This window comes from Propioniciclava flava (assembly GCF_004126535.1).
Lineage (GTDB): Bacteria > Actinomycetota > Actinomycetes > Propionibacteriales > Propionibacteriaceae > Propioniciclava > Propioniciclava flava.
Genome location: NZ_PPCV01000003.1, coordinates 287,351 through 345,021 on the forward strand (window position 1 = coordinate 287,351; position 57,671 = coordinate 345,021).

Below are 57,671 nucleotides of genomic sequence, written 5' to 3' on the forward strand. Positions count from 1 at the left end.
GTCGCACCCGGCATGACGGAGACGTCCCTGCTTCCGCTCGCGATTGAGGCATCCAGCGCTCGGTTTGCTGATGTCTGCGCTGCGCTGGTCGGGGTCGCTCGAGCGCGGTCCTTCGGCGAGGACGGCGTCGCTGACGGAGATGCGTCTGCATGAGCACTCGTCTGAAGCAGGTCCTGATCGTGAGCGTCGGCGCACTGGCCGCCGTGGTCATGATCGTCCTGGGCCTGTGGCAGATGCAGGTGTTCGTGGACAAAGGCAATCGCTCCGTGGAGGATCGGGCCGCGCAACCCGCTGTACCGCTGATGGATCACGTCGCTACCGATGGCGCCGTGGGCGATATCTACGGCAAGCAGGTCACCTTCACTGGCGACTATCTCCCCGATCAGACGATCTTGATCCCCACGGGTGAAGGGGTGCGCGTCCTGACAGCGGTGCGACTGTCCGATGGCCGGGTCTTGCCCGTCGTGCGGGGGCTGAGTGGCGCTCAGGAACAGTTCGTTACTCCCCCGGCGGGTACGGTCACCGAGACGGGGCTGTTCCTGCCTGGTGAGGGTGACCCCGATGGAGTCGTGCCGGATGGAACGCTGAGGAGCGTCAGGATGCCGTTGCTGGCTCAGCAGTGGCCCCAACAACTGATTCCGGGGTTTGTGACGCTCACCGCGGAGGAGTCTGCCGCCCAGGGTATGCGTCATGCACCAGTGAGCTTGCCCTCCGGCGAAGGCTCGGCCCGCAACAGCGGGTACGCCCTGCAATGGTGGGTTTTCGCCGCGTTTGCCCTCGGTATGGCCATCAAGTTGGCCCACAGTCTTGGAGCAAGGCAGCGCACCCTGGAGGAGGGCGTCACCCTCCCTCATGACGACGAGGTGGCGGTCGACGCGACCACGACAAAGGAGCAGAACCTATGAGCATGTCGGTCGACGACACCCCGCTTGAGCCCGAGGACGTCCCGGGGATCAAGAGCGCGCTGCTGCGCTACCGGTTGATGGCGTGGATCGTCGGGGTGCTGCTGGTCGTCCTCGTCGTGATCGGCATGCCGTTGAAGTACTTCGGTGGCAACGACCTCGTGGTCACTGTCGTTGGTTCGCCTCACGGCTGGCTCTACATGATCCTGCTCATCACCGCCTACGATCTTGGACGCCGAGTGAAGTGGCCCTGGATGCGGCTTCTCCTCATCGCCCTGGGCGGGACCGTGCCGTTCATGTCCTTCGTGGCGGAATACTACGCCACCAAGGACGTCAAGCATCGCCTCGCCGCCGTGGAGGAGGGGGCACCGGAGGTGTCCTGAGGGGCGCCTTCACCCCTGGCCCCTGGCCCCTCGCCCAGCACCTTCACCTCTCGGCTCTCGGCTCTCGGCCGAACTTGAGCAGGTTCTAGCCGACCTCTCCGTGAGCCAGGACCTCCCCCCAAATTTCGGCCCCCTTCCGCAAGGCCACGGTTCCCCCCCCCGAGCACGCGTGGGATCCCCCGCGGGACTGTCGCAGGACGCCTGGTCGCCAGCGACGCCTCCTCACCCGACAAGGCCTCATTGGCGGTCCTGCAGGAGCAGGGCCACGCAGCACACATGGTTTGCTGGATTCCCTGAGAAGGGGTGCCGCTCCCCGCGCCCACCTCAAAAGAGAGGAATGCAAGCCGCTGGAAAGACCAACACCCCGGCGGCCTCAGCGAGCGACACAGGCGCCCTGAACGAGTCATATGAGGGGCGTCGTGTTACGCGCTGTCGGGACTATCGAAGGCCCAGGCCCAGGCCCACTGACCGCAGGCGAACGTGGACCCTCCGCGCAGGCGTGGATCGTGCGCACGTGCATGGAGTCCGGTGAGGCGACCACGTCACCCAGGGTCTCGATCGCGGCACGGGTGGCCAAACCACTACATCAGTTTAGCCCGAAATATATTTGTCGCTTTATTGCTCAGTCGCTACACCCTCACGTAGGACGACCAGGATCCTGTCGAGGTCATCCTCCCCGGCGAACTCGATCGTGATCTTGCCCTTGTTGCGGCCGATCTGGACGTTGACGCGGGTATCGAGGCTGTCGGTGAGCGATTGCGTGAGTGCCGTGGCGCGAGGTGAGGGCTCGCGCGTAGCGGGTGAACGTCGCCGACGCGTTTCGCTGTGCTGCGTCAAGGCGATGATCTCTTCGACCGTCCTTACGCTAAGGCCCTCTGCGACGATGCGTTGAGCGAGACGCTCCTGCTCGACCGGATCGGACAAGGTGAGCAATGCGCGTGCGTGCCCTGCCGACAACACCCCCGCCGCGACGCGGCGTTGGACGGGCGCCGGGAGCCGGAGAAGACGGATGGTGTTGGAGATTTGGGGGCGCGAACGCTTGATCCGAGTGGCGAGTTCATCCTGGGTGCAGCCGAAGTCGTCCAGCATCTGCTGGTAGGCCGCCGCCTCTTCGAGGGGATTCAACTGGACACGGTGGAGGTTTTCGAGGAGCGCGTCGCGCAGGAGGTCGTGATCAGCCGTTTCGCGGACGATGGCGGGGATGACCGACCGGCCCGCCGCCTTGGTGGCGCGCAGCCTCCGCTCCCCCATGACAAGTTCGTAGCCCTGACCAAGGGGTCGCACGACGATGGGTTGCAGGAGTCCGACCTCGGAAATGGACTCCACCAGCTCAGCAAGCTCCTCGTCATCGAAGTATTGACGTGGCTGCTTTGGATTGGTGGTGATGCTCGCGACGGGGATCTCCGCGAATGACGATCCCTGCGGGGCCGCGACGAGCTCCGGGGCTCCGGAAGTCTGTGCGACCTCCGTCCTGGGCTCATCCGTTCGCTCATCGGTATTTGATTCTGGCCCCGTGGGGCGGATGAGGTCTCCTAGACCACGCCCCAGGCCAGTTCGCTGCCGCGGTGCCGCCATGACTTCTCCTTTGTTGTGGTCAGATCGTTGGCGTGACGCCACGCGCGGCGATCTCCTCGGCCGCTCGGACGTAGGCCTGCGCGCCGACGGATGAGTAGTGATAGGTCAAGACCGTCTGCCCAAACGAAGGCGCCTCGGCGATCCGCACCGATCGCGGGATCACCGTCTCCAACGTCTCACGTTCAAAGTGCGTCCTGACTTCTTGGGCCACCTGGTTAGCGAGGTTCGTTCGGGCATCGAACATCGTCAAGAGGACAGTAGAGAGAGTCAGATCGTCATTCAATCTGCCCTTGACTAGGTCAATCGTTCGCAGTAGCTGGGTTACTCCCTCCAGTGCGTAGTACTCACACTGGATGGGGATCAACAGTTCCTGTGCGGCCACGAGGGCATTGAGGGTGAGGAGCCCGAGCGATGGGGGGCAGTCGATGATGACGTAGTCGACGTAGTAGTCGCGGAAGAAGTGGTGTAGCGCCGTGCGCAAGCGCGTTTCACGTGAAACGGCTGCGACCAGTCCGATCTCAGCTCCGGCCAGGTCGATCGACGCGGGAAGTACCCACAATCCGGGTACCTCCGGACACCGCATGACCGCGTCAATGATCGGGAGTTGATCGACGAGGACCTCATAGGTCCCGATCGTGCCCTCCTCATGGGGGACATTCAGAGCCGTGGACGCATTCCCCTGCGGATCAACATCGATCACCAGGACGCGCAGCCCACCCTCCGCAAGCGCTGCGGCAATGTTGACCGCAGTGGTCGTCTTGCCGACGCCGCCCTTCTGGTTTGCAACGACCATGATTCGTGGCGAATCAGGATGCGGCAGTGAGCCCGTTTCACGTGAAACATCGACGGACAGATCATCCGGCACATCAGGACGAAAAGGCTCGTCGTCCGGCGTCAGGAGAACCCTGCGCGGTCTCGTTACGGAATCAGGCACGATGAAGACTCCTCATTGGCGACTGCTGAACGAGTCTAACCCGCGCATCCGACAAGAAGCCCCTGCGAACGCGCTTCCAGCGCGTCGATTCTGCACCTCAGTCGGGATTTCCCCTGAACTCTCGACGCGGGGTAGAGACCCAGCGCGCATCGGTAGATCAAGGGGGATGCGGACCAGGGGACTCTCGCTTCCACCAGCGCTCGGGACGAGGCATGAAGCTGGGTCCTCCCCTACCGAGGGCAGTGGGCCGGATGATCGCTCCGCCGAAACGCCCAACGTTTCACGTGAAACATCAGCCCCGAAAGGGCCGCCCCCCCCCCCACGGATCAGCCTCGAAACCTCGGCAACGCAACCCGAGCGACCAGGACCCAAAACCACGGGCACCACCGGAAGCACCGAAGGGCTTCGCGGCCGACATATCGGGCCCCGCCAGCAAACACCACAGCCCCCTCACCGCGCGCACTCCCTAGGCGAAGGCCCCAGCTCCACCTAGAGCCCTCGGGCACCTCTGACAGCGGGGGCTGCGAACCGGTGGATCCACCTCATGGGAGGTGAGTGAACTCCCCAACGCCCGAAGTCTTGCACCCGACAACCTGACTACCGGCAGCCCGGCACCCGCTCTTGCGATACCCCCAACCGTGACCCCAGCACGCGCAACACGGAACCCGACAAGCCCAGGCACCCCGCAACCCAGCACCAGCACCAGCACCAGCACCAGCACCAGCACCAGCACCAGCACCAGCACCAGCACCAGCACCAGCACAACATATCCCGTGCCCGTGACTCGCACCCGGCACCCCGCATTGGGCACCCCGCACCGAAAAGTCCACACCTGGCAGCCCGTAGCCCGTAGCCCGCAGCCCGCAGCCCGCAGCCACATCATCACCGCATCACACTTGAGTGGAAGGCCGCCAAGCACCACAAGGCCAGGACTGCAAAGCAGCCACCGGAACGTCGCCCCCGACAATCACTCCACTCCCGACGGTGACTCCCAGACAACAAGCCTCACCCGACACCCCCAGCCCCCGAGGCGGGCGGCAGAAGCCAGAAGCACCATACGAGCAGCCATGAGAGCAACGCCACAAGTGCACACTAAAGCGACAGACGACGACCCCCGGCGGTAGCGCTGGATAGCACTCGCGAGCGGCCGCTCACAGCGACGCCGGTATGCTCACGACTTGATCGTCACGAAGCGCCCAGGCGCCGGACAACTCAGCGCCCCAGCTGCCTTCGCGACGATGAGCCCCTCTGACCCATAAAGCGACGGTGGCGAGGTAGGCAGCGGCACGGCCAAGCGCGCCCCAGCGCCGCGCAAGGCAAGCTCGCTCCGCAACACCAACAGAGACAGCCCAAAGCCGGATAGGGAGATCACATCCCTCTTTATCGACTTACCGTCTTATTGTTCTATCTCGTTAGCGATACGCGGTCGCACCCTAAGGAAACCCCGGAGGAAGATCCCCACCATTATCGGCCTGGCCATCCAACACACAGAAGTCATCTCGGCCCCCCTAACGTGAGGGTGTGCCCCACCCCACGCCGGGTGAACTCCTCCATAGCTAGGGGCACTCACCCGCGTGACGCGGTGCGCTCTCCCGCAGACACCACTCCCACTGCGGCACTGCGAAAACCCCCACCCCCAAGCAGGAACGCGGATTCATGTAAACCTCGTCCGTATGTGCAGCCTCAGCCCCATCGCGGGCCTCCCTATCGCGGGCCTCGTCCCACACTGCGGCGCCTAGGGCGACAAACCACAGAGGGTGGCATCGGGCCCCGACCTTCGCCGCGTCCAGCCCGCCCCTGGCGGACCCGGCGGCAGCCCGAGGAGATTCCCATGGAGTTCCGAACCGGCGTCCGCACCGGCGGCGAGCAACCCGCGAGAGAAACCACCCCCGGGCGCGTCACGAAGGCACGCAAGGCCTACGAAGAACTCCGAGCGGTCAGCGAGCGTCGCGCTGGCACAACACCAGCCAGGTGGGCTCTGCGCCCGGGTAGGCCACCTCTTGATGCACGGACGCCTTCAAAGCCCGCTTACGCAGGACGCCACGAGCATCATCGACCTCTTGTTGAGCGGAGGAGCCCTTCAACGCCACGATGCGTCCCTCGCGCCCCATGAGCGGCTCACACCATTGCACCAGCTTTGCCAGGGCCGCCACGGCTCGCGACGTGACGACGTCGTAGCGACCACGGTGGACCAGCGGATCGTGGTCCGACGCCTGTGAGGCCCTGCCGCGCACCACCGTGACGCGCTCAGCCAGCCCAACCTCCGCAACCACCTCGCTGAGGAACGTGGCGCGTCGCTGCAGGGGCTCCAGCAGGGTCACCTGAAGGTCCGGACGAGCGATAGCCAGGGGAATGCCCGGAAGGCCCGCCCCAGACCCCACATCGACCACACAAGCCCCCTGAGGCACCAAAGCGGATACGGCCACACTGTTCAGGACGTGACGCTCCCAGATCCGCTCCACCTCGCGAGGCCCGATCAGCCCCCACTCGACCCCGCGCGTCGTCAGCAGATGCGCGTAGGCGGACGCCATCGCGGCGTCCGCCCCAAAGAGGTCACCGGCGACCGCCGGCATCTCCATCGCTTAGGCCTTCGGCAGCACGACCACGCGCCGACGGGGCTCCTCGCCCTCCGACTCGCTCGACAACCCGGCCGCAGCGACAGAGTCGTGAACGATCTTGCGCTGATACGGGTTCATGGGGCTCAAACGCACCGGCTCGCCGGAGTTCTGCACGTCAGCGATCGCGTCGGCGGCGAGATCCTGGAGCTGGCGACGCTGCTTGTCCCGATACCCGGCGATGTCGAGCATCAGGCGGCTGCGGTGACCGGTCTCGGTCATGACCGCCAGGCGCGCCAACTCCTGCAGCGCGTCCAGGACCTCGCCCTCCTTGCCGACCAGGACATCGCCATCCGTGATGACGGAGACGTGAGCCCGGCCGGACTCGTTGAACGTGTCGATGTCCCCATCGAGATCCGCGATGTCGAGCAGTTCCTCCAAGTAGTCCGCTGCGATCTCGCCCTCGTTGTTCAGGGCCTCCTCGCGCTTGCTCACCTTGGGGGCGTCCGCGTCCTCGTCGACGGGCTCTTCGATCGCGACATCCTCGGCCTCGACGACCTCGGACACGACGGATTGATCCTCACTCATGTTCGCTCATTTCCTCGTGGGGGAGGGTCCTCAGGAACGGGGCCCCTGCTTGCGGGTGGCGCGTGAACCCTTGGTCGGCTGCTGCCGACGGACGCGCTGCTTACTCAATCCGTCGCCCGACTCCGACGCATCGGAATCAGCGGATGCAGGATCGACGTTGGTGTTCGTCGCGGTCGTGCCCTGACGCGCGACCTTGGTCGGATCGCCAGCCACCGGACTTGCCTTGGTCTTGCGCATCTTCGCGCGGCGCTCAGCCAAGATCGCGTCGGGATCCTTGCCGCGGGCGCGCATCCGATCCTGCCAATCGATGAACGCGGGCGTCCCAGGCGTCGGGTTGTTGTGGATCAGGATGTACTGCTGCCCCAGCGTCCACAGGTTCGAGGCGAACCAGTAGATCATGACGCCGATGGGGAAGTTCACGCCGGTGAACAAGTAGATCGCCGGGAAGAGGTACAGCATCATCTTCTGCTGCTGCGCCATCGGGCCCGTGAGTGCCTCCGGCGGCATGTTCTTGCGCGTCATCTGCAACTGCGTGATGAACAAGGTCACCGTCATGCCGATGATGAGGAAGACCGTCACGAAGAACGTCGAGTTGAAGTTCGTCAGGCCGTTGTTGCTCAAGGTGGCGGAGATCTCCGCACCGAAGACGCGAGCATGCTGCAGCGAGGTCACCAGGGCAGGGTTCTGCTCGAAGAAGTAACCCTTCGGCTGCCCGTGAGCTGCACCGTTGAGCACGTAGAACAAGCCCAGGAAGATCGGCATCTGGATCAGCAAAGGCAGACACGACGCGGCGGGGTTAACCCCCTCCTCGCGGTACAGCTTCTGCATCTCTTCGGCGAGCTTGTTGCGATCGCTGCCGTACTTCTCCTGCAGCGCGCGCGTCTTCGGCGCAACCAACTGCATCGAGCGGGAACTGTTGATCTGCTTGACGAACAGCGGAATCATCAGCATCCGGACGACGACGGTCAGCGACACGATCGCCAACGCCCACGTCCAGCCCGACTCGCTGTCGAGTACCTGGCTGTAAAGCCAGTGGAAGCCGACCAGGATGCCGGACATCGCGGCATAGATCGGCTGCATGATCAGGTCCAGGAAGCCGAGAATCCCGTCAAACACGCTGCACCTTCTGTGCGTCAGTGGTCGGCACGGGGTCAATGCCCCCGAGCGACCAGGGATGGCAGCGCACGAGGCGCTTCATGGTCAACCACGTGCCTTTTACGGCGCCATGGATCCGGACGGCGTCCAGAGCGTAGGCCGAGCACGTGGGATGAAACTTGCAGACATCCCCATACAGGGGGCTGATGACGGCGCGATAGGCCTTCAGAAGGCCAATCAGGACGTACTTCATCGAAACGACCCGAGCTTGCCCAACGCAGAATCCCACGCGGGCACCATGTCGTCTCGGAGGCACCCCGTCGCTGCCGACGGCAGCGCTCGCACCACAACGTCCACCCCGTCAGGGACGCGAGCAATCTGCTGCGCGACGAGGTGGCGGAGTTGTCGCTTCACGCGGTTGCGGGTGACGGCATTGCCGACCGCCTTGGAGACCACGAAGCCAGCCCGGGACGGTTGTGCCCCTGTAGCCAGCGCGTGGACCACCAAGGTATGCCGCCCAGCCCGGACACCCTGACGCACCACGGAACGGAACGCGTCCGAGGTGCGCAGTCTGTGTTCGGCGGGCAGCACCGCTGCGGAAGTTCTGTGGTCAGCCAGCGAGGCGGACGCGGCCCTTGCGGCGGCGCGCGGCCAGAATGCTGCGGCCGGCGCGCGTCCGCATGCGCAGGCGGAAACCATGGGTGCGGCTGCGACGCCGGTTGCTCGGCTGGAAAGTGCGCTTGCTCACGCCTGTTCTCCCTCGTGATCACGGTCTGATCGGATCGACTGGACCCACAGTGGACCCAGGCATCGCCAAGACGACGACTACCCAACGATACGCGGACGCGTCCCCATCGAGCAAACCGGAGCGTTCACAGGTGGCAAGTCGAGCCGACACGCCGGTCGCTCGTCGATTCGATCCTCGCCATTTGCCGGTCGTCACGACACAGGACTAGCGTGGCTCCCCACGACATGGCACCGCCAGCCGCCGTCGTCGTGTACGTTGTCCACACCTGTGGATGACGATTGTGGACACGTCGTCCCCAAAACCGGCGTATTGAGGAGAGTGTGATGGCCGACGACGCCACCCTCGCCTCGGCATGGGCGCATGTGATCGACTCCGCTCCGACACCGGTCAAGGTGTGGGTGAAGGCAGCCAAACCCTTGGCTTTGCACGAGTCGACACTGCTGGTCGCCGTCCCCAACGACTTCAGCCGCGAACGCATCGCCTCGCGCAACCGAGACATGATCGAAGGCGCCCTCACTGCCTTCTATCGACGCCCCATTCACATCGCGGTCAGCGTGGATTCCTCCCTCGAACCCGACGACACCGACACGGACACCGTCGCCCCCGAACTCCCATTGGAGGTGACCTCGCACGGCCTCGGAGCCTCACACGTCAGCGCCACCTCGAACATGTCGGGGGACCGGCTCAACCCGAAGTACACCTTCGAGAACTTCGTCATCGGCAGTTCGAACCGGTTCGCTCACGCGGCCGCGGTCGCCGTCGCCGAGGCCCCCGGCAAGTCGTACAACCCCCTGATGATCTATGGCCCCTCCGGCCTGGGGAAAACTCACCTTCTCCACGGCATCGGGCACTACGTTTTGCAGTACTTCCCGCAGGTTCGGGTCAAGTACGTCTCGACCGAAGAGCTCACCAACGACTTCATCAACGCGATCTCGGAGAACCGGACGGTCGAGTTCCGGCGCACCTACCGTGACATCGACGTGTTGCTGATCGACGACATCCAGTTCCTGGAGAGCAAGATCCAGACCCAGGAAGAGTTCTTCCACACGTTCAACACTTTGCACAACGCGCAAAAGCAGATCGTGATGACGTCGGATCGCCCGCCCAAAGCCCTCGAAGCGCTGGAGCCGCGGCTTCGCAGCCGCTTCGAGTGGGGTCTGCTGACCGACATCCAACCGCCCGACCTCGAGACGCGCATCGCCATCTTGCGGAAGAAGGCGTCAGCGGAGCATCTCATGGCCACACCGGAGGTCCTGGAGTTCATCGGCGGCAAGATCGCCACCAACATCCGCGAACTCGAAGGCGCACTGATCCGCGTCACCGCGTTCGCCTCGCTGAACCACCAGCCGGTCGATCTGCGCCTGGCCGAGGAGGTCCTCAAAGACCTCATCCCCGAGGGCCTGGAGACCCAGATCACGCCGCCGCTGATCATGACCCAGACCGCGAACTACTTCAACATCACCATCGACGACCTGTGCGGCCCGGCCCGCACCCACGTCCTGGTCACCGCCCGGCAGATCGCCATGTACCTGTGTCGTGAACTGACGGACTTCTCCCTGCCCGCGATCGGGCGGCTGTTCGGGAACCGCGACCACACCACGGTGATGCACGCCAACAAGAAGATCCGCCAGCTCATGGCCGAGCGTCGGACGATCTACAACCAGGTCACCGAACTCACCAACCGCATCAAACAAGCCGCCTCCGCCCACTAGCGGCACACCCTCGCATCTCGGCCCCTCCGGCGAGCTCGCGCTTTCCGCAGCGTCATGGGGCCCCCTTCTCGTGGTCGAGAGGGGGTCCCGTCGATGCGCCTTCGCCCCGTGTCGCCTCCACGATGTGGACAGGTCGGCACCGCGTCACCCCCAGGACACGGACGCGTTACCCGCAGGCGAGTTCTCCCCAGGAAGGCTGTGGACAAGTACCTCAAACTGTGGACAGAGTGGATAACGTCACGGTTAACCACAACGCATCCCCGGCCTACGGTTGGTTCTCCACAGCATCACCGGGGGCGAAACACCGCCACGATCAGGCGATTCGATCGCCATCCACGGTATGCACAGGGGTGATGACGACCGAGAAAGGTTAGACATCTCCCTCTCCTCTAAGTCTGCGGATGGGCATATGTGGGTAACGCCCATGCCGCCCACGATGCAGGCGTCCCTGAACTGCCCTTGCCGCTACCACCCTCAACAGGGGACACCTCCCGACCGCCCGGTCTGGATATGATCGCTATGCAGCCAATCCACGATCGGGGAGCATCAGTGAAGATTCGAGTCGAGCGCGACGTCCTCGCGGACGCCGTCCAGTGGGTAGCCCGTAGCTTGCCGAACCGCCCCAGCGTCCCGATCCTCGCTGGTCTGCGCATCGAAGCGTCCGGTGCTGAGGTTGTCTTGTCGACGTTCGACTACGAGACGTCGGCGAAGGCCACGGTTCCGGCCGAAGTGAAGGACGACGGGGTCGCGCTCGTCTCCGGACGACTGCTGGCCGACATCGCCCGCAGCCTCCCGGCCAAGCCCGTCGATCTGAGCTCCGATGATTCGCGGTTGGAGATCACCTGCGGCAGCGCCCGCTTCACGCTGCAGTTGCTGCCTGTTGGCGAGTACCCGGATCTGCCCGCCATGCCCGCGTCCACGGGCACCCTGACCCCCGACGTCTTTGCTCAAGCCGTTTCGCAGGTGGTCGTCGCCGCCGGCCGTGACGAGCTGTTGCCCGTGTTCACCGGCGTCCGGTTGGAGATCGAGGGCGACACCTTGTCGCTGCTGGCCACCGACCGCTACCGCATGGCGTTGAAGGAACTCCCTTGGAGCCCCACCAGCCGCATCGGCGACGCGGCCGCGCTGGTGCCCGCACGAGTGCTCTCCGAGTCGTCCAAGTCGATGACCGCAGGGGAGAAGATCTCCTTGTCGCTGGCGACGGTTGAGGCTGGCGACGGCCTCATCGGGTTCGAGGGCGAGGGCGGCAACGGCGTCCGCCAGATCACCACGCGACTGCTGGATGGTGAGTTCCCCAAGGTCCGGCACCTCATGAACGTTCAGCCGACGCTGACCGTCCGCGCCAACACCTCCGAGGTGGTTGCTGCGGTGAAGCGCGTCGCCTTGGTGGCTGAGCGCAACACGTCGCTGCGGATGATGATCGAGGCTGATCACCTGACCTTCGAGGCCGCGACGGGCGACCAGGCTCAGGCCGTCGAGGCCGTCGAGGCCAACGTGGTCGATGAGACGGGCAACGGGCTGGCCATGAACGCCGCAGGCTTCAACCCGCACTACCTGCTGGACGCGCTGAACGCCCTCGACACCCCGTACGTGAACTTCGCCTTCACCGCGCCGGGCAAGCCGTGCCTGCTGACGCCGCTGGTCGAGATCGACGGGGAGCCGTCGACCGACTACAAGCACGTCATCATGCTCATGCGCCTGCCGCAGTGACCCGGGCGCGTCGAGCGCAGTGTTCCTCACCCATTTAAGCCTCGCGGACTTCCGCTCCTGGCCGTTCGCCGAACTCGAGTTCGGGCCCGGCGTCACGACGCTGACCGGACGCAACGGTCAAGGCAAGACGAACCTGGTTGAAGCGGTGGAGTACCTGGCCACCCTCGGTTCGCATCGGGTGGCCTCGGATGCTCCGCTCATCCGTTTCGGATCGCCACGGGCACTCGTGCGGGCACGCGTCCAGGCAGGCCTCGATGACGCGCGGACCCTGGCGCTCGAGGTGGAAATCAACGCTGGCAAGGCTAATCGCGCGTCGCTGAACCGGGGCCCGCTGAAACGTCCTCGTGATCTGCTGGGCGCGCTACGGGTGGTCTTGTTCGCCCCCGACGACCTCGCTTTGGTGAAGGGTGACCCGTCGGACCGGCGTCGGTTCCTCGACGATCTGGTCACCCAGCGCTGGCCGCGCCTGGCGGGAGTACGCGCCGACTATGACCGCGTCCTGCGGCAGCGTTCGGCGCTGCTGAAGTCTTTGGGCGGACGCCGCGGACCGGTGGGCCCCGACGTGGCCGCCACGCTGGAGGTGTGGGACGAATCCCTGGCCGGTTTCGGCGGCGAACTGCTCCACGCCCGACTTCAAACGCTGCGCGACCTCGCCGAACCCGTCGCGCAGGCCTACCTGGCGATCGCGCCCTCGAACAACGTCGCCGCGCTGGCCTACAAGTCCAGTTCGCTAGGTCTGGATCCTCGCCCGGGCGACACGCTGGACGGCCTTGCCGCAGCGCGCCAGGCCGACGACGAGGCGAGTGCGGACGGCTCGCTGCTCGACGCGTCCCCGGCCGAGTTGGCCGCGCTCCTGCGCGCTCGTATGGAGCACCGACACCGAGAAGAGATCGCGCGCGGAGTCACCTTGGTGGGCCCGCACCGCGACGACCTGGTCTTATCGCTGGGGGAGTTGCCCGCCAAGGGGTATGCGTCGCACGGGGAATCCTGGTCGTTCGCGTTGGCCTTGCGGCTGGCGGCCTACGCGCTCCTGCGTGCCGACGGTGTGGAGCCGGTCCTCATCCTGGACGACGTGTTCGCCGAACTGGACGAGGTGCGGCGTTCCCGGCTCGCCGAACGGATCGCCGAGGCAGAGCAGGTGCTCATCACCGCCGCCGTGGCCACCGATGTGCCCGCTGCGCTGGCCGGGCGTCGCTATGTGATCGCCGAGGGGCAGGTGCGTCGCGTGGCTGAGGCTGACGACGCCACCGATGTGACAGCGGGGGAGCCCGACGATGCGTGACCCACACACCCCTGACGTCGAACCCTCGGGAGACCCGGAGGATCCCGCTCCCCGGCAGGAGGTCGAGTTCGACGAGGTGGCGTTCAATCCCACCGGGCTCGACCTTGCGCGTCAGATCGCTGAAGCCGCAGGCAGGACGGTCCCCGCGCCGCCGCCTCGGCCCAAGAAGCGGCGGCGTCCCGGACGCCGGGCGCGGGAAGAGCGCCGCGGGGATCCCATGCCCTTGGGGGACGCCTTGGAGCGGGTCATCGAGCAACGGGGCTGGTCCGCCGACGTCAACGTCCATCTGCTGATGGGACGCTGGGCGGAACTGGTGGGCCCTGTGGTGGCCGAGCACAGCACCCCGGAGGCGTACACCGACAAGGTCTTGGTGGTGCGCACCAGTTCGACGGCCTGGGCCTCCCAACTGAGACTGATGGCCCCCCAGCTCGTGGCCAAGATGAACGCGTCGCTGGGCGATGGAACGATCCTGCGCGTCCAGATCATCGGCCCGAGTGCGCCGAGTTGGAAGCACGGGCCCCGCTCGGTGAAGGGGCGAGGCCCGCGCGATACGTACGGCTAACCGGCGTCGACCGGGCGCAGATCTACGGTGAAGACCCGCAGGAAGAACTGCACGAGCGGGCCGATCGTGAGCGCGTACACGATGGTGCCTAGGCCGAGCGTTCCCCCGAGCAGGAAGCCGGACGCCAGCACGATCACCTCGATCCCCGTCCGGGTGAGTCGTACCGACCAACCGGTCCGTCGGACCAAGCCGGTCATCAGGCCGTCGCGGGGACCGGGGCCGAGTTGGGAGCCGATGTAGAGGCCGCCGGCGATCCCGTTGAGGACGATCCCGCCGATCAAAAGCGGGATCCGACCCGCGAGCGAGTCCGGCACCGTGAGGAGGGCGAGGCTGACGTCGGTGGCGACGGCGATGACGACGATGTTCGCGATCGTCCCAAAGCCTGGCCACTGCCGCAGCGGGATCCACAACAGCAGCACCCCGACGCCAACCAGGAACACGATCGTCCCGAAGGAGGCCCCGGTGCGCCGGGTGAGTCCCTCGTGGAATACGTCCCAGGGGTCGAGCCCGAGCGTGCTGCGCACCTGCATCGCCATGGAGAGGCCGTAGAGGATCAGGCCGATCATTAGTTGGGTCATGCGGCGAGGCAGGCGGCCTGCGCGGAGTTGTTCGCCGGGGGTCAGGGCGAGCAGGGGAGCGCCTGAGGGACGCGAAACCAGAACGGACATGGCACCACTGTCACGTCAAGTGGACTGGTGAACAATAGCCACTTTGGTGATACTGGACTGCATGAGCCTCCGCATCCCCGCAGCGAAGCTGGCACCCCTGAAGGACCTCCCGGTCGAAGGGACCGCCGCCTATCGCGTCCTCGCAGGCGGGATCCGCGATTGGCTCATGGACGGTCGGCTCGTCCCCGGGACGGTGCTGCCCAGCGAACGTGCCCTCACCGCAACGCTCGGCGTCAGCCGCACCACCGTGACGCGCGCCTACCAGGAACTCGTCAAAGAGGGCTACGCGGCCACCCGCCGCGGCTCGGGGACGGTCGTCCGGTTCCCGGGAGCGGGTCCGCGTCGACTGAGCCCGTTCGGCCCCCAACTCACCGACCCGACCGACGACCAGGTGGACTTCACCTGCGCGGCGTCCGCGGCCCCGCCAGGACTGATGGGGGCCGTAGAGGCTGCGATGTGCGAACTCGGCGCGCACGCGCGCGGGATCGGCTACCACCCGCGCGGGATGCCCGCGCTACGTGAGGCCGTCGCCCAGCGCTACCGCGACCGAGGCGTCCCGACCAGTGCCGAGAACATCCTGATCGTCCCGGGAGCGCTCGCCGGGGCGGCGGTGGTGGCCCGAGCCCGGGTCCGTGCCGGTGATCGGGTGCTCATCGAATCCCCGACGTACCCCAACGTCACCGAGGCGCTGCGCGCCGAACGCGCACGTCTGGTGGGGATCGGCGTCGCCGGGGGCTGGCACGGGGCCGAGATCGCCCAGGCCGTGGCGCGGACGCGTCCGCGACTCGCCTTTCTGATCCCCGACTATCACAACCCGACGGGGACGCTGATGGACGACGCCACGCGCGCGGAGATCGCGCAGATCCTGGATGCGGGGGAGAGCACGGCGGTCATCGACGAGACCATGGCCGAACTCGATCTGAGCGGCGACGACGGCCTGGCGCGTCCGGCGCCCTTCGCCGCCTACAGTGCCTCTGCCCTCACCATCGGGAGCATGAGCAAGTCGTTTTGGGGTGGCATCCGCGTGGGCTGGATTCGTGCGCCACGTCACGACATGGAAGCGCTCCATGCCGCCTCATTGACCTTCTCACTAGGGTGTTCGGCACTCGACGAACTCGTGGCGGTGCACCTGCTGGCCGACGCCGAACACATCGTGGCCGCGCGTCGTGCCGCGCTGCGGCAGGCGCGCGACTCCTTGGCCGGTCTCCTCCGCACACACCTGCCGACCTGGGAGTTCACCCTTCCGCCCGGCGGGCTGACGCTGTGGTGCCGCTTGCCCGAGCCGGTCGCGGTGACGGTGGCTGCCGAGGCGGAACGGCTGGGGGTCTACGTCGTCCCCGGGGTCCGGTTCGCCGTGGGTGGCGGGATGGCGCACCACGTCCGCCTACCGTATGCGGGCGATCCGGCGACGTTCCTCGGGGCGGTGGAGCGGCTGCGGAGCGCCTACGATGCCGCACTCAGGGCGCCGTCCTCGCTCCCGACGCCACGCGATCCCGTGACGCTGGGGGAGCGGGACGCCCTGATCGCCTGACGCACGGCGCCTTTCAGGCGCTCACGCGCACGAGGTTGCCCCACGGATCGTCCAACTCGACGGTGGCGCCGTCTTCCCGGGTCTGGATGCCGTGAGCGCGAGCGCGGGCGTCGAGGTCAGCCACGTCGTCGGGGGTCGGGACGACGATGTCGACGCGTCCCAGCCCCAGCGCCGGGGCACGCAGGCCCACGCCCTGGGAGGTCCATGTGTTCATGGCCATGTGGTGGTGATAGCCCCCCGCGGACACGAATAGGGCGCCGGGGAGTTCAGCGGTGACGTCGAACCCGAGGGTGCCTGCGTAGAAGTCCTTCGCGCGGGCGGTGTCGCCGACTTTGAGGTGGACGTGGCCGAGGATGGTCTGATCTGGCAGCGATCCACGGCGTCCCGGGGTGGTGTCGACGACGTCGCGGGCGGTCGTAATACAGTTCGACGCCATTGCCCTCGGGGTCGTCGAGGTAGAACGCCTGGGAGACGAGGTGATCCCCGGAGCCGGTGTAGAGGCCGGGTCGGGCTTGGGCGAAGGACGCCAGCGTGGTGGCCAGGGCGGTGGGGCCGTCATGGAGGATCGCGGTGTGGAACAGTCCCGCCGTGCGTCGTTCTCCGCGTGGGAGCCCTGGTCGATGACGCAGCCTCACCAAGACATCGGTGCCGCGACCCAGGTCGACGGTGTCCCCGTGTGCGCTGATCTGGTCCAGCAGCAAGACGTCGCGGTAGAAGGCCGTCAAAGCGTCGAGGTCGGCCACGTCGAGGACGACGCTTCCCATGTGCGTCGAAGCGGGCAGTGTCGCGGTGTTCATGATCCTCCCAACAGTTGATGAATCAACCATATTCCGGGGGAGTTTCTAGGATCGCATTCGTTGCTACTCTGACGCGCGGGGTTTGAACATCTTCCAACGACCGGCGACCGCCCCAACCGCCGTGGGGGTACTCGTTCATGGCGGGACTGCTGCGCAAACAACGACGCGGCATCGCAGCGCTGCTCGCGATCGCGGTGGTCATGGCGCTGCTGGCAGCGCTCCACCCCGGGGTTCCGGCGCGCCAAATGCAACTCAATGACGGCGGCATCTGGGTCACCAACCAAAACCTGCGCCTCGTCGGTCACCTGAACTACCCCTCACGCACCCTCGACGGCGCCGTGCGGACCACCACGCCCACGTTCGACGTCTCGCAAGCAGGCGACACCGTCTTCGTGGAAGACGCCGTGAACGCGCGCACCAGCAGCGTCGACACAGCCGCGTTCACCATCGACCAAGGTGCCGAGCACGGCAAGAGCGTCGTCTTCAGCCACGCCGCCAACACCACCGCCTTCGCGGACGCCCAGGCGGGCCGCGTCTGGGTCATGGACGCCTCCCAGGCCAGCGGATTCAGCACCACCGCAGAACCCACGTTGGAAGACGTCCCGGGCGCGCGCGCCATCGTCGGCACCGACGGCGTCGCGAACATCGTCCTACCCAGCGGCGCGGTCAAGCGCGTCGAACAGCGCGAAGTGAAAGACGTCGGCACCATCCAGGGCCTGAAGGATCTGGCGTCCGGGGACATCACGATGGTGGGGGACACCCTGGTCGTGTTGGATCGTGCCTCGTCCATGGTGCGCACCGTGCACGGGTCAACCCCGGTCGATTCCCCCCAACGAATGGTGCTGCAGCAGCCTGGTCCGGCCGCCGAGACGGTCCTCGTTGCGGGAGAAGACAGCTACCTGGCCGCGCCGTTGACGGGCGGCGACGTCGCCCCGACCCCGGTGCAGGGCAAGGGAAAGCCTGCGCGCCCGGTCCTCCTGCAAGGGTGCAGCTATCTGGCCTGGGCAGGCACGGGCAACTACGTGCGCACCTGCGGCAAGCCCGCCGACAGCAAAGCCGAGTCGGTGGAAGCGCTGCGCGGATCCACCGAGTTGGCCTTCCGCACCAACCGAGACGTGATCGTCCTCAACGACACGGCGTCCGGCCGGCTCGTCATGGTCAACCAGAACATGCAGGTCGTCGACAACTGGGAACAGATCAACACCCAAAACAAAGAAACCCAAGACGACACCCTTTCCGACACCGAAACCACCGACCAGATGTCGGTGGACAAAAACAAGTCCGACACCAAGCCCGACGCGCTCGACGACGAGTACGGCGTCCGCCCTGGCAAGTCGTTCACCTTGCCCGTCCTCGAAAACGACGTCGATCCCGACGGTGACCTCCTGCTCGCCTCGGTCAAGACCCAGCCCAAGGGGGCCACGGTGTCGCGGGCGCGCGGCGGGGAGGCGCTGAGCATCGACGTCCCGGCCGATGCGCCACCCTCGATGTCGTTCCAGTACACGGCCGACGATGGGCGCGGGGGAACCGACGACGCCAACGTCCGCATCACCGTGTTCGGCCCTCAGGTGAACAAGGAGCCGTTCCAGCGGCGCAACTCCGAGGTCCGCGTCGGCTCCCGCGGCGAGGCCAGCTACGCGATCCTCAGCGACTTCCGCGACCCCGAAGGCGACGCGATGTACGTCCAAGGCGTCAGCGGCACCAAGGACCTCTCGGTGGAGTACCGCCCCGACGGCGTACTGACCATCAAGGATCTCGGCACCGCGGCGCCCGGACCGCAGAAGGTGCAAGTCAGCGTCAGCGACGGGGTCAACGTGGGCACCGGCACGTTGACCGTCAACATCTTGGAACCCAACCAGCCGCCCATCGCCAATGCCGACCACGTGACGGCGTTGAAGGGGCAGAAGGTCACCGTCCAGCCGCTGGCCAACGACAGCGACCCCAACGGCCGCGGGCTACGGCTCACCTCAGTCGACCCGGCTCCTGCCGGGATGAGCATTGCCCCGGACTTCAGCACCGGCACGGTGCAGTACTCCTCGGAGACCACCGGGACGTTCTACCTGGGCTACCAGGTGGCCAACGAGTCGCCCACCGTCGCCACCGGGTGGATTCGCGTGGACGTCGCCGAGCCGGTCGAAGGCCGTCCGGTGCCCTCCGACGACCTGGCCATGCTGCCCGCAGGCGGGGCGACCATCGTGGATGCACTCGCCAACGACACCGACCCCCAGGGCGGGGTGTTGATCCTGAAGTCGGTGAAGGTTCCCGACCAGTCCGGGCTCGCGGTCGAGATCATCGACCACAGCCAGGTCAAGATGAGTTCACCGGCCGGGCTGAGCAAGCCCGTCGACGTCACCTACACCGTCTCCAACGGCAGCGGTGAGGCGACCGGACGCATCACCGTGGTCCCGTTGCCCGCCAGCGCGACCCTCCTGCCGCCGCGCGCCACCGACGATGAGGCGGTCGTCCGCGACGGTGACATCGTCAGCATTCCCGTGCTGCGCAATGATTTCTCCCCCTCGGGGCTGGCCTTGGCGATCGATCCGAACGTCACCATCGAGGGCGGCGACACGACCTTCGGGGACGCTTTCGTCTCCCGCGACAAGGTGCGCTTCCGGGCCAAGAAGCCCGGAACGTTGCGGCTCAACTACACCGTGCGCGACACCGCGGGGAACTTCGACACCGGGCAGGTGGTGCTCACCGTCAGGCCGCTGACCGGGGCCGAAACCAACAGCCCGCCCGTCCCGCAACCGTTGGAGGGGCGCGTGCTCGCGGGCGCGACCGTGACCATTCCGGTCCCCACCGACGGCATCGACCCCGAGGGCGACTCGGTGAGCCTGGTGGGCTTGGCGAGCGGTCCCGTGCTGGGCACCGCGACGGTCGAGGGCTCGACGATCGTCTACACCGCGTCGGGCTCCTCCGTGGGCACCGACACGTTCTCCTACGCCGTCGCCGACCGGTTCGGCGCGACCTCGACGGCCTCGCTGCGGGTGGGCGTCGCGACGCCGAACGCCACGAATCAGGCCCCGTTCGCTGTGCCCGATGACGTGTCGATGCGCCCCGATCGTCGCCTGAGCATCAACCCGGTCGCTAACGACGTGGACCCCGACGGCGACAGCCTGTCGCTGGTGGCCGACAGTGTCGTCCCGACCGACTCGACGACCACGGTTCCGGCGAGCGTCGAGAAGGGGCAGATCACGCTGCGTTCCCCGCGTGAGGCGGCCACCCTGCGGTACTACTACGACGTCACCGATGGACGCGGCGGCACCGCCCGAGGCGTCCTGACCGTCCACGTCAGCCCCGATGCCGAGACCAAGCCTCCCGTGGCGATCGACGACCTGGTGTCCACGGCGTCCATCGGCGAACGCACCTCAGTCGAGGTGGACGTGCTAGCCAACGACTACGACCCCGACGGCAGCACCAAGGATCTGACCGTTAGCACCAAGGATCCCGGGGCGACCGTCACGAACGGCACGATGGTCACCGTCCAACTCACCGACCAGCGTCAGGTGGTGCTCTACTCGATCACGGACCTGGACGGGCATGTGGGGCAAGGGGCGATCATCGTGCCGCCGCTCGACTCGGGCGTCCCGTACCTGGATCTGACGAAGATCCCGCTGCGGGTGAAGGCCGGGGAGATGCTCGACGTGCACCTGCGCGACATCGTCATCGTGCGGCCCGGGCACAGCCCACGGCTCACCTTCGCCGACACGGTGCGCGTCGGAGCCGGGGCCGACACCACCCAGCCCGTCCGCGACGATGTGACGTTGCAGTACCGATCGTTGCCGGAGTTCACGGGCGCCAGCTCGATCACCTTCGAGGTCACCGACGGGGCGAACGCGGACGACCCGAAGGGCCGCCGCGCCATCTTGTCGGCGCCGATCATCGTCGAACCCTCCACCTCCCATCAGCCGGTGTTCACCCCATCGGAGGTGTCGGCTGCTGCGGGCGAGACGCGGACGGTCGATCTGAAGCAGATGGTCACCGACCCTGATGAGGGCGACATGGATCGTCTCCGGTTCACCTTGGGGGCCGTGCCAGCAGGATTCACCGCACGGCTGGACGGTTCTTCGCTCGTCGTCGAGGCCGCCGCCGACGTGGCGCCCGGAACCCGAGCACCGCTCCCGGTGACCGTCACCGACGGGTCGACGGCACCCGTCAGCGGCACCATCACCTTGACGGCGACCGCGTCCACCCGACCGCTGATGACGATCCGCGCCGTGTCGATCAACGACGGCAAGGCGGGGCAGCCGTCGGTGACCGATCTGTCGACCGCAATCTCTAACCCGTTCTCCGATCAGGGCAAGCCGGTCACGATCGCAGGCGGACCGGAGTCGACCGTCCCGGGGACGCGGATCGAGGTGACCGGGCTGCGAATGTCCATCACGCCCCCCGCGGGCTACCACGGTCAACTGGTCGTCACCTACACCGCCGTGGACGCCACCGGCTCGCCTTCTCGGTCCGTCAAGGGCACCGTCACGGTGACGGTGCGCGACAAGCCCGACGCTCCGACCGCAGTGACCGCCGAGACGCATCTGTCCCGGACGGCCACGGTCAGTTGGACGGCGGGGGCGAACAACGGCGCGCCCATCACCGACTTCACGGTGTCGTGGCGCAGCGCGGACGGCGGCGCCAACGGCAGCCGCAGCTGCGGTGCCGTCACCACCTGCCTGATCACCACGCTCAGCAACAACGCGTCCTACACGTTCACGGTGACCGCCACCAACGAGGTGGGGGAGAGCGATCCGTCGGCGGCGAGCGCGGCGATCCGTCCCGACGTGAAGCCGAACCCGCCCGGTACCCCGATCGCCGAGTTCGGCGACAAGCAGGCGAGCCTGTCGTGGGCTGCTGCTGAGGTTCCCGACGGCGGCTCCCCGGTGCGCACCTACACGGTGCAGGTGAGCCCCGGCGGCGCGACCCAGCAGGTCAGCGGGACGTCCATGGTGTGGAGCGGGCTGACGAATGGGACGGCCTACACGTTCCGGATCCAGGCGCACAACGACGACCCGAACCCGTCGGACTGGTCGGCCAGTTCGGTGCCGGTCGTCCCGGCCGGGGTGCCGCTGCAGCCTGCCGCCCCGCAGGCGGTGAAGGACGCGGCGAGTCCCCTGCCGCCCTCGGTGACGGTGCGATGGGGGGCGCCAGGGGGCAACGGGGACGACAACCTGACCTACGAGATGCGTCGCACCGGAACCGAGTCCGTCCTCTACAGCAAGTCGGGTCTGTCGACCAAGGTCACCATGAGCGTCTCGGAAAGCAACCAGAGCTTCGAGGTGCGCGCTCGGAACAAGGCGGGCTGGGGAAACTGGTCCCCGGCGTCCAACGGTGTCCGAGGGTGGCAGACGCCCGGCGCGGTGACGGGGCTGTCCTCGGAGGCTACGGGGGCGAATGGCCAAGTCAAGATCACCTTTGGGGCGGCTAACGGCAACGGCGCGACCGCCTCAGAGATGAAGTACTACTGGCTCGCCAACGGGATTACGGGAACGCTCAACCCCGGCACCACCACCGTCACGAACGGTGCGGCCTTCCCGAACGGGAGAAACACGTCCGTGGCCGTCTATGCGGTCAGCACCGTGAACGGGGAGTCGGTCCAGGGTGCCTCCACCTCGACGACAGTGAACCCGTACGGGCCACCGACCAGCCCATCTATGTCGTGCAGTGCCTCCGGAACCAGCCTTACCTGCTCGTGGAGTGGCGGGAACGACAACGGCCGTTCGACCAACTTCCAGATCTCGGGTGATTGGTCCACCGGCGATGGGGGAGCATCCGGTACGCATGGGTTTGGGGACATCGGCTACTCCGCGAGCCGGTCCCTGTGCGTCCAGGCAGTCCAGGCTGGTGGCGCGACGGGCGCACGGAACTGCAACAGCGCCACGACGCAAGCGCGACCCAAGACGGTCGAGATCCTCAAGTACGGCAACGCCTACACGTTCCCGGATTGCACCGACCGGTCCTGCCAGTACATCACCATCAGAACCCAGAACTTCGATGGCAACGTCCAATGCACGCTGCAATGGGAGTATCCGCGCGGGGTGATGTCCGACTGGCGTACCTACACGATCGGGCCCAATGCCAGCTACCAGACCCGCGACTTCTACGGCATGCCGGGCGGCCGGGTGCAGGCCAACTGCGGCGGCGTTGTCGGCGGCATCAACTGGTAACACCACCTACCTGACCACCCACGGACGAAGGAACACACACGATGGAGCTCACCCCGCAGAACGCGGCCTGGTTCGCTGAGACGTTCGCCAAGCTCACCGACAACGTCGGCCAAGCGTTGCTGGGCAAAGCGCCCGTGATCCGGCTGGCGCTCACGTGCATGCTCGCCGAGGGGCACCTGCTGCTGGAGGACGCGCCGGGCACGGGCAAGACCGCGCTGGCTCGCGCCCTTGCCGCGACCGTGCAGGGCACCCATAGCCGCATCCAGTTCACGCCCGACCTGCTGCCCTCCGACATCACCGGCGTGACCATGTACGACCAGAAGACGTCCCAGTGGGAGTTCCACAAGGGGCCGATCTTCGCGTCCATCGTGCTGGCCGACGAAATCAACCGCGCCTCACCGAAGACACAGTCGGCCCTGTTGGAGGTCATGGAGGAGTCGCAGGTCACCGTGGACGGCACCCGCCACGAACAGGGCCGCCCCTTCATGGTGATCGCCACCCAGAACCCGGTCGAGCAGGCGGGAACCTACCGGCTCCCCGAGGCGCAGTTGGACCGGTTCTTGATGAAGTCGGCCGTCGGCTACCCCGACCGGGCCGCCGCCCTGCAGGTGCTCGCCGGCTCCGCCAACCCCGACCGCGCCAAGGGTCTGCGCCCCATGATCGCCACTCACGCCGTCGCCGAGATGGCCGACATGGTGAAGACCAACTACGTCAACGAAGCCGTCTTGGACTACGTGCAGCGCCTCGTGGAAGCCACCCGTGAGGACGCCGACACCACCCTGGGCGTCTCGACGCGTGGGGCGATCGCCATGGTGCGCGCCGTGCGCGTCTGGGCGGCCGCCCATGGTCGCAACTACGCCGTCCCGGACGACGTCAAGCAACTCGCCGCCCCGGTGTGGACGCATCGTCTGGTCATGTCCCCCGAGGCCGAGTTCTCCGGGGCCACCGCAACCCAGGTCATCGCCCGGGCGCTCGACAATGTGGAGCCGCCGAAGGAGCGCCAGGGCCAGTGAGCGACGAGCAGCAGCGGCGCCAGACCTTAGGGTCGGGGGTGCGCCACCTCATCGACGCAGGGGGGCAGCTTGGTTCGGTCCTGCGCCGGGCCGGGCAGCGCGTGGGGGAGGCCCTTCGACCGATCACGCGTGCGATCGCCCGCCGCACCGATCCCGTGGTGCGCACCGTCTCCCCGCTGGGGTGGGTCGTGATCGGCAGCCTGCTGGTGGGCGGCGCCTTGGGTTGGCGCTACGGCTGGATCGAGTTGCGCACCCTGGCCGTGCTGTTGCTGATCCTGCTGCTGGTTGCCGTCGCGTTCACGTTCGGACGCTGGAACTACGACGCCGCGATCGAGTTGGGCAACCGCCGCATCCGCGTCGGACAGACGGCGCTAGGCCGGGTCGTGCTGCACAACACGTCCGGGCGGCCCGCGGCGTCGTCCATCCTGGAACTCCCCGTCGGACGCAACGTGGCCGCCTTCCGCGTGCCGCGCCTCGCCGCAGGCGAGGAACACGAAGAGGTCTTCCAGATCCCCGGACGGCGCCGGTCCGTCGTCCGTATCGGGCCCGTTCGCGCCGTCCGGACCGACCCGTTACGGCTCCTGCATCGTCAACGGCAATGGACCGATCCGGTCGAGTTGTTCATTCACCCCGAGATCGTGCGGCTGGAAGCGGTCGCCCTGGGATTCCTCAAAGACGTCGAGGGTGTGACGACGCAGAACCTGTCCTCCTCGGACGTCTCCTTCCACGCCTTGCGCGAATACGTCCCCGGGGACGACCGGCGCTCGATCCACTGGCGGACGACCGCACGGGTCGGGAAGCTGATGGTGCGCCAGTTCGAGGAGACGATGCGCTCCCACCTGCTGATCGTCTTGTCACTGGATCCGGAGTCCTACCGTGACCCGGCCGACTTCGAGCTGGCCGTCTCCTGCGCGGCGAGCCTGGCATATGCGTCGTTGAGCGAAGAGCGTGCCGTCACGATCCACACGGCACACGACACCTTGTCCTTCCCCAACGCCGTCGTCATGCTCGATCAGCTCTCACGCCTGGAACTGTCCCGCGGCGGCAGCAGCACCTTGCGAGAAGTCGCGCTCGAAGGCGCCCGCCGCGTCCCGGACGCCTCCGTGGCCGCGATCATCACCGGCGGCGTCGAACCCGCCGAACTGCGCGGTGCTCAACTGGCGATGCCCCCCGAGGTGGCGACGTTCGCGCTGCGCTGCGACGCGACCCTCACCACCTCGCGGCGGCGTGCCTCGAACCTGATCGTGCTCGACGTGCCGACGCTCGCCGACCTTCCCGGCGGCGTGAGGAGCCTGCGATGACCGCCCTGTCCTTGACCCCGCCCGCCACGCAGGAACGCACCGCCTTGAGCGGCGCCGATGTCGTGACAGCCTTCGTAGCGGCCGCGCTGTTGCTGCTGCCCGGCGTCGTGTCTTTCGGTCCCGTTTTCGGGGGAGCCGCCGGGTATCTCGCCGCAGGCGGCGGCGTCCTGATCGGCCTGATCATCGCCTTCCTGGCCGTCCGGGGCCGGTGGGCCTTCGCGACGACCCTGGCCACCGTGGTCGGGGCCTACCTGCTGTTCGGCGGTGTGCTGGCCCTGCGACCGACGACCCTTTTCGGCGTCGTGCCCACCCCCGAAACGTTGCTGCGGCTCGTCCCCTTGTCGGTGCAGTCGTGGCGCGACCTGCTCACCGTGCGTCCGCCAGCCGGAAGCTTCGTCGGGCCTGCCGTCGTCCCGTACCTGGCAGGGATCGTCGCGGGACTGTTCACCGGACGCCTGTCGTTGTCGGTGCGCCGCTACCTGTGGGCGCTCCTTCCTTCGGCCGCCTTCTTGCTCGTCGGCATCCTGTGGGGCATCGACGTCCCCGCCGCGGGCGGCGCTCTCGGCCTGGGGTTCGCCTTCATCGCCTTGCTGTGGGCCGTGTGGCGTCGCCACCGTGCCAACGCACTGACGGGTGAAGAGCTGCTGTCTGATGGATCGGCGATCTCTGGGCCGCGGACCATCGCTGCTGCGGCGGCGCTCGTCGCGGCAGCGACGGCCCTCTCGGTGGCCGTCATGCCGTTGCTGGGGCCCGCCGGGGGACGCGTCGTGCTGCGCCAGTTCGTCCAGCCGCCCTTGAACCTGCAGGACTACGCCAGCCCGCTGACCGGCTACCGTCACCTCGTCGATGACCAGAAGAAGTCGACCCTCTTCACCGTCGCGGGCCTGCCGGATCACGGACGAATCGAGGTCGCGACCCTGGACGCCTACGACGGCCACGTCTTCAGCATGGACGGGGAGTCGGCGCGCTTCCTCCGCATCGGCCCCTCCGTCTACGGAACCGACGCGGGCACTCCGCGCACCCTCGACATCGGCATCGACAACTATGCGAGCGTGTGGCTCCCCGGGGGCGGAGACGTGCGCGGCGTCCGGTTCAGCGGCCCGCGCGCCGACGACCAAGCTGAAGGGCTGTACTACAACTCCTACGGCGGAACGCTCCTGACCACGGCGGGCGTCGCGGCGGGGGATCGCTACAGCGTCGACCTTGTCGTGCCACCCCCCACAGACGACGCCGCCGCCCAGCGCGTCTCTCAAGTGCCGGTCGGCGACGTGAGCCGGGTTCCCGACGTGGTGGGCGAACGCGCCACCGAACTGATCGGCGACGCACACACCCCGATGGAGCAACTGCGTGCCCTGGAGAAGGGACTGCGGGAGGGCTACTACCTGACCGGTCCCAAGTCGCGCCCGGGACACTCCCTGGAGCGCATCACCACCATGCTCACCGGTGACCTGCTGGTGGGAGACGACGAGCAATACGCCGTAGCCATGGCGCTGATGGTCCGGCAACTCGGCATGCCTGCCCGTGTCGTGATGGGGTTCTACCCCGGCAAGGACGACAAGGCCACCGGCGGCGTCTTGGCGGTGACGGGAACCATGGCGCACGCCTGGGTGGAGGTGCCCTTCGACGGGCAAGGCTGGGTGACCTTCGATCCGACGCCCGATCGTGACCGCGTCCCGCAGACAACGGTGCCGAAGCCGCGTCCGCAGCCGAAACCGCAGGTGCTGCCGCCGCCCGATCCGCCGATCAACATGCTGCAGGACTCGATGGACAAGCCCGGCAACAACGAGGACAGCGAGCGCCCCGGCGAGAACGTGGCGTTGCGCATCCTCGCGGCCGCAGGCATCGCGGCCCTCATTGCCTCGCTGCTGGCCGCCCCGTTCGTCCTGATTGCGTGGCTGAAGAGCCGCCGTCGGGAACACCGCCGCCATGCGCCCCAGGTGGCGGACCGGTTCAGTGGCGCGTGGGCCGAACTCGAGGACGCCGCCGTGGATCTCGGTACCCCGGTGCCGACGCTCGCGACGCGGGCAGAGACCGCCGAGGCCCTCACGCAGACCTACCCGGATGTCCCGCTGCCCCAGGTCGCCGGTGCCGTGGACGCCGGGGTTTTCGGGCCTGGACAGCCCACCGACGAGGCCGCCGCCGCTGTGTGGAAGCATGTCGACGGCGCGTTGACGAGCTTGCATGCAGGCCTGAGCCGCTGGCAGCGTCTGCGGTCGTTCATCTCTCTGCGGTCGTTCAGGCGTGGTGGCGGGCTCCTGTCACGCGTCCCTGTGCCCTGGCGAAAGGCGAAGCCATGAGCGTGTACCCCTACAACCTCACCCCTGAGGGCGCGCCCACGGACGCGACCGGTTCCTACCCGATGGTGGCGGGCTACACCCCCATGACGACGGGACGTCGGGTGGCGATCGTGCTCGTCGATGGCGTCATCGGTGGTGCTGTCGGGGGGCTGACGGCGTTTCTGACCCTGCAGGAGAACGGCTGGGGTTTGCCGGTGGGGATCGGCATCTCCGTGGTGTACGGGTTGGTGACGTTGTGGGCGGTGTTTGGTCGCTCCGCGCGCTTGGCCGGTTTGCTGATGAAGGCGCAGTACGTCGACGTCCGTACGGGAGCGCTCAAGGGCGGGTCGTTGTTCCTTAAGCAACTCCTGCAGGGCGTGCTCGCCGGGGTCACGTTCGGTATCGCCCCCCTCGTGCTGGTGTTCGCCAGCGTGCAGGGGCCCATGCGGCGCAACTTCTTCGATCGGGCGACCAAGCTGATGCTGGTCGATGGACGCAGCGGTCGTCGTCCCGGCAGCCCTCCCGAGGCTGCGGTATCCCCGCAGGCGACCTCCCATGTGGCGGCCGTGCAGTTCCATCCCGAGCAGGCGCCCACCGCGTGGGGGGCTCCGGGTTCCACCTACGAGTTCCCCGCCGTCGCGACGATCACCGACGACGGTGGTCTCATTACCGCCGTGCCCGGCAGCGGTTCGGCCCCCACGGCGGGCGATGGCGCCCCGAGCCCCGCGCCGTGGCCGATCCCCGCCGCCCCGCACCCCGCCATGCCCGCGCCGGCGGCGGCACCGATGCCCGCCGCTGCGCCGGCCCCCCTGCCTACCCCGGCAGCGCCGCAGGACAGGCCAGCGCCGGCCGCGTCCTGGCCGCAGCAGCCCGCCGAGGAGGTCTTCTTCGCTCGTCCGAGCGCCCCCCAGGTCACCGAATCGGATCGCACCGTGCTGGCGCCCAGTTCCCTGGACGGCGCGAGCACCACCTCGACGACCCCCGAAGTGACGTTGGACGGGGAACACGCGCTCCTGGTCGGCCCACCGCTGGTCTTCGGCCGTAACCCGGTGGCGCCCGGGAGTCACCCCGACGCTGTGGCGCACCGCCTGGAAGATTCCTTGCTCTCGAAGACCCATCTGCTGGTGGGACGCGACGAGGAGGGCGTGTGGGTGATCGACCTGAACTCCACCAACGGGAGCCGCGTGGCGAAGGTGCCTGAGGCGACCCCGCGCCTGGTCGAACCGGGGCGACGCGTCCGGCTACCCGAGGGCGCCAGCGTCCACTTCGGCCAGCACCGGATCACGGTCGGATGATGGGCTCCTCACTTCCGTGCCTGGAACTCCGGGCTGGGGCAGCTACCGATCCGGGCCGCTTCCGTGACCACAACGAGGACTCCTACTGGGCGCATCGCCCAGTGTTCTTGGTGGCCGACGGCATGGGCGGGCACGCGCGTGGGGATGTGGCGTCCGCTGAGGCGGTACGCCAGTTCTCCCAGGTCCACGGCGAGTGGACCGACGCGTCGGCCATTCACACCGCCATGGCGACGGCGGCCACCAACATCGCGGCGCTGGCCGGGTCGGGCCGCGCCCCCGGAACGACACTGGCCGGGGTCGCGGTGACCGAGCAGGCCGGACGCCCGTACTGGCTCGTGTTCAACGTAGGAGACTCCCGGGTCTATCTCGCGCGTGATGGGCACCTCGAACAGGTCAGCGTCGACCATTCGCGGCGGCAGGAACTGGTCGATCTGGGACTGGTTGAGCAGTCGAAAGCCATCGGCGGCAACATCATTACCCGGGCGTTGGGCGGCGGCCTGCTGGGCGTCCCCGTTTTGGATCAGTGGCTGTTGCCGTTGCTGCCCCACGACCGCATCCTGGTGTGCTCCGACGGGCTCAGTTCCGATCTGACCCCCATGTTGATGCTGGCCATGCTGCGCTCGATCGAGGATCCGGAAGAGGCGGCGGCGCACCTGGTCCGCGCGGCGGTCACGGCGTCGGGACGCGACAATGTGACGGCTGTCGTGGTGGACGCGGTGGGTGTCATGCTGGCCGGGGGTACGCACTCGGGGGACGATACGGACACGCTCAGCGATCCGACGGCGACGAACGGACACGGTGACGGGTCGATGCGCCGTCCCGGAGCGGGGAAGGACTGACATGCACGCCTTGTGGTTTGAGGGGACCGATCACGGACTGGTGTGGTCGCACGGCATGGCGCTGGTGTCGGGTGAGGTGTCGACGAAGGCCGCCGGTGACATCTGGCTGGAGTTCGTCGATGGGGGCGATCTTGCGGCGTTCTTGAAGCTGCTCAGCATCCACACCGGCACCGATGTGCTGTCGTTGCCCGGGTTCGCCATCGCGCTGCGGACCCCGCGCGGCGACTGGCAGTTGGCGGCCCGCGGCGACTGGGTCGCGCAGGTCGATGACGAAGTGGTCCAGGGCGCGGGCATCTCGACGTGGGCCGAGCGCTCCGTCACGGGCGGGGCCGCCGCGTGCGTGGGGCGTGTGGGTGACCCAGCCGAGGGACGCCCGCTGGTCGCGGGGCTGGTGGTAGCCGGGGGGTTGGCGTGGGGATCCGCCGTTCCGACTCGCCGGACGGCCCCCGCGCACGCCGCGCAGGCCGAGGTGCGGCACGGGGCACAACGACGCCCCCAGCCCCCGGCTGCACCGGTCGAGCCTGCAGCGCCGGTCGCCGTCCCCCTCGTGTCTGCGGAGACGGACACTGACCTGCCCGTGCTGCTCCCCCCTGCCGGGCCAGCCGACGGAGTGCAGCAGGACGAGGGGGTGGAACTGCCCGATTGGGCGGCGACCCTCCTCGGCGAGGAAGCCGACCTCGCGCCGGAGGGCGACGAGGCCGAACCTGACGAGCCCAACCTCCCCCAGCCGGAGCCCCCCACCGGGGACCAGGCCGAGCCCGAGGACGCCCCGGTGGGGGCTCCGGCTCCCCACGATGACTCCGCCGATGATCGCCACACTCTCGATCCCGCAGCCGAGGCGCCTGCGGGGACGCCTGCTGAGGCGTCTGCCTGGTCTGGACGGTTCGCCCGGCAGTACGGAGACACGGAGATGTTCTCCATCGAGGACGCCGCCGTGCGCACCGACCAGGACGGGGAGTTCATCGCGGGCGTCCCCGGTGCTGCGCCCGCCGCGCCGACGCCGCCACCCCAGCCCGACGCTGGCTCGTCGGTGCCCCCGCAGGCCACGCCCCCTGTCGCTGCGGTGGCCGAAGACCGGACGCCGGGCGAAGGGCACACCACCACCACGGGGGGAATGCGCCGACTGCACGACGCCGAAGGTGACCATGACGGGGAGACCGTGTTGGCCGCCGACTTCGAGAGCGGCGCCACGTCCCCTGAGCCCGGACCGGAACCCATCGCGCCGGGGGAGTGGTCAGTCCTCGGCGTCCGCTGCCCGCAGGGCCACCCCAACCCGCCCCATCGCAGCACCTGCTTCGAGTGTGGCGCGCCGCTGACCGGTGCCGCCCATCGGATGCCGCGCCCCGCCCTGGGACGACTGAAACTGCCCAGCGGGGAGATCATCGACCTGACGGTGCCCGTGATCGTGGGGCGCAACCCTCGCGTCGAGCGCTATCAAGGCACCGTCCTGCCACGCCTTGTTCCCTTGTCACAAGGGCATGTGTCGAGCAACCACCTCGAACTGCGCCTCGAGGAGTGGAACGTGCTGGCCGTCGATCTGCATTCGACGAACGGGACCTTCCTGCGTCGCCGAGGTGAGGCCCCGGTGCGGCTGGGGGAGCGTCCCGAACTCTTGATGGACGGCGACGTCTTGGATCTGGGCCACGGCGTCCAGCTCACCTTGGAGGGCTTGCGGTGAGCCGGGCGCCCTCCACCCCACCCCTGCTCGACGGGTACGAGTATCTCGGTGTGCTGGGTACGGGAGGGTTCGCCGACGTCTTCTTGTACCGCCAGTTGAGGCCACGGCGCGATGTCGCCATCAAGGTCATGCTGCGGGGGCTGGGCAGCGACACGCAACGCCAGTTCGAGGATGAGGCGAACACGATGGCGATGCTGTCCAGCCATCCCTCGATCGTCAGCATTCACTCGGCGGGCGTCGCCCCCGATGGCCGCCCCTACCTCGTCATGGAAAGCTGCCACCCGCGGCACCTGGGGGCCCGGTTGCGGCATCACGTCCTGCCGCTGGGGCGAGCCCTCGAGGTCGGCATCCAGATCGGTGGCGCGGTCGAGTCGGCGCATCGACTCGGCGTCCTGCACCGCGACATCAAACCCGCCAACATCTTGTTCACCGATTTCGGACGCCCCGCGTTGACCGACTTCGGTATCTCCGCGGCCGAGGGCGGACAGGGGGCGGCGGCGTTCTCCGTCGCCTGGGCGCCTCCCGAGCAGATCGCGAACCAGCCCATGGGGGTGGAAGGCGACGTGTACTCCCTCGCCGCCACCGTCCACGCCATGCTCACCGGGCACAGCCCCTTCGACGTGCCGGGCGAGAACAACGCCATGGAACTCGCCAACCGCGTCAAGACGACGCCCCTGCCGCCCACCGGGCGCAGCGACGTTCCCGAGTCGCTGGAGGCGGTGCTGCGGACCGCGATGGCCAAGCGTCCCGAGCAGCGCTACCCCTCAGTGCTGGAGTTCGCACGAGCCCTTCAGCGGGTCCAGGCGGAAATGCACGAGTCGATCACGACGATCGACGTGCGCGAGGAACGCCACGACGACGAACTGACCCACTACGCCGAGACGGGAACACGCGTCACCGGCTTCTCGATGATCGATCCCGACGTCGCTCCCGACACGAACGAGGGCTGGTTCGACGTCAGCGGTACTCAAGGCACCCGGCAGACCGATCTGCGTCCCGAAGACACCTTCGACCGTTCGGGGACGGGGGAGCGGCCCGTCACGGCGGCAACGGAGACAGCCGAACCGGTCGCGCCCCCGCCGGTGCTGATGCATGGCCGTGGGTCACGCGAAGCCCATGCCCCCCTGGACTTCACGGGCCCCTCGATCCCGCAGGTCGCGGGCGAAGACACCTTCCGCGCCGAGCCAGGGGCAGCCGCACCCGCAACCCCGACCGCCGAACCGGAACCCCGACGCTGGCAGCCCCTGCTCCTGGGCGGGATCGCCGCCGTCGTCGTGATCGCCTTGGCGGTGGGGTGGTACCTCACCGGCGGCGGAGGCGCGACGGTCGAGCCGAGCGCGACGCCGCACGCCACCCAGGGCCGCGAACCCCTCGCCGCCGTGGCACCGCCCACGGGGATGGCCGGAGAACGACGCGGCGACCGGGTCGAGTTCACCTGGACCAACCCGGATCCGCAACCCGGAGACACGTACCTGTACCGGCTCGTGCAACTCGACGGCGAGGCCGCCGTGAAGGAAACCGATCAGACCACCGCGTCACTGCCCGCCCAGCCGCAGAGCACCTGCATCGAGATCGAGATCAGACGCTCAACAGGCCAGACCTCCCCTCCTGTGAAGAAGTGTGTGCCATGACCGTGACCCCGCTGGTCGTCGACTTCGCCGGCGAACTATATGAACCCGATCCCGCTGTGGTGTTCGAGATCGGACGCTCCGGCGACCTGGAGATCGACGACAACCCCTACCTGCACCGCCGGTTCATCGAGATCGTGGCCGCCGACGGCATGTGGTGGGTGGCGAACGTCGGCTCCCGGCTCGCAGCCCACCTCACCGACCGGCATGGCGTCCTGCGGACGACGTTGGCGTCCGGGGCGCGCGCGCCGCTCGTGTTCCCCGAAACACTGCTGACGTTCACGGCGGGCTCATCCTCCTACGAGATTCTGCTGAGCACGCAGGGGACGCCCGCCGTCCCGTCCCGCTCCGACGACGGACACGGCGACACCACGATCGCCCCGCCCGCGCTGACCGAGAGTCAAAAGCTGGCCGTCATCGCGCTGGCCGAACCGCTGCTCAAACGGGTGGGGACGGGCGCCTCCCAGGTTCCGTCCGCCGTCGAGGCCGCTGCACGGCTTGGCTGGCCGCAGACGCGGTTCAACCGGAAGCTCGACAACGTGTGCGACAAGCTCGATCGTGCCGGAGTCAGCGGCCTGCGCGGCGGACCGGGCAACAACGCGGCGAACCGGCGCGTCCAGTTGGTCGAGTACGCCGTCTCGACACTGCTGGTCACGAGCGCGGATCTTCCGCTGCTTCAGGCCGAGGCGCGCGCAAACCACGAACAGAAGGGGGAGCCTCGATGAAGCTCCGCGTCCTGTACCGCAAGCAGGGCGACCCGCTGCCGCGCCACATTCAGGTCACGGCGGATGCGACGGTGACGTCGGGCGACGTGGCCCGAGCCCTGCTGAAGGGGCCTGCGGCGGACGCGGCCATCGACGAGGCGGCCCTGCCGACCTTGCGGGTCACCGACCAGGCGGGTGGGGTGACTGTCCTGCCGCAGGATCAGTTGGTTGTGAGTTCGGGTGTTGTGTCCGGGGCCGTGCTGGAGGTGGTTCCTGCGGCGACGCATGCTGGGCATCAAGGCGACCCTGTGGCGCTGCTGCGCGTCCTCGGGGGACCCGACACGGGCGTCGAGGTGGCCTTGTATGCGGGGTCGTCCACGGTGGGCCGCTCCTCGGAGTGCGCCGTCCGGTTGACCGACCCGCTCGTATCGAAGCTGCACGCCCGGATTGAGATCGGCGAGACGGTCGAGGTGGTGGACGCGAACTCGGCCAACGGCGTCCTCGTCGGCGGCGTGCGCGTGCCGCGTGTCGCGGTCGGCCCCGGTGATCCCTTCGTGCTCGGTGCTACGACGTTGGCGATCAGCTATACCCGCCGTCTCGACCAGACGGCGTCGGCGAGCACCGACGTGGAGTACATCCGTTCCCCGCGCGTGCTGCGCCGTAGGCGCCCGGCTGCGATCGACCTGCCGCAACCGCAGAAGATCCAGGTGGCTCAGCAGTTCCCGATCTTGGCCATGCTGGCACCGATGATGATGGGCGTCGGGATGTACGCCGTCACCCAGTCGTTGCTGAGCCTCATCTTCGTTGCGTTCAGCCCGCTGATGATGTTCGGTTCGTGGGCCGATCAGCGGATGGAGACGCGCCGTCAGCAGCGCGAGGCCGATCTCGCCTACGACAACCGGCTCGCTGAGATCGATCACCAACTCGACGGCATCCACGCCGAGCAGCGCCAGCGGCTGCGGGACGCGCACCCGGCCGTCACCGAATGCGTCGATCAGATCGGACGCCTGGGCGAACTGGTCTGGTCGCGGCGTCCCGAGCACCCGGAGTTCCTGCAGGTGCGCCTCGGCGAGGGCCCCGTCCGGCCCCTGGTGGACTACCAGAACGCCGAGGTGACGGCCGCACCCCGCTACACGCAGCCGCGCACCCTCCTGCTCAACAAGTACGCGTGGATCGCCGACGCGCCCGTCATTGCCGACCTGCGTAGCGTCGGCGGGGTCGGGATCGCGGGCACCTCCGGGGTCGCGGAAGGAGTGGCGCGCGCGATCGTCCTCCAAGCGGTCACCTTGCAGTCACCCAGCGAGATGGCGGTCACCTGCCTCACTTCGACGGCGGGGAGGCAACGGTGGCAGTGGCTGGAGTGGCTGCCCCACGCCGCCTCCCCCCAATCGCCGACCGGCCCCCTGCAACTCTCCTCGGAGGGCGCCACCGGACGCCTCCTGCTCGATCGCCTCGAGGACGTGGTGGCCAGTCGCAGCGCCGATCAGGAGGCCGTCACGCTTCCGGCGGTCCTGGTCATCGTGGACGCCCCCTTGGTCGATATCGGACGCCTGACCCGGCTCGCGGAGAACGGGCCCGCGGTCGGCGTCCATATTCTGTGGGTGGCTGCCGAGAAGCGGCTCATCCCGGCCGCCTGCCGCACCTACCTGGATCTGGGCGATGGCACGGCCCCGATTGTGGGCATGGTCCGCGAGGAGGAGTTGGTCGCGCCGGTTCGGGTCGAGGCTGCGGACGCCGAGACAGCGGCCCGTGTTTCGCGTCGGCTGGCGCCGGTGGTGGATGCGGGGATGCCCACCGTCGACGAATCGGATGTTCCCCGTAGCGTGTCGGTCATCAGCCTGCTGGGGCAGGAGATGGCCGTTGACTCCGAGCAGATCCTGGGCCGGTGGCGGGAGAACGGTTCCCTCACCGATCGTTCCGCTCCGCCGAAGCCACGCGATCGCGCCAGTGACTTGCTGGCCACGGTTGGGCATTCAGGCACGGATCCGTTCACGCTCGACCTGCGGACTCAAGGCCCGCACGCCCTCGTCGGCGGCACCACCGGCTCCGGTAAGTCGGAGTTCCTGCAGGCGTGGGTGCTGGGGCTGGCCCACCGCTATAGCCCCGACCGGTTGACGTTCCTGTTCGTGGACTACAAGGGCGGTGCCGCGTTCGCGCGGTGCACGGATCTGCCGCACAGTGTCGGCATGGTGACCGACCTGTCGGATCACCTCGTCCGGCGCGCGCTGCGCAGCCTGCGTGCGGAGATCCGGCATCGAGAGGAACTGCTCAACAACAAGGGCGTCAAGGACCTGATCGACTTCGAACTGACCGGCGATCCGTCCTGCCCGCCCGCGCTCGTGATCGTCGTCGATGAGTTTGCGGCGTTGAAGTCGGAGGTGCCGGAGTTCTACGACGGCGTCGTCGACGTCGCGCAGCGGGGGCGTTCGCTGGGGCTTCACCTCATCATGGCGACGCAGCGTCCCGCGGGGGTCATCACCGACAGCTTGCGCGCCAACACCAACCTGCGGGTGGCGCTGCGGATGAACGATGACGCCGACTCCACCGACGTCCTCGGCGATGCTATGGCTGCACGGTTCGACCCGGGCATCCCCGGACGCGCGGCCGCCCGCACCGGTCCGGGGCGCATCACTCGCTTCCAGGGCGGCTACCCGGGGGCCCGCACCTATGCCACGCCGCCTGTGCCGCCCATCGAGGTCACCCAACTCGACTTCGGGCTCGGACACCCCTGGAAGGTCGCGACCGCCACGCAGGAGGGCCCGCAACCGGAGAAGGACATCATCCGGGTGGTGAGCGCGATCCGCCAGGCATCGCAAGCAGGCAAGGTCCGCACCCCTCGGCGTCCCTGGCTGGAGCCGCTGGCCGACCGGTACAACCTGGAGAACATGGCACAGCGCACCGACACCGAACTGGTGCTGGGGGCGATGGACGACCCGGATCATCAACGCCAGATCGTCACCCACTTCCGGCCCGAGGAGCACGGCTCGGTGCTGATCCTGGGCGCGGGCGGCTCCGGCAAGACGACGGCGCTGCGCACCCTCGGCGTCGCCGCCGGAATCACCCCCCGGGGTGGGCCCGTCCACGTGTACGGGCTCGACTTCGGCGGTGGCGGCCTCACGATGCTGGAGCAGTTGCCCTACGTGGGCTCCATCGTTGGGGGCGACGACGAGGAGCGGGTTACCCGGTTGGTGAAGCATCTGCTGACGACGGTGGATGAGCGCGCGGCCCGCTACAACGCCCTGCGGGCCTCCAGCTTGTCGGAGTACCGGACGCTGGCCAACCGACCGCAGGAGCCGCGCATCCTGCTGCTGCTGGACAACTTCGGAACATTCCGCGCCGAGTACGACACCAGCATCGTTCGCATGGCCGTCTACGAGGGGTTCCGGCGGATCGCGGCTGACGGGCGGGCGGTCGGCGTCCACGTGGCGATGACTGCCGACCGGGGGCCGTCGGTGCCGACGTCGGTGGCGTCCGCGTTCCTGCAACGGGTGATTCTGCGGCAGGCCAACGAGGACGGCTACGCCGACCTGAACGTCCCCCGGGACGTGCTGGGCCCGCAGAGCCCTCCGGGGCGGGCGATGCTGCAAGACATGCCCGAGGAGATGCAGATCGCGATCCTGGGCGAGGATCCCAGCCCGGCCGCACAAAGCCGACTGATCGAGGAGTTGGCCACCGAGATCGGGCCGCGCCTGACGGTGCGTCCAGAACCGATCAGGGCGCTGCCCGAACTGGTGCGCGCCGACACGCTGCCACCGAGCCTGGCGGGCAAGCCGGTGTTGGGTGTGGAAAGCCAGTCCTTGGCGCCCTTCCCGTTCGACCCGTCCGGCCCGCTGCTGATCACGGGTCCGCGTGGGTCGGGACGCACCAACGCCCTGCGCTGGTTCGCCGAATCGCTGCGTCGCTGGCAGCCCGGCATCGAGTTGTATCTGCTGACCCCGCGACGGTCCGCGTTGACGACGTGGCGCGGGTGGACGCGTACCGCGACGGGAGCGCACGATGTGGACTCCCTGGTGCGCGACGTCCTCCTGCCGCGCGTGCAGTCCGACGTGGAGCCGGGGACGCCGCCACGGTTCGCGATCATCGCGGAGGGGGTGTCAGATTTCGCCAACGGCGACGCGGAGATGAGCTTGTCCGACGCCTTGGTCGAGGCTCGGCGCAACGGGCACATGGTGCTGGGTGAGGCGGAGGTCAGCGAGGTCGGCAGCGGCTACAGCACGGTCATGTCGGAGTTGAAGCAGCCGCGCGCCGGGTTCATCCTGCAACCTGACCAAGACGACGAGGGCGTCTACCGCACGCCGCTGGGACGCATCAAGCGCACCGACTTCCCGCCGGGGCGGGGCCTGTGGGTCAAGGGCGGAAAGACGTGGCGCGTCCAGCTTCCGTTCGTGGAGTGACGCGGGAACTCAGCCGAGCTTCTCGCGGATCTCCCGCAAGGATGTGGGGCTGGTCAAGCCCAGATCCTGGGTGGCGACGCCGTCGGTGCCGTTGCTGACGCTGCACGAGACGAGCGAGCCCGGTCGGTCGTCGGCGCGTTCGGCCAGCGTCATCAAGACGTGGGTCAGCGTCTTCTTCAGGGCGGGGACATCGGGGGCGTTGCTGGTGAGGGTGCAACTGTAGAGGTGCGACACGGAAGCGTTGGTCACGGTGAGTTCCCCTCCCGTGATGCCGTGAACGGCCAACAGCGCGGGTTGGATGCGCGCCGCGCGCTCATGCAGGCTTTCCTTGGGGGCGCCGCCCCACCACGCGCAGCCGGTCATCAATACTCCGAGCGCGAGAAACACGCCCACCGTCATGCCTGCGCGTGTGCCGCGTCCCCGCATCGACCCTCCTAGCCCTTCGTCTCCACCGTCACCGTAGACGTTGTGGTGCCGTTGAGGTAACCGTCGAGTTGGTTGGCGGCGAGGTAGGCGTCGACGCTGGCCTGATTCTGCGGCGACAGGTGCTGCACGTCGGCGAGGTAGCCGTCCTGCTCGTGGTTGGCCGTCATGTCGAAGAAGGACGTGCCTCGAGGTGGCAGGTCGATGGGTGTGATGGACCCCTGCTGGGCGGGGAGGAACGGGACGACGCCCGCAACACCCAGGTCGAGCTGAGGGACCAGATCACCGATCTGGCGTGGCACGGGCACCTCCCACGAGGTGCCAGGGACCCGGACTGAATCGATCACGTTCGCGTGACCGAACGAGAGCACGGGCGCCGATCCCGGATGCAGGTCGGCGTTCTCGACCGGCGACCCATAGGTGATGACCCCGTCAACGGCGTAGCGCTGCGCGAAGTCGTGGTCGGCGGCCAGGTTGGCTGCGATGAGCCCGCCTTGGCTGTGACCGGTGAGCAAGATGTTGGCGCCGTCGGGCACGCCCGCGTTTTGGATCGCCAGGGCGACGGCCTGCGCGTCCGTTGCCTGGGATCCCTGGGCCATCGCCCACAGGTTGGCGGCCCAGTTGCGGGCGTTGGAGTTGTCGCTCCACCCCTGCAAGGAGCCGATCTCGGCCTGGGTGCCCGGCACGGAGACGAGATAGCGGGTCACGCCATCGGCCCCGACGATCGTGTCGACCCGCACCCCATTGTGGGTATACGCCGACATCGTGGCCGCCGTCAGACTGGTGAAATCGGTGACTTTCTGCGTCGTCGGGTCGGAGGTGATGTCGCGGGCCGCACCTGCGCCGGGCGTCCCGGGGTCGAGGAAGCGATGATCGGTGCCCGTGACGACGTTGGCCACCATCCCGCCGAAGGTTCCCCACGCGAGCGTCCCGGCGGCCAGCACCTCGGCGAGCTGAGGCGGGTGCCCGTCGAAGAAGTTCCAGGCCTGAGCGTTGCCGCCCAGCGCGGTGAGGAAACGATCCCATCCGGCCAGGCCAGCCTCGACGCGGGGAACCACGAAGTTGGCGACGTCACGGACTTGGTCGGTGACCCAGTTCCCGGCATCGGAGACACGATCTGCCACCCAGTTCCCGGTGTCGTGTGCCCACGTCAGGCCGTCCTCGACTCGGTCCCCGAGCCAGTCCAACCCGTCGCCCACCCAGCCAAAGGGATCGTTCCCGCCACCAGAGCCGTCCGACCCGCTCGCGGCGAGGGTCGAGGCACCGAGTTCGTCGCTGGTGCGTTCCTGCTCGTCGGCGTTGGTTCGGGCTGTGGAGGCGAGTTCACGCAGTTGCGTGGCGATCTCTTGAGCTTGCGTCCGCGTCCCACCGTGCCAGCGCGCGGCGAACTGGTCGATGTCGGTGCCGCTCCAGTTCTGCCGGGTGAGCGTGACCAGGCGGTCGACCTTGCGCGAGCTGTCGAGGACGGCCTCGGCGCGGCGCTCCAACTGCGAAGCGAGTGCGCGGATCTCCGCGACATTCATGCCGATGAGAGACATTGCCACCTCCTCTCAGGCCGCCGGGGCCGCGAGCGCATCGAGCGCGCCCAGCAGGTGCCAGTCGAAGGTGAAGGCGAGGTCGCCGGGGTTGACCTCCTCGAACGGGTGATCATCGCTGAACGTGGCTCGGAACAGGTGATCCGGTGAAGCGAGGTACCACGCAAGCCCCAGGTGTGGGCCGCGCGAGGTCTGGGTCGTCCAGACGTAGGACACCGACGCATCATCGGCCTGAAGGAGATCGTGCAGCCGCCCCGACGAGCGCCGCTGCAGGGCTTCAAGGACTTGATCGGCGGGGTGGGTGCGACATTGTTCCTGAGCCCAGGCGAGTATGGGCTCAGGAACAGACACGGGGGCGGCATTGCCCGGCGCCGTCTGCCGGGAGGATGCCCGCAGGTTGTCCAACGGGGGAAGGACGCGGCGCAGCAGCGTCCACGGATGGCCTGTGGTCACCGAAATCTCAAGGTCGTCGTCACGTTGGATCGTCTCGACCCCACCCTGGTCGTCGGCGCGGGTCGTGAAACGCTCCAGGACGCAGATGCTGGCTTGTCCCAGCGCCAGTGAGGCGCGGTAGAGCAGATTCTCGTAGGTGGCGCTGGCGCGCACCGACGAGGGGGCGTCCAGATAGGACGCGATGAGCCCGGCCCAGCGTTCCTTGACGACGCCATCCTCACCGGCCAGACCGGACGCGACGAGTGCGGTGACGTCGGCGTCTGTGAGGGGAGCCTCGTCGCCACCGACGCGCCGGCAGGCCGCATTCCAGGCGGCCAGGGGTAGCCGGACGGCGTGGATGGCGGGTGACGATGACACGGTCGGTCCTTGCGTCGAGGAGGGGGAGGTCGAGGTGCGCTCAGGCGAAGGGGTGGGGCAGCGGCGTCCCTGGGCATCGCGCAATGCCGCAGGGACGCCGCCGGCATCCCGGGGGTGGGTCAGTGGGGGTGGGTGGGTCGCTTGTCGCGTCAGAGGGTGGAGCTGGTGGAGCGCTGGTTGTCGGCGTTGCGGCGGGCGGTGTCGGCGAGTTGCTTGAGTTCTTCGGCGAGGCGCTTGAGTTGGTTGCGGTATTGGCCGGTCCACTTTTGCTGGAATTGGCGGGCGTCGTTGCCCTTCCAGTTGGCTTCGACTTGCTGGAGGAGTCGGTCGACGTCGGTGACGGTGCGTTCGATGTCTTGGGCTTCGCGGTTGAGGCCGGGGACGACCTGTCCGGTGATGACGTCGACGTTCATGCCATGGGAGATGCTGGACATGCTGGCTCCTTCGTGTTCCGGCGTGTGACTGACGGTGTGAACACTAAAGGCCACCGCATCGATCGTCGATGGGTTGATCAACACCCCCCCCTTGCGTGGGGTGGGGCGGACGCCTCGGGTCAGCCGATGAGGACGGCGGCGACGACCCCGGCGGCGATCAGGATGCCGAGGGCGGCGTTGGTCATGCCGACCCAGAACATCACCGGCAACGCCACGGTGACGCCGGTCTCCTTCATCGCGGCCTCGATGGCGTGGGACACCTCCCCGCTCGAAACGGTCTGCTTCACGGTGGTGCCTCCGGCGACCGTGATGCGGGTGGAGGTGCTCATCCGCAAGCCACCCTGGACGCTGGCCTTGGACCACAGGCCCCCACGCCGGTTGTCCGCCTCCTGGTCCAACCGGACGAAGGTCGTCGGATTCGTGGTGGCGGTGAGGGTGGTGCGCCAGCGGAACTGCCGGACGCTGCGCAGGCCCGGCTCGTAGAAGTCACCAGAGTTGTAGGCGGTGCGCACCGCGTCGGGGGCCGTCTCGATCTGGTGGGGGGTGTCGCGCAGTTCCCGGTTCAGGGCTAGCGCCAACCGCTGGACCTGAACCGAACCCACCACGGGTTGCCCGTGCGTGTCGAGGGGCCGGAACTCGGCGTCCTCGGGCAGGCGCTCGCGCGAGAACTGCGGCGCCCACACCAGGTTGGCCACGCCGATGATGAGGAAGGGGATCCCCAAACCCCACCGGAGCAATCCCGGCGCGTCGGCGGGGATCGCCACGATCACGACGATCCCGACGACGAGGAAGACGACCCCGAGGACGGTCGTGATCGCCTGAGCACGGCGCGGCGTCACGCGACCGGTCCTGCGTCGACGGTGGCGCTGCCCACAAACTGCTGGAAGTCCGCGGTGTACTCGCCGATGGCGGACGCCTCGGCGGTCAGCACGATGGTCATCGCCAGGCGGACCGACGGATCGTCGGTATCCATGGCGACGATGACCTGCCACTGTTCCAGTTGCAAGGGGGGAAGCCCTTCAGCGTGCAGCGTGAAACGAACCCGCTGCAGGACGCGGCCCGCCTCCTGCTGGGAGTCGTCGACGCGGCCCTCGGCGCCAGAATCGATCTGGCGTAGCTTGCCGAACAGGACTCCCGCCACGTCGCGGAGCGTGGCGTCGGGCTGCAGTTCGGCGATCTCGACGCTGACGGTGGGGCGGAAGTACTCGAAGGCACCGATGCGCTGTGCCAGGAACACCGTGCCCTCGGGCGGTTCGACGGTGTCCCAGCGCTCCGAGGGAATCGACAGCGTCAGTCGTTGGGCTTGTTCGCTCACCACAGTCCTCCGAAGAATTTACCGACGGCATCAGCCGCGCTGGACAGGCTGTCGCCGACCTTATTGAGGTCGATGGTGATGCCGCCGCCGACGCTACCACCGACCCCGAGTGCGGCCCCGAAGTTCCCGCCGATCGTGAGCTTGCCGTCGTTGAACCCGACATCCACGTTGGCCTTGATGCCGATCCCGGCCCACGCTTCGGCCTTGCCGGAGACACCAACGCCGGCGAGGTCCACCGAACCGCTGGCTTCCGCCTTCGCCCCGGCGAACGCTTCCGCCTTGGCGGAGACCCCGGTCGAACTGAGACCGATCGCGCCCTCGGCTTTGCCGCCAGCCATGACGGACGCCTCACCAGCGGCAGTCACGGGGCCGATGTAGGCCGATCCCTTGGCGGATCCCTGGACACCAGCGAGGACGCTCGCTGTGGCGACGAGGCCGCCAGTACCTGCATAGACCCCGTACTCACCTTTAAGCCCCGCGGTGGCACTCGCCTCGCCCTGGGCGCCAAGGGTGCTGTTACCCACGGAACCCGAGGCCTTCGCCTCGGCCCCCAGCAGGCCCTCACCTTTGGCAATGTCGTAGCGGACGTTGAGCGGATGGGCCTCCGCGTCGCCCTCCTTCTTGTCGCCGTCCGCACCCTCGGCCTGGTCACCGAACTTCTTCTCGTTCTCGCGCCCGATGACCGTTTCCTGCTCCGGGTTCTTGACGAAGTCGTTTTGCGGCGTGACGTCTCGATCGCGCTCCTCGGTGAGACTCAAGGAGCCGCTCTCGGCCCCCACGCCGCCACCCTGCACGCCGCCGCCACCGAGCCCGACACCGGCGGAGTCGCCCAGTTCATCGCTGGTGACCTGCTGGGCGTCCGCGTTCCGCTCGGCCGTATCGGCGAGTTCACGCAGCTCGGTGTCGACGCGTTGGGCGATGGAGCGGGTGTGGCCGTTCCATTTGGCGCTGAACTCGGCCAGGTCGGGGCCCGACCAGTTGTTGCGCGCGGTTTGAAGCAGCCGGTCGACGTCGCGGGTGCACTGCTGAATGTCGGCGGCGTGGCGCCTCAGTTGGGAGGCGATCGCCCGGATCTCGGCGATGTTCATGCCGGACAGGCTCATGGCCGCCTCCTGGGGCGGGGGAGTGCGGGACGCCGCACGGGCATGGGTTCATCCTTCACAACGATGCGGGCGCGCACGGGGTGAGGGGCGCCGACGGGGAGACGGACAGGCCGGACGATCTGGGCAGGATCGCCACGACAGGGGCCTACGACCCCGGCACAGGTGACGTGGCCGGGGTCGCAGGGGACTTATCAGAGGGTGGAGCTGGTGGAGCGCTGGTTGTCGGCGTTGCGGCGGGCGGTGTCGGCGAGTTGCTTGAGTTCTTCGGCGAGGCGCTTGAGTTGGTTGCGGTATTGGCCGGTCCACTTTTGCTGGAATTGGCGGGCGTCGTTGCCCTTCCAGTTGGCTTCGACTTGCTGGAGGAGTCGGTCGACGTCGGTGACGGTGCGTTCGATGTCTTGGGCTTCGCGGTTGAGGCCGGGGACGACCTGTCCGGTGATGACGTCGACGTTCATGCCATGGGAGATGCTGGACATGCTGGCTCCTTCGTGTTCGGGTGCGTGACCTGCTTGACGTAGAGAACGTTAAGGGAGGGCTTTGGGGGCGTCGATGGGTTGATCAACACCGGGCGCTCAACCCGTGTCGTCCTGCCGGTGTGAGGCGGACGCCGCCCGCCGACTCGCGCGATCGGCGGCGCTGCGATCGGGGCCGTGCGACGCCGTGGGCGCCTTCAGAACCCCCCGACGCATATGAGGGGTCGTGATCGGCCCCAGTCGGCCCGCGAAATGGCCTCCACGCGTCACTGAGCGGCAAGATCGCGGCGTCTCCCCCCAGAAAAATGGGTGTCGAGTCGTGGTCGGCGTCCGCACTCAGGTAGAATGGAGGGGTTGAGTGGACGCCCTTTGAGAAGCGCAGGATCCATCGAAGAGGCGTCCGGTAGGCACAGGGGAGAAGAGAGCGCCTTGACGGCAGACAACAGCACCGCGCATCCCACGGCCGGGTCGGCCGCCACAGCGGTCGAAGAGGGCAAGTACGACGCCTCAGCCATCACCGTGCTGGAGGGCCTGGAGGCCGTCCGCAAGCGGCCCGGCATGTACATCGGTTCGACCGGTGAGCGCGGCCTGCACCACCTCGTGTACGAGATCGTCGACAACTCCGTCGATGAGGCGCTGGCGGGTTACGCCGACACCATCACCGTCACGTTGCTGCCGGGCGACGGCGTCCGCGTGACCGATAACGGCCGCGGCTTCCCCGTCGATCTTCACCCTAAGGAGAAGATCCCGGCCGTCACCCTCGCGCTGACCGTCCTGCACGCGGGTGGCAAGTTCGGCACCGGCGGCTACAAGGTGTCCGGTGGCCTTCACGGCGTGGGCGCCTCCGTCGTCAACGCGCTGTCGGATCACCTGATCGTGGACGTGCGACGCGACGGCTACCACTGGCGCCAGAGCTTCTCCCTGGGCGTCCCGGACGCCGACCTGGAGCGTTTGGAGCCGCTTGGTCCCGGCGACGAGGTCGGCACCACGATGACGTTCTACGCCTCGCCCACCATTTTCGAGACGACGCACTACGACTGGCAGACCCTCGCCAACCGGTTCCGTGAGATGGCGTTCCTGAACAAGGGGCTCTCCATCACGCTGATCGACGAGCGCGGCGCTCAGGCCCCCGACCCCGATGCCGAATCGGGGCTCAACGACTTTGTCGACGATCAGGTCGAGCACCCGAATGAGGTCACGTTCCGTTACGACGACGGCCTCATCGACTACGTGAAGTACCTCACCGGCACTAAAGAGGTCATCCATCCTTCCGTCATCGCGATCGACGCCGAGTCTCCCGAGGACGCGTTGGCGTTGGAGATCGCGATGCAGTGGAACAACTCCTTCACCGAAGGCGTCCACACGTTCGCTAACACGATCAACACCTACGAGGGTGGCACGCACGAGGAGGGCTTCCGTGCGGCGCTGACCAACACCGTGAACCGGTGGGGCGAGAAGTGGGGGATGATCAAGAAGAAGGAGGATCGCCCCTCCGGCGATGACATTCGCGAGGGCCTCACCGCGATCATCTCGATCAAGCTGGGCGAGCCGCAGTTCGAGGGCCAGACCAAGACCAAGCTCGGTAATACGGAGGCGAAGGGCTTCGTCCAGAAGGTCACCAACGATCTGCTGGGCGACTGGTTCGAGAAGAACCCGGCCGAGGGCAAAGACATCATCCGCAAGTCGCAGGCTGCTGCCACTGCGCGGATGGCGGCCCGCAAGGCCCGCGACATGGCCCGAAACCGCAAGGGCCTGCTCGGTTCGTCCTCGCTGCCCGGCAAGCTCGCCGACTGCAGTTCGCGTAACCCCGTCGAGTGTGAAGTGTTCATCGTCGAGGGCGATTCGGCTGGTGGTTCCGCCAAGGGCGGCCGCGATCCGCGCACGCAGGCCATCCTCCCGATTCGCGGCAAGATCTTGAACGTCGAGAAGGCGCGGCTGGATCGCATCTTGGCCAACAAGGAGGTCGAGGCGATCTTCAACGCGCTGGGCACCGGGTTCTCCGATGACTTCGACGTCGACCGTTTGCGCTATCACAAGATCGTTTTGATGGCCGACGCCGACGTGGACGGCGCCCACATCCGCACGCTGCTGCTGACGCTGCTGTTCCGGTTCCTGCGGCCCCTGGTGTCGGGCGGGTACGTGTACTTGGCCCAGCCGCCGCTGTTTAGGCTTCGCTGGACGAACGCCCCGCACCAGCTGGCCTACTCCGATGAGGAGCGCGACATGCTGCGCGATGAGGGCCTGGCTGAGGGCAAGAAGCTGCCGCAGGTCAACCCGATTCAGCGGTACAAGGGTCTGGGCGAGATGGATCCCGAAGACCTGTGGAACACCACGATGGACCCGTCCCAGCGGACGCTGGCCCAGGTGACCCTCGAGGACGCGGCTGCGGCGTCCGACATGTTCAGCATCCTGATGGGCGAAGACGTGGAGCAGCGCCGGAGTTTCATCCAGCGCAACGCCAAGGACGTCCGGTTCCTCGACATCTGATTTGGGTTAGGAAGACAACACGATGAGCGACACGCCGAACGAACCGCCCGTGGACGGTCCCGATCCCGAGCTGGAGCCTGCTGTGGTGGCCTCGGAGCAGTCCGCGGAGGCGGCTGAGGCCACCGAGCTTGCGCCGATGACGGGGCGGATCGCCCCGGTCGACCTGAACGAGGAGATCCAAAAGAGCTACCTCGACTATGCGATGAGCGTCATCGTGGGCCGGGCGCTGCCCGATGTCCGCGACGGCCTCAAGCCGGTGCACCGCCGCGTCCTGTACACGATGTACGACGGCGGCTACCGCCCCGATCGTGGCTGGAACAAGTGCTCGCGCGTCGTCGGTGACGTGATGGGTAAGTACCACCCGCACGGCGACTCGGCGATCTACGACACGTTGGTGCGCCTGGCGCAAAGCTGGGTGATGCGGCACAAGCTGGTCGATGGCCAGGGCAACTTCGGTTCGCCCGGTAACGACGGCGCCGCCGCCATGCGGTACACCGAGTGCAAGATGAATCCGCTGGCCATGGAGATGGTCCGCGACATCGACCAGAACACCGTCGATTTCCAGCCGAACTACGACAACAAGGACACCGAGCCTGTCGTGCTCCCGGCCCGGTTCCCGAACCTGCTGGTGAATGGTTCCACCGGTATCGCGGTGGGCATGGCGACCAATATTCCGCCGCACAACCTGCGCGAGGTCAACGACGCCGTCCAGTGGATGCTGCAGAACCCGGAGGCGTCGAAGGAGGAGATCCTGGAGGCGTGCGTCGCGCGCATCAAGGGGCCCGACTTCCCTAACGGTGCGCTGATCGTCGGCCGCAAGGGCATCGAGGACGCCTATCGCACCGGCCGTGGCCTGGTGACGATGCGTGCGGTCATCGAGGTGGAGGAAGACAGCAAGGGGCGTACCTCGCTGGTCGTCACCCAGTTGCCGCACATGTGCAACCCGGACAACCTGGCCACCAAGATTGCCGAACTGGTGAACTCGGGGCGCCTCACCGGGATCGCGGACATCCGCGACGACACGTCGGCTCGTACCGGTCAGCGTCTGGTGATCGTGCTGAAGCGCGACGCCCAGCCGCGCGTCGTGATGAACAACCTGTACAAGCACACGCCGCTGCAAGACACGTTCGGCTGCAACATGCTGGCGCTGGTCGACGATGTTCCCCGGACGCTGCGCATCGATCAGTTCCTCGGCTACTGGTTGCGCCACCAGATGCAGGTCATCGAGCGGCGGACGCAGTACCGCCTCGACGACCTGGAGAAGAAGGCCCACCTGGATCGTGGCCTGGTGAAGGCGCTGAACATGCTGGACGAGGTCATCGCCTTGATCCGCGCCAGCCGTACCGCCGACATCGCCCGCGAAGGGCTGATGGAACTCCTGGGTATCGATGAGTTGCAGGCCAACCACATCCTCAGCCAGCAGTTGCGTCGTCTGGCCGCCATGGAGATCCAGGCGATCGTGGATCGTCTGGCCGCGATGGAAGCCCAGATCGCCGACCTGAAGGACATCCTGGCTCGCCCGGAGCGTCGCCGCGCGATCATCAGCGATGAGATGCAGGAGATCACCGACCGGTTCGGCGACGATCGCCGTACCGCGATCATCGCCGCAGACGGGGACATGTCCGATGAGGACTTCATCCCCGATGAGGACATGGTCGTCACGATCACCTACGGCGGCTACGCCAAGCGGACCCGCTCCGACCAGTACCGGCTGCAAAAGCGTGGCGGCAAGGGGGTGCGCGGGGCGTCGCTGCGTAGCGACGACGAAGTGCAGCACCTGTTCACCACGACCAGCCACCACTGGCTGCTGTTCTTCACGAACTTCGGTCGCGTCTACCGCGCGAAGGTATGGCAGTTGCCCGAGTCGTCCCGGGACGCGAAGGGCGGTCACGTCGCCGCGTTGATGAGCTTCCTGCCTGAGGAGAAGATCGCGGGCGTTCTCACGATCCGTTCCTATGAGGACAAGCCTTACCTCCTGCTGGCGACGAAGAAGGGCCTGGTCAAGAAGACGGACCTGACCGCCTATGACAGCGCCCGGCAGGCGGGGCTCATCGCGATCAACTTCCGCGACGAGGACGACGAGCTCATCGGTGCGGGGGTGGCGTCGGCGTCCGATGATCTGCTGCTGATCAGTAAGAAGGGGCAGGCGATCCGGTTCCCGGCTTCCGACGATCAGCTGCGTCCGATGGGGCGGGCGACGTCCGGTGTGACGGGCATGAAGTTCCGCGACGGCGATGAACTGTTGAGCATGGCGGTCATCGACGCGGACATGCCCGAGGACGACCGGTTCGTGTTCACGGTGACCGACGGCGGGTTCGCCAAGCGCAGCAAGGTGAGCGAGTACCGGATGCAGGGCCGTGGCGGCCTGGGCATCAAGGCGATGAAGCTCAACGACGACCGCGGTTCGCTGGTCGGCGGCCTGGTGGTCAGCGAAACCGACGAGGTCATCGCGATCAAGCAGTCCGGGCAGGTCATTCGGGCGTCGGTCTCGGAGGTGCCGCCGAAGGGCCGCGACACGATGGGCGTGAAGTTCGTCGGGCTCAGCAATGGTGACGCGGTGACGGTCATCGCCCTCTACCCGGACACCGGGGAGGACGCCGAGGTTGCCCCCGAGGACGCCGCCCAGGCCGAGGTGGAGGCGTCCAGTTCTGACGACTCATACGTCGGTGGGACGACCGACGGCCCCGAAACGGCTACGGTTATCCCAGTCGTGAGCGAGGGCGACGACGAGGAGGACGGTCGTGACTGACACGCAACAGCGCACCCGGTCGGGTTTGACGCTGGCGCCGGCGAAGAACCAGTCGGCGTCGGAGCCTGACGGTCGCATCCGGTCCAGCACCCGGACCCGCCGCGCACGGCTCCGTATTTCGCGGGTGGATCCTTGGTCGGTGATGAAGACGTCGTTCGCGTTCTCCATCGCGTTGGGCATCATGTCGTGGGTTGCCGTGTACGTCGTGTGGACGCTGCTGGGTGCCTCCGGCATGTTCGAGGCGATCAACGCGGGCCTGACGATGCTGCTGTCTAGTGACCAGGATCAGACGAGCGTCCGCTTGGAGGACTTCGTCAACACCAACAAGGTCATGGGGTTCACCGCCTTGTTCTCGGTGATCAACGTGGTCATCCTGACCGCCTTGGGCACCATCTTCGCGTTCCTGTACAACCTGTCCGCCAACATTCTGGGCGGCCTGGAGCTCACCCTCGCCGAGGACTGAGCACCCAACAACGCCACGACGGCCCGGAACCTTCTCGAGGGGTTCCGGGCCGTCGTGTCATGACGCCGACATCGTGAGTCGGCGTCTAGCGGGCGGCCAGGATTTGTTCGCGGAGAATGTCGGCGTGCCCGCAATGCTGGGCCAGTTCGCGCACCAGGTGAGGGTAGATCCAGCGCAGGGGGAGCGGGCCGTGGTGACCGCCCAGGGCCACATCGTCCAGCGTCATCCCTGTGACGGCGTCCCGTGATGCGGCACAGGCTTCGCGGTGCGCGGCCTGCAGGGAGGCGATGGTGTCCTCCTCGGTGAGGAGGAACGAGTCGGCGACGGCAGCCGGTAACCCTTGCTCGGTGCGGGGGATGCCGCCGATCACTTCGCCGAACCACACCCGCTCCACATAGGTGGCGTGCTTCACCAGCCCCAGCAGGGTGGTGCGGGAGGGGACGAGCCGACGACGCGCCTCCTCTTCGGTGAGCCCGTCGAGGCAGGCGTCCAGTGCCGCGCGGTGCTCGTCGAGGATGGTGTCCAACTGGGTTCGTAGCGGAGCGTCGACGATGCTCGCAAAGGGCCGGCTCATGGCCGGAGCTTAACGTCAGGAGTGCTGTTCGGCGTCCTGAGGTAGGGCGTCAGTGGAGGCGAGTTGGCGCAACGCATCGACGCAGGCGCCAGGGTCGCGCGCGATTGCGGACGCTGGTGCGCCTTCGGATTCGGGGCCATACCCCCACGTGACGAAGACACAACGCAGCCCCCGGGCTGCGGCGCCGTCGACATCATGGTGACGGTCACCGATCATGATCGCCTGGGAGGCGTCCACCCCGGCCGCCTCCAGCCGTTCGAGCGCCTGCCCGATCACCCACGCCTTGTCATGCTGCTCGGCCAGATCAGCCCCGGCGATCACCGTGAAGTACCGATCCAAACCCTTGGCCTCAGCGATCCGACGCGCCAGATCCTCCCGCTTCGAGGTGGCCACCGCCAGCGTCCACCCGTCATCGAGCAGACTGCGCAGAGCATCCTCCACGCCCGGATACACCTCGGCCTGGGTCATGGTCTGGGTGTAAATCTCCCGGTAGGCGTCCCGAAACGAGGCGGCCTCCTCGGCGGGAACCCCCAGCACCTGCGTGATGCCGTTCAGCAACGGCGGCCCCACAAACCCACGAATCGCCACAGCGTCCGGAACCGGATAGCCGCGCGCCTCCAACGTCGCCCGAGCCGCACCGATCACGGTAGGACCGCTGTTGACAAGGGTGCCGTCGAAGTCGAAGAGGGCTACGCGCATGCCCCTCACCCTAGGGCCCTCGCTCCCGACCCCAGGCCCCTGTGCCAAGGCTGGCCACCGATTTTGAGCGAGCGCCTCGGAGGCTGTAAGGTCCGTTACTGCGTCAACGACGTGTTGGGCCTATAGCTCAGATGGTTAGAGCGCCGCCCTGATAAGGCGGAGGTCACTGGTTCAAGTCCAGTTAGGCCCACCCTTCGAAACCCCCTCCCACTAGGCAGGGGGTTTTCTCATGCCCGTCGTGTGTATCTTCCGTGTATCTTCATGGGCCCGAGCTGACCCTCTCCGCGAGCCTTCCCGCACTCCCTTCGAGCAGCTGTCCGTGGAGCGCTCCTGATTTCACTTCTGGATGTTGAAGACATCTGGAAGGGCGGGACGGCATGGACGAGTTGTTGGCACTGGGGTTGGCGCTGGGTCACGTGCGGAGCGCGGTGGTCGCGTTCGTGTCGGCGGACGACCCAACCGGGGAATCGCTGTTCCTGGCGGCGGAGTGTCTGGACCTGGAGGGCCTGTTCGGTGACTTCGGGGTCGTGCCACAGCAAGTCGATCCCGGCTTGGACGCGATCGCGTCGCTGGACGCCGCGTCCAATGTGTTGGTCGCAGCGCGGCAGGTGGTGCCGCTGGCCTTGTGGGCCGCGTTACAGGAGGTGCGGGCGAGGGCAGCACGATGACCACCACGGTCGGGATGCTGCTGGACGACGTCCACACCCGCGCCTGGGACCTGTGTGCGGAACTCGAGGACCGGCGTGCCGAGAATCGCTACGGCGAGCGCGGCCTGAAGGTTCTGGCGGTATGGCCCAGGTTGGCGACCGCAGCCCTCCACGTCCTGGACGCGGTGCCACTGGAACCGGCATGGCTGGACGACATGGGGTCCGTCCGGTTGGTGTTGGGCCAAGTCGGGCGAGGGGTGCTCGAGGCCACGGCCGACACCGGTTCCGCAGCAGCGTCCCTGAAGCCCGATCCGGCGGTGGGCAAGCTGACGCTCCGATTGGGGCTGATCGCGGACCTGCTGGTTGGCGAGAAACCGGCGTGCACCGATGTGGACCGGGCTGTTCTGGAGGGCTTACAGGCCAACGTCGTCTCGATCGTTCACGCCGTGGCCACGGTGTCCCTGCCACTCCTGCAGGACCGGGACCATCTGCAGGCGCCTCGATCGGTGCTGGCTGCTGTCAAGGCCCGCACGGAGCGGTTCGCGATGATCCCCGCCGAACGACGGAGCGGCCGATACGAGGACGTGGGCGCGGTCACGTCGAAGTCGTTGGACGCTGCGATCTCGACCTGGGTGCACGTCGTCGCGGAGAACAGCAAACCCATCATCGCCAAACTCACCCGGTGCATCGACGGCCCCACCGGACGCGCCCTCCTCGAACGCCAGCGCGCTGCCCTTGATCGTGTCGCCGCAGTCCGGCATGGCCAGATACCGGCGGACGCCCGCGCCATCGCTGCCCTCGTCGCCGCCCAACGGGGTGGCTTGGTCGCCGAGAGGCGGATCCCATGACCACCACGCCGGACGCCGACGCCGGGCTCGTCCGCGCGTTCCCTACCCCGGGGCCGTTACTTGGCACCGCCTGCCGCGACCTCTACCTGGCCGCCGAGGGCAGCGACAACCAGAAAGCCACCATCGGCGACCCCAACCTGCTGCCCAAACCCTGGGACCCACCCACCTGCCGCAACCCTCAACTCCGGGCCGAACTCTGGACGTGGCTCGACGCCGTCGTCATCTGGGTGAACCACGAGTACGTGTGGGACCCCGACGGCACCATCCCGCCCTGCTGGCCCCTACATCCTCACATCGTCCACGAACTCGCGGTGATGGCCGACCAGCGCCGGCGCGCCGGCGTCGCCCTCGACTCCAACGCCCTCGAAGAGTGGCACCGCTACACCCTGCCCGGGTTCCTCGAACGCCTGCGCTCCCGCCTCAAGGTCCACTGCGATCAAGACCACCAACCCTGGCCCGCGAGGAGCCGTCACGTTCGCCACACAGGCGATGGCCACGCCAAGAGACGGCGCGAGGCCTTTGATGGCGACGTCCAACACCTGAGTCCCTCCGAGCAGATCACCCCGACTCGACCGCGGCTCAGGCTCTTGAATCCGGACACGGGTGAGCTGCTCGACTGCCACGACTGACGCCAGCGAGACGCGCCATCACGGATCTGCCCAGAGTCGGGCGTCCGCAGATGCGATCCTCAGAACCATGCTGCCTGCGCACGAACTCATGCCGCTGGAAACGTGCTGAATAGAACTGAAGTGACGAGCACCTAATCTGGCTCTTCACGAAAGAGACACTAATCTTGGGACATGAGCGGATTCGAGTTCGGTATTCAGGGAAGTAGTAATCAGCGATTCGCGGTGGACTGGGCCAACGGGAATATGATCGAGATCGCGCAAATGCAGAATCGACTTCCGCGGACATGGGACGAGCTGGCGCAGCCTGGGTCAGAACTGGCGACGCTGTTGGAGCAGCTTCCCTCAGGGCCAGTGGATCTACGGCGGACCCTGTTCGAGGGGCTGTGGACGGCCTACGTCTGCCTCGAAGAGATAGCGATGGTTGCTCAGCAGCAGCGCGAAGGAGCGGCACCATCGATCATGGCGGACCTACGGGCTGCCCTGCTTGCCAGCGGTCGGGTGCTGTTCACGCTACTGCCGGACACCGCTGAGTCGCGTCGTGTGGAGCGAGCCACCACGGTCATGGCCCAAGAGGCCGACAGCCTTCACAGGTTGTACAAGGAGGCGGACGCCTACAGGAAAGCAGGGATCGTCAATCTCCCGCCAGAAGCCGAGGTCGCGGAAAGCCGGCGACTGGCCAAGGAGATGCTGAAGTACGGTCGGCCTCCCGGAGACGCCAAGATGCTGCAGGACGTTGCGACGGTCAGTGCCCAGGTGCTGGCCCGGGAGCGGCAGGACGAGGCCACCGACATCGAGCGGCACCTACTGTGGATATTCAACGTAGGCAGCGGCTTTGCGCATGGCTACGGATGGCCCTCGCTGCTGTGGCGAGTGGGATCCCTGCCGACCAACACCCCGGGGGACTACATGCTCACGAGCATCCTCGTGCACCAGGCGCACCGACTGGTCTTGGAGCAGGCGGGCATCGGCTTGGAGTAGGCGTTCGCGGATCCCGACTCTGATCACCCCTAGATGGTGAGTCGAAGCCCGGTTCCTTGAGGAGTCGCTGGTGCTATTGAGGCTTCACTGGCGCGCCCAGGCGGCCGCCTACTTCGAGGGGCCGGTGACGCTCGGACGGCGTGGGGCGACACGGTCGGGATTCGTAGTGATCCCAACGAGACGCGCCGGTCGAGGCGCGAACTCGTACGCAACTGCCGAGAGTCGGACGTCCGCAGATGCCGATGCCGATGCCACGGTGTCCAAAGTCGTGCGTCGACAGACGAGAATGCCTGACATCCCCCGGAGGCCAGATCCGAGTCGTCGATTGGCTCTCGGCGCCGGTAGCTGACTGGTCTCTCACCTTGCCAACGGCACGCCGTGCTCCTCATGAGCGATGCGTCTTGGTTGTGGGGGCCGAAGTCAAGAAGAGTTGAACTGCCCCGATCAATGCTCCACCCGCCAGTCCGACCAACAAGCCTGACCAGAATGTTAGGTCCGAAGCGGACCTAGCCTCACTCGTGTTGACCCCATCCACCTGGGCGCCCGCGTAATTGGGCTCCCGACTCGTGTAGTCCAACGTGCTGCTCATGTAGAGGGTCCCGGACGATGCGTCTAGCGACGCTCCATCCCACCGATACCGGACGAGATCATCTGCCTGAAGACGCACCTCTGCGGAACCGTCAGCGTACTCCTCTTGGTCATCCCACGCGGACATCTGGATACCGAAGATTCGCGGCACCACCCCCCGGCACTCCGCGGGAGTGCATCTGAATATAGGGAGACCACGTGTGCCAGATACCCGAATATCGATACTTCCAACGCGGTAATTGGCGTCCCTATAGCTGGAGTCTCTGTGAAGATCGAACGAAGTCATGACCCCTTGGTCGGCGGGGGAGCTGTGGGCACCGATGGAAGAGTAATCGGGTTTGCTGCAATAGTCCGGGCAGGAGAAGGACAGCTGAGGCTGGTCGGGGAAATAGACGGTGACCTCTGCCGAATCGTTGGCCAGCCGGGGGTCCTGATACCCAGTAAGGGCCAAGGTGACGAGCCACTTGTCGGAGTCCCTCGTACTCCTCGCGCCTTCATCGGGTCTCACCTCAAGGGTGGCTGACGTCAGTTGGAGAGGACTCATCACGACGACCTGCACCGGTCGTGGGCGCGTAGGGATATCGCTCCTGGGGAAGATCGCAAACGCGCCACTGAGACACGCGACGCCGACGGCGAGTAGCCACAGGGAAGGCAGGTGCCGCCGTGCGGGGCCCATCGGTCGTGCTCCAGCCATCCGGCTCCGCCCCCTGTTCTGAATCGCCGCGGGATCTATGGAGGCTCGGTCACTTGGTGCCGGCCTCGGTGACGACTCGCTTGTCAGGGTAGTGGTGGATCGCCTCCGTGGCCCAGTAGGCGGCCTTGTGCCCAGGGTGTCCGGACTCGCGCGGCGTGCGATCGAAGAGCTCGCGGAGGCGACCCGGAAACGCCTCCTCAGGTAGGGCTGCCTCAACGCACTACTTTGCCGCGCCGCGGACGATAGCCTCCGGCTGGGAAGTCCGCAACCTCTTCTGCTGCACCGGGGTGCGCAGTTCCGTTTCCCTATCGAGGGTTCATTAGGCTAATTGCTGAGCCTCACGCAGGGCGACCCTTCATACTGGGCCTCAGGGTATGGATGGAGGCCAAGAGATGACGGAGGGCGCGGACGGCGTGACTGGGGAACACGACGAAGCGGACGGCACACCCCCGAAGCACGGGGGCGAACGTGAGCCTGAGGACCAGTCGACGGACAGCCCCGACAGGGGTCGGCGCCGCCGAACGATCCGCCTGGACGACATCCGCGACGAGGCGGCGAAGCGGGACCGGGGTCCGGGCGCTGACATGACGTTGAAGGAACTCATCGAGGCCGAGAAGGACCCCGACCACCCCCGGCACGCCGACGCGGTGGAGACCGGAAAGCTGCTGTCAGCCGAACTTCAACCCATGATCAAGAAGATGACCGAGTCGTTCATGCCCAAGTTGAACCTCGGGGAGTCGCTGGTTCAGGGGATGAACAAGCAGTGGACGGACTCGATCAAGCCGACGGTGAACCGCGGGCTGGTCGAGGGCTGGGTTAAGGTGCCCGATCGGATCCCGCTGTGGGAGCCCCCTGAACTGGACCTCGATTTCAGCGACTCGCCGCTGGTCCGCTCGGCTCAACTTGGTGAACAAACCGTGGAGACCCTGGAGGCCATCGCGGGCACTTTGTTGGCGCAGAATGAAGCAGCCAAGCTGGCCAACGCGGAGGCCACCAAGGTGGCACGGCGAACGTTGTGGGTGGCCGTCTTCACGCTGGTTGCCACGGTGGCGGGCATCTTGGTGACCATCATGCTGGCTTTCCGCCCTGGGGGCTAGCGGACACGGTGAGGGCAACGACCTACGAACAGATCGCCGAGGCGCTCAGCCGGCGTGGATCATCAAGCACTCGGAAGGCGTTGGCGGGTTCCGAAGGGCAGCTGGACACCCCCAACGAACGCACTGATCTGCCGCGGTGTGCGAGGGTAGCCTTTCGTCTGGCTGCCACCCGAGCCCGACCGCCCTAAATGCCGCGGTCACGTTGGCAATGGGCTCCTTGCTGGGTTGGTTTGGGGCCCGATGTCGGTCTTCGGTTCGCCTGACTCGGCTGAGCGCACCTCGCATCTCTCCATGAAACGGGAGAGCAGCGAGAGCGTTGCGAGGAGTTCAAACGCTTCCTGCTCGGTGAGCACACCTTGCCTGTGGGTTGCCGGGTTGCGAACCGTCATCTGCACCCCTGGCGCGAACTGGCGTAGGCCGTCCTGCATCGTCTTCACGTCGCGATCTTCTGGGTCCCCTGGCCAACGAAGGCGAGGGCGACCAGGGGCCGGCTCGTTTACAGAGAACAGCTGCTGCCAGATGGAGGTGTCAGCGATGTCATTTCGCACACCCAGCCCCTTGGCGGCGCTTACGACGGCGTCAGCTGCCGCCTGAACAGCTGCTCGCAGCTGGTGCATGGTCCAGAATGGAGCGGCAGCGTTCCATACGGTGGGGTGCAACGAGGCTGGCCCCAGAACCGGAAGCGCCACGGACTTCTCCGCCTCCTCGGCCTCCGCCATCATCGTGGACAACACTCCCAAGGATCGGGCGATGATCCTTCTGAGTTCACTCGGGTAGAGGAACGCCTTCGGTCGCAG

At 67.3% G+C, this 57,671-nt stretch carries 48 protein-coding genes and 1 tRNA gene (2 of these 49 running past the window's edge); 27 read left to right on the forward strand and 22 right to left on the reverse strand.

The window, feature by feature from the left end; translation table 11 throughout:
• The 3 genes in view from C1706_RS06040 to C1706_RS06050 are tightly spaced (each overlapping or abutting the next) and all read left to right on the forward strand, a layout consistent with a single transcriptional unit that may run on beyond the window.
• On the forward strand, positions 1-153 hold the final stretch of the coding sequence (locus tag C1706_RS06040; RefSeq protein WP_129458318.1) for a D-alanine--D-alanine ligase family protein. 828 nt of this gene lie to the left of the window's left edge; 153 of the gene's 981 nt are visible here — the last part of the coding sequence; its start codon lies beyond the left edge, outside the window; its stop codon occupies positions 151-153.
• On the forward strand, positions 150-905 hold the full coding sequence (locus tag C1706_RS06045; protein ID WP_129458319.1) for an SURF1 family protein: 756 nt from the start codon (positions 150-152) through the stop codon (positions 903-905). The genes C1706_RS06040 and C1706_RS06045 overlap by 4 nt, the downstream gene beginning before the upstream one ends.
• Entirely contained in the window at positions 902-1,285 is a 384-nt protein-coding gene (locus C1706_RS06050; RefSeq protein WP_129458320.1) for a DUF3817 domain-containing protein, read from the forward strand. Before C1706_RS06045 ends, C1706_RS06050 begins: the two co-directional genes overlap by 4 nt.
• Positions 1,286-1,900: 615 nt before the next feature.
• Here the strand turns inward: C1706_RS06050 and C1706_RS06055 are convergent.
• The 8 genes from C1706_RS06055 to rpmH all read right to left on the reverse strand — a co-directional run bounded on the left by C1706_RS06055 (position 1,901) and on the right by rpmH (position 8,780).
• Positions 1,901-2,860, reverse strand: coding sequence for a ParB/RepB/Spo0J family partition protein (locus C1706_RS06055; RefSeq protein ID WP_129458321.1), 960 nt, complete (start codon positions 2,858-2,860; stop codon positions 1,901-1,903).
• A 19-nt stretch (positions 2,861-2,879) separates the two neighbouring features.
• Positions 2,880-3,725 carry a ParA family protein gene (locus C1706_RS06060; protein WP_431830688.1) on the reverse strand — a complete coding sequence of 282 codons (846 nt, stop codon included), beginning with the start codon at positions 3,723-3,725 and terminating at the stop codon, positions 2,880-2,882.
• 2,006 nt (positions 3,726-5,731) lie between these two features.
• A complete protein-coding gene (gene rsmG, locus C1706_RS06070) occupies positions 5,732-6,373 on the reverse strand; it encodes a 16S rRNA (guanine(527)-N(7))-methyltransferase RsmG (protein ID WP_129458323.1) in 642 nt (213 codons plus the stop codon).
• A 3-nt stretch (positions 6,374-6,376) separates the two neighbouring features.
• Positions 6,377-6,937, reverse strand: coding sequence for a Jag family protein (locus tag C1706_RS06075; protein ID WP_129458324.1), 561 nt, complete (start codon positions 6,935-6,937; stop codon positions 6,377-6,379).
• A gap of 30 nt (positions 6,938-6,967) precedes the next feature.
• A complete protein-coding gene (yidC, locus tag C1706_RS06080) occupies positions 6,968-8,017 on the reverse strand; it encodes a membrane protein insertase YidC (RefSeq protein WP_129458423.1) in 1,050 nt (349 codons plus the stop codon).
• A gap of 28 nt (positions 8,018-8,045) precedes the next feature.
• Positions 8,046-8,285: a membrane protein insertion efficiency factor YidD gene (gene yidD, locus C1706_RS06085; RefSeq protein ID WP_129458325.1), complete on the reverse strand. Its 240-nt coding sequence runs from the start codon at positions 8,283-8,285 to the stop codon at positions 8,046-8,048.
• Positions 8,282-8,623: a ribonuclease P protein component gene (rnpA, locus tag C1706_RS06090; protein ID WP_129458326.1), complete on the reverse strand. Its 342-nt coding sequence runs from the start codon at positions 8,621-8,623 to the stop codon at positions 8,282-8,284. Before rnpA ends, yidD begins: the two co-directional genes overlap by 4 nt.
• 19 nt (positions 8,624-8,642) lie before the next feature.
• Positions 8,643-8,780: a 50S ribosomal protein L34 gene (gene rpmH / locus C1706_RS06095; RefSeq protein WP_129458327.1), complete on the reverse strand. Its 138-nt coding sequence runs from the start codon at positions 8,778-8,780 to the stop codon at positions 8,643-8,645.
• A gap of 323 nt (positions 8,781-9,103) precedes the next feature.
• Here rpmH and dnaA point away from each other — a divergent pair, with 323 nt between their 5' ends.
• The 4 genes from dnaA (at position 9,104) to C1706_RS06115 (ending at position 14,046) form a co-directional block, all read left to right on the forward strand.
• A complete protein-coding gene (dnaA, locus tag C1706_RS06100; RefSeq protein ID WP_129458328.1) occupies positions 9,104-10,492 on the forward strand; it encodes a chromosomal replication initiator protein DnaA in 1,389 nt (462 codons plus the stop codon).
• Positions 10,493-11,041: 549 nt separating this feature from the next.
• Positions 11,042-12,202, forward strand: a complete 1,161-nt coding sequence (gene dnaN / locus C1706_RS06105) for a DNA polymerase III subunit beta (RefSeq protein WP_129458329.1) — start codon at positions 11,042-11,044, stop codon at positions 12,200-12,202.
• Positions 12,203-12,221: 19 nt separating this feature from the next.
• Positions 12,222-13,484, forward strand: coding sequence for a DNA replication/repair protein RecF (recF, locus tag C1706_RS06110; RefSeq protein WP_129458330.1), 1,263 nt, complete (start codon positions 12,222-12,224; stop codon positions 13,482-13,484).
• Positions 13,477-14,046, forward strand: coding sequence for a DciA family protein (locus C1706_RS06115; RefSeq protein ID WP_129458331.1), 570 nt, complete (start codon positions 13,477-13,479; stop codon positions 14,044-14,046). Before recF ends, C1706_RS06115 begins: the two co-directional genes overlap by 8 nt.
• Here the strand turns inward: C1706_RS06115 and yczE are convergent.
• The gene (gene yczE / locus C1706_RS06120) at positions 14,043-14,714 is read right to left on the reverse strand and encodes a membrane protein YczE (RefSeq protein ID WP_129458332.1); all 672 of its coding nucleotides are present in this window, start codon (positions 14,712-14,714) and stop codon (positions 14,043-14,045) included. The two genes, C1706_RS06115 and yczE, sit on opposite strands and share 4 nt — an antisense overlap.
• A 61-nt stretch (positions 14,715-14,775) precedes the next feature.
• On the opposite strand from yczE, the gene yczR reads away from it, so the two are divergent.
• Positions 14,776-16,245, forward strand: coding sequence for a MocR-like transcription factor YczR (yczR, locus tag C1706_RS06125; RefSeq protein ID WP_129458333.1), 1,470 nt, complete (start codon positions 14,776-14,778; stop codon positions 16,243-16,245).
• A gap of 13 nt (positions 16,246-16,258) precedes the next feature.
• On the opposite strand, the gene C1706_RS14320 is transcribed toward yczR, so the two are convergent.
• Complete coding sequence (locus C1706_RS14320; protein WP_241653462.1) at positions 16,259-16,615, reverse strand: VOC family protein; 357 nt, start codon at positions 16,613-16,615, stop codon at positions 16,259-16,261.
• Positions 16,512-17,042 (reverse strand): VOC family protein, encoded by a 531-nt coding sequence (locus C1706_RS14565; RefSeq protein ID WP_241653464.1) that lies wholly within the window; start codon positions 17,040-17,042, stop codon positions 16,512-16,514. The genes C1706_RS14320 and C1706_RS14565 overlap by 104 nt, the downstream gene beginning before the upstream one ends.
• 137 nt (positions 17,043-17,179) lie before the next feature.
• Between C1706_RS14565 and C1706_RS06135 the strand changes: the two genes are divergently transcribed.
• The 10 genes from C1706_RS06135 to C1706_RS06180 are packed head-to-tail and all read left to right on the forward strand — an operon-like array spanning position 17,180 to position 38,328.
• A complete protein-coding gene (locus tag C1706_RS06135) occupies positions 17,180-23,200 on the forward strand; it encodes an Ig-like domain-containing protein (protein WP_129458334.1) in 6,021 nt (2,006 codons plus the stop codon).
• Between the two features lie 41 nt (positions 23,201-23,241).
• On the forward strand, positions 23,242-24,213 hold the full coding sequence (locus C1706_RS06140; RefSeq protein ID WP_129458335.1) for an AAA family ATPase: 972 nt from the start codon (positions 23,242-23,244) through the stop codon (positions 24,211-24,213).
• The gene (locus C1706_RS06145; protein ID WP_129458336.1) at positions 24,210-25,514 is read left to right on the forward strand and encodes a DUF58 domain-containing protein; all 1,305 of its coding nucleotides are present in this window, start codon (positions 24,210-24,212) and stop codon (positions 25,512-25,514) included. Before C1706_RS06140 ends, C1706_RS06145 begins: the two co-directional genes overlap by 4 nt.
• A complete protein-coding gene (locus C1706_RS06150; protein ID WP_129458337.1) occupies positions 25,511-27,811 on the forward strand; it encodes a transglutaminase-like domain-containing protein in 2,301 nt (766 codons plus the stop codon). Before C1706_RS06145 ends, C1706_RS06150 begins: the two co-directional genes overlap by 4 nt.
• Entirely contained in the window at positions 27,808-29,085 is a 1,278-nt protein-coding gene (locus C1706_RS06155; protein ID WP_129458338.1) for an FHA domain-containing protein, read from the forward strand. Before C1706_RS06150 ends, C1706_RS06155 begins: the two co-directional genes overlap by 4 nt.
• Complete coding sequence (locus C1706_RS06160) at positions 29,085-29,924, forward strand: PP2C family protein-serine/threonine phosphatase (RefSeq protein ID WP_164987456.1); 840 nt, start codon at positions 29,085-29,087, stop codon at positions 29,922-29,924. The genes C1706_RS06155 and C1706_RS06160 overlap by 1 nt, the downstream gene beginning before the upstream one ends.
• Before the next feature lies 1 nt (position 29,925).
• The gene (locus C1706_RS06165) at positions 29,926-31,602 is read left to right on the forward strand and encodes a double zinc ribbon and FHA domain-containing protein (RefSeq protein WP_129458340.1); all 1,677 of its coding nucleotides are present in this window, start codon (positions 29,926-29,928) and stop codon (positions 31,600-31,602) included.
• Positions 31,599-33,233, forward strand: a complete 1,635-nt coding sequence (locus C1706_RS06170) for a serine/threonine-protein kinase (RefSeq protein WP_129458341.1) — start codon at positions 31,599-31,601, stop codon at positions 33,231-33,233. The genes C1706_RS06165 and C1706_RS06170 overlap by 4 nt, the downstream gene beginning before the upstream one ends.
• Positions 33,230-33,955 (forward strand): hypothetical protein, encoded by a 726-nt coding sequence (locus tag C1706_RS06175; RefSeq protein ID WP_206661002.1) that lies wholly within the window; start codon positions 33,230-33,232, stop codon positions 33,953-33,955. The genes C1706_RS06170 and C1706_RS06175 overlap by 4 nt, the downstream gene beginning before the upstream one ends.
• Complete coding sequence (locus C1706_RS06180; RefSeq protein WP_129458342.1) at positions 33,952-38,328, forward strand: type VII secretion EssC family protein; 4,377 nt, start codon at positions 33,952-33,954, stop codon at positions 38,326-38,328. The genes C1706_RS06175 and C1706_RS06180 overlap by 4 nt, the downstream gene beginning before the upstream one ends.
• Before the next feature lie 9 nt (positions 38,329-38,337).
• On the opposite strand, the gene C1706_RS06185 is transcribed toward C1706_RS06180, so the two are convergent.
• The 8 genes from C1706_RS06185 to C1706_RS06220 all read right to left on the reverse strand — a co-directional run bounded on the left by C1706_RS06185 (position 38,338) and on the right by C1706_RS06220 (position 44,424).
• Complete coding sequence (locus tag C1706_RS06185) at positions 38,338-38,754, reverse strand: hypothetical protein (RefSeq protein WP_129458343.1); 417 nt, start codon at positions 38,752-38,754, stop codon at positions 38,338-38,340.
• Between the two features lie 8 nt (positions 38,755-38,762).
• Entirely contained in the window at positions 38,763-40,289 is a 1,527-nt protein-coding gene (locus tag C1706_RS06190) for an alpha/beta hydrolase family protein (RefSeq protein WP_129458344.1), read from the reverse strand.
• Between the two features lie 12 nt (positions 40,290-40,301).
• Positions 40,302-41,096: a hypothetical protein gene (locus C1706_RS06195; protein ID WP_129458345.1), complete on the reverse strand. Its 795-nt coding sequence runs from the start codon at positions 41,094-41,096 to the stop codon at positions 40,302-40,304.
• A gap of 149 nt (positions 41,097-41,245) precedes the next feature.
• Positions 41,246-41,530 carry a WXG100 family type VII secretion target gene (locus C1706_RS06200; RefSeq protein WP_129458346.1) on the reverse strand — a complete coding sequence of 95 codons (285 nt, stop codon included), beginning with the start codon at positions 41,528-41,530 and terminating at the stop codon, positions 41,246-41,248.
• Positions 41,531-41,649: 119 nt separating this feature from the next.
• Positions 41,650-42,369 carry a hypothetical protein gene (locus C1706_RS06205; protein WP_129458347.1) on the reverse strand — a complete coding sequence of 240 codons (720 nt, stop codon included), beginning with the start codon at positions 42,367-42,369 and terminating at the stop codon, positions 41,650-41,652.
• A complete protein-coding gene (locus C1706_RS06210; RefSeq protein WP_129458348.1) occupies positions 42,366-42,845 on the reverse strand; it encodes a hypothetical protein in 480 nt (159 codons plus the stop codon). Before C1706_RS06210 ends, C1706_RS06205 begins: the two co-directional genes overlap by 4 nt.
• Complete coding sequence (locus tag C1706_RS06215; RefSeq protein WP_129458349.1) at positions 42,842-43,948, reverse strand: WXG100 family type VII secretion target; 1,107 nt, start codon at positions 43,946-43,948, stop codon at positions 42,842-42,844. Before C1706_RS06215 ends, C1706_RS06210 begins: the two co-directional genes overlap by 4 nt.
• A 191-nt stretch (positions 43,949-44,139) precedes the next feature.
• Complete coding sequence (locus tag C1706_RS06220; protein WP_129458346.1) at positions 44,140-44,424, reverse strand: WXG100 family type VII secretion target; 285 nt, start codon at positions 44,422-44,424, stop codon at positions 44,140-44,142.
• A 342-nt stretch (positions 44,425-44,766) separates the two neighbouring features.
• Between C1706_RS06220 and gyrB the strand changes: the two genes are divergently transcribed.
• The 3 genes from gyrB (at position 44,767) to C1706_RS06235 (ending at position 50,120) form a co-directional block, all read left to right on the forward strand.
• Entirely contained in the window at positions 44,767-46,908 is a 2,142-nt protein-coding gene (gene gyrB / locus C1706_RS06225) for a DNA topoisomerase (ATP-hydrolyzing) subunit B (protein WP_129458350.1), read from the forward strand.
• 136 nt (positions 46,909-47,044) lie between these two features.
• On the forward strand, positions 47,045-49,657 hold the full coding sequence (gene gyrA / locus C1706_RS06230) for a DNA gyrase subunit A (RefSeq protein WP_129458425.1): 2,613 nt from the start codon (positions 47,045-47,047) through the stop codon (positions 49,655-49,657).
• Positions 49,650-50,120, forward strand: coding sequence for a DUF3566 domain-containing protein (locus tag C1706_RS06235; protein WP_129458351.1), 471 nt, complete (start codon positions 49,650-49,652; stop codon positions 50,118-50,120). Before gyrA ends, C1706_RS06235 begins: the two co-directional genes overlap by 8 nt.
• Before the next feature lie 85 nt (positions 50,121-50,205).
• Here the strand turns inward: C1706_RS06235 and C1706_RS06240 are convergent, their stop codons facing one another.
• Together C1706_RS06240 and C1706_RS06245 are read right to left on the reverse strand one after the other, a co-directional pair.
• On the reverse strand, positions 50,206-50,694 hold the full coding sequence (locus tag C1706_RS06240; protein WP_129458352.1) for a DinB family protein: 489 nt from the start codon (positions 50,692-50,694) through the stop codon (positions 50,206-50,208).
• 15 nt (positions 50,695-50,709) lie between these two features.
• Entirely contained in the window at positions 50,710-51,393 is a 684-nt protein-coding gene (locus C1706_RS06245) for an HAD hydrolase-like protein (RefSeq protein ID WP_129458353.1), read from the reverse strand.
• A gap of 116 nt (positions 51,394-51,509) precedes the next feature.
• Between C1706_RS06245 and C1706_RS06250 the strand changes: the two genes are divergently transcribed.
• The 6 genes from C1706_RS06250 (at position 51,510) to C1706_RS06275 (ending at position 56,874) form a co-directional block, all read left to right on the forward strand.
• Positions 51,510-51,583 (forward strand) — tRNA-Ile (locus C1706_RS06250).
• A gap of 187 nt (positions 51,584-51,770) precedes the next feature.
• Entirely contained in the window at positions 51,771-52,061 is a 291-nt protein-coding gene (locus tag C1706_RS06255; protein WP_129458354.1) for a hypothetical protein, read from the forward strand.
• Positions 52,058-52,888: a hypothetical protein gene (locus C1706_RS06260; protein WP_129458355.1), complete on the forward strand. Its 831-nt coding sequence runs from the start codon at positions 52,058-52,060 to the stop codon at positions 52,886-52,888. Before C1706_RS06255 ends, C1706_RS06260 begins: the two co-directional genes overlap by 4 nt.
• Positions 52,885-53,517: a hypothetical protein gene (locus tag C1706_RS06265; RefSeq protein WP_129458356.1), complete on the forward strand. Its 633-nt coding sequence runs from the start codon at positions 52,885-52,887 to the stop codon at positions 53,515-53,517. The genes C1706_RS06260 and C1706_RS06265 overlap by 4 nt, the downstream gene beginning before the upstream one ends.
• Positions 53,518-53,688: 171 nt before the next feature.
• Positions 53,689-54,495: a hypothetical protein gene (locus C1706_RS06270; RefSeq protein WP_129458357.1), complete on the forward strand. Its 807-nt coding sequence runs from the start codon at positions 53,689-53,691 to the stop codon at positions 54,493-54,495.
• 1,674 nt (positions 54,496-56,169) lie between these two features.
• Positions 56,170-56,874 (forward strand): hypothetical protein, encoded by a 705-nt coding sequence (locus C1706_RS06275; protein WP_129458358.1) that lies wholly within the window; start codon positions 56,170-56,172, stop codon positions 56,872-56,874.
• Between the two features lie 197 nt (positions 56,875-57,071).
• On the opposite strand, the gene C1706_RS06280 is transcribed toward C1706_RS06275, so the two are convergent.
• Positions 57,072-57,671: the 3' portion of a TIGR02391 family protein gene (locus C1706_RS06280; protein WP_164987457.1), read on the reverse strand. It continues 30 nt past the right edge of the window; the window shows 600 of its 630 coding nt (coding positions 31-630); its start codon lies off the right edge, out of view; it ends in the stop codon at positions 57,072-57,074.

Excerpts from the sequence above, each read along its gene's own strand:
- yczE (WP_129458332.1), bottom strand. The coding sequence starts at position 14,714 with ATGTCCGTTCTGGTTTCGCGTCCCTCAGGCGCTCCCCTGCTCGCCCTG.
- C1706_RS06220 (WP_129458346.1), bottom strand. The coding sequence starts at position 44,424 with ATGTCCAGCATCTCCCATGGCATGAACGTCGACGTCATCACCGGACAG.
- C1706_RS06135 (WP_129458334.1), top strand. The coding sequence starts at position 17,180 with ATGGCGGGACTGCTGCGCAAACAACGACGCGGCATCGCAGCGCTGCTC.
- gyrA (WP_129458425.1), top strand. The coding sequence starts at position 47,045 with ATGACGGGGCGGATCGCCCCGGTCGACCTGAACGAGGAGATCCAAAAG.
- C1706_RS06185 (WP_129458343.1), bottom strand. The coding sequence starts at position 38,754 with ATGCGGGGACGCGGCACACGCGCAGGCATGACGGTGGGCGTGTTTCTC.
- gyrB (WP_129458350.1), top strand. The coding sequence starts at position 44,767 with ATGGAGGGGTTGAGTGGACGCCCTTTGAGAAGCGCAGGATCCATCGAA.
- C1706_RS06050 (WP_129458320.1), top strand. The coding sequence starts at position 902 with ATGAGCATGTCGGTCGACGACACCCCGCTTGAGCCCGAGGACGTCCCG.
- C1706_RS06115 (WP_129458331.1), top strand. The coding sequence starts at position 13,477 with ATGCGTGACCCACACACCCCTGACGTCGAACCCTCGGGAGACCCGGAG.
- C1706_RS06180 (WP_129458342.1), top strand. The coding sequence starts at position 33,952 with ATGAAGCTCCGCGTCCTGTACCGCAAGCAGGGCGACCCGCTGCCGCGC.
- C1706_RS06240 (WP_129458352.1), bottom strand. The coding sequence starts at position 50,694 with ATGAGCCGGCCCTTTGCGAGCATCGTCGACGCTCCGCTACGAACCCAG.
- C1706_RS14565 (WP_241653464.1), bottom strand. The coding sequence starts at position 17,042 with ATGAACACCGCGACACTGCCCGCTTCGACGCACATGGGAAGCGTCGTC.
- yidD (WP_129458325.1), bottom strand. The coding sequence starts at position 8,285 with ATGAAGTACGTCCTGATTGGCCTTCTGAAGGCCTATCGCGCCGTCATC.
- C1706_RS06075 (WP_129458324.1), bottom strand. The coding sequence starts at position 6,937 with ATGAGTGAGGATCAATCCGTCGTGTCCGAGGTCGTCGAGGCCGAGGAT.
- C1706_RS06265 (WP_129458356.1), top strand. The coding sequence starts at position 52,885 with ATGACCACCACGCCGGACGCCGACGCCGGGCTCGTCCGCGCGTTCCCT.
- C1706_RS06245 (WP_129458353.1), bottom strand. The coding sequence starts at position 51,393 with ATGCGCGTAGCCCTCTTCGACTTCGACGGCACCCTTGTCAACAGCGGT.
- C1706_RS06150 (WP_129458337.1), top strand. The coding sequence starts at position 25,511 with ATGACCGCCCTGTCCTTGACCCCGCCCGCCACGCAGGAACGCACCGCC.
- rsmG (WP_129458323.1), bottom strand. The coding sequence starts at position 6,373 with ATGGAGATGCCGGCGGTCGCCGGTGACCTCTTTGGGGCGGACGCCGCG.
- C1706_RS06215 (WP_129458349.1), bottom strand. The coding sequence starts at position 43,948 with ATGAGCCTGTCCGGCATGAACATCGCCGAGATCCGGGCGATCGCCTCC.
- yidC (WP_129458423.1), bottom strand. The coding sequence starts at position 8,017 with ATGCAGCCGATCTATGCCGCGATGTCCGGCATCCTGGTCGGCTTCCAC.
- C1706_RS06200 (WP_129458346.1), bottom strand. The coding sequence starts at position 41,530 with ATGTCCAGCATCTCCCATGGCATGAACGTCGACGTCATCACCGGACAG.
- dnaA (WP_129458328.1), top strand. The coding sequence starts at position 9,104 with ATGGCCGACGACGCCACCCTCGCCTCGGCATGGGCGCATGTGATCGAC.
- C1706_RS06155 (WP_129458338.1), top strand. The coding sequence starts at position 27,808 with ATGAGCGTGTACCCCTACAACCTCACCCCTGAGGGCGCGCCCACGGAC.
- C1706_RS06140 (WP_129458335.1), top strand. The coding sequence starts at position 23,242 with ATGGAGCTCACCCCGCAGAACGCGGCCTGGTTCGCTGAGACGTTCGCC.
- C1706_RS06260 (WP_129458355.1), top strand. The coding sequence starts at position 52,058 with ATGACCACCACGGTCGGGATGCTGCTGGACGACGTCCACACCCGCGCC.
- C1706_RS06160 (WP_164987456.1), top strand. The coding sequence starts at position 29,085 with ATGGGCTCCTCACTTCCGTGCCTGGAACTCCGGGCTGGGGCAGCTACC.
- C1706_RS06270 (WP_129458357.1), top strand. The coding sequence starts at position 53,689 with ATGAGCGGATTCGAGTTCGGTATTCAGGGAAGTAGTAATCAGCGATTC.
- C1706_RS06275 (WP_129458358.1), top strand. The coding sequence starts at position 56,170 with ATGACGGAGGGCGCGGACGGCGTGACTGGGGAACACGACGAAGCGGAC.
- C1706_RS06055 (WP_129458321.1), bottom strand. The coding sequence starts at position 2,860 with ATGGCGGCACCGCGGCAGCGAACTGGCCTGGGGCGTGGTCTAGGAGAC.
- C1706_RS06045 (WP_129458319.1), top strand. The coding sequence starts at position 150 with ATGAGCACTCGTCTGAAGCAGGTCCTGATCGTGAGCGTCGGCGCACTG.
- yczR (WP_129458333.1), top strand. The coding sequence starts at position 14,776 with ATGAGCCTCCGCATCCCCGCAGCGAAGCTGGCACCCCTGAAGGACCTC.
- C1706_RS06165 (WP_129458340.1), top strand. The coding sequence starts at position 29,926 with ATGCACGCCTTGTGGTTTGAGGGGACCGATCACGGACTGGTGTGGTCG.
- C1706_RS06255 (WP_129458354.1), top strand. The coding sequence starts at position 51,771 with ATGGACGAGTTGTTGGCACTGGGGTTGGCGCTGGGTCACGTGCGGAGC.
- C1706_RS06175 (WP_206661002.1), top strand. The coding sequence starts at position 33,230 with ATGACCGTGACCCCGCTGGTCGTCGACTTCGCCGGCGAACTATATGAA.
- C1706_RS06190 (WP_129458344.1), bottom strand. The coding sequence starts at position 40,289 with ATGTCTCTCATCGGCATGAATGTCGCGGAGATCCGCGCACTCGCTTCG.